Raw genomic sequence first — 57671 nt, forward strand, 5'->3', positions numbered from 1 at the left:
TTGCTTCATTGAAAAGCTCGGCGATTGGTGTCCGGAGATTTTGCCAAATCAGGAAGTCTTTTTCAGGATTTCCTTAGCGACCGTGTGGACTAATACAATGGCCCCAATCCGACAGGATGGGGCCATTATTATTGGTGCGCCAGGCATGGCGCGTTGCGCGAAGCGCAACCAGCTTGGCTGTGGTGGCCACGCTGGTGACTTGGAGGTGAAAGTCCTCTACACACCCGGCAAGGGGAAGTGTTAGCCAGAGGCAAGGGTGTCGCGGGCGACTGCGAATCTGAAGGAAGCCCGAGGCAAAATGCTGGCCTGACGAACAGGAAGCGGATAGAGGCGGCGCAGCGGGGTAAGAAGGCCAATATCTTCAAAGCCCAATACTTGCACGGAGCGCTGTGACGTAGATCCGACAGGCATAAGCAGGAAGGTCGCGCGAATTACCCTGGGAGATCTGTAGGTTTGCCACTGTGCTACCGAGCGTCGAGAGGCGACGGGATGAACCCACAGAAGTCAGCTGAGGCCGTAGTAAGTGGCGGATTACCGCGTCACCAAGGGCCGAACAGGTTATGCCGCCAGTAGGCGTCAGAGTCTCGTCGAATGTTGAAACGCAGAATATTCTCCAAGAGAAAACTGTTACCCCAGGTCCTGGACGGTATCCGAGGATGAAGGCTGACAGGGCGCAAACATCGACGGCGTCTGTGGTGTGGACGAACGCGGAGCCGGACACACTGATGGTGCGGGTGCTTGCACCCGCCAACCTCAAGCGTGCGTATCAACGCGTGGTCAGCAACAAGGGCGCACCGGGTGCCGATGGCATGGCGGTCGACCAGTTGGCGGGCTACGTGAAACAGTATTGGCCGATCCTCAAGTCTCGGCTGCTGGCCGGCGAGTATCACCCGCAAGGTGTACGCGCCGTCGACATCCCCAAACCCAAAGGCGGCACAAGGCAGCTGGGTATCCCCAGTGTCGTGGATCGCCTGATCCAGCAGGCGCTGCTGCAACAGCTCACGCCAATCTTCGACCCTCTGTTTTCGGACCACAGCTACGGCTTTCGTCCGGGCCGAAGCGCTCATCAAACTATCGGAACCGCCCGCGCCCATGTGGCGGCGGGACACCGCTGGTGCGTGGAACTCGATCTGGAGAAGTTCTTTGATCGGGTCAACCACGATGTATTGATGGCCTACATCGAGCGTCAAATCGAAGACAAACGTGTGCTCAGACTGATCCGCCGGTATCTCGAAGCGGGAATGATGTCGGGCGGGATCGTCAGCCGAAGGCAGGAAGGCCCGCCGCAAGGCGGCCCGCTCTCACCGTTGCTGTCGAACATCCTGCTCAATGAACTCGACCGCGAGCTGGAACGGCGGGGCCATCGCTTTGTACGCTATGCCGACGACGCCAACATTTATGTGCGCAGTCGTCGTGCTGGCGAGCGAGTGCTGGTCAGGGTTGAGCGCTTCCTGAGTCAACGCCTGAAACTGACGTTGAATCAGGAAAAGAGCCGAGTAGCACGGCCGTGGGCGTGTGATTACTTGGGTTACAGGATGAGCCTGCATAAACAGCCGAGGCTGAAAGTAGCGACGATGAGCCTAAATCGCTTGCGCGATCGGCTCAGAGAACTGCTGCGCGGAGCGCGGGGCCACAAGATGGCAAGCGTCATTGAGCGGATTAACCCGGTGCTACGTGGTTGGGCGGATTACTTCAAGCTCAGCCAGAGCAACCGCCCGCTTGAGGAGTTGGATGGGTGGATGCGCCGTGAACTTCGCTGTGTCATTTGGCGTCAATGGAAGCAGCGCCCAACGAGGGCGCGCAACTTGATACGTCTGGGGATCAGCGAAGCACGCGCCTGCAAATCAGCGTTCAACGGGCGCGGGCCATGGTGGAACTCGGGAGCGTCACATATGAATCACGCGCTGCCGAAGAAGCTGTGGGACAGCCTGGGGCTGGTCTCAATACTGGATACGATAAAACGGCTTAACCGCATAACCTGAACCGCCGTATACGGACCAGTACGTACGGTGGTGTGAGAGGACGGCGGATGTAAATCCGCCTCCTACTCGATCTCATCAGATAGGGAAGGCACGATCACCCAGTTGTAAAGTCACCCACTTAAGCTCGGTCATATCGTGAATGGAGTAACGACCATTTTCCTTGCCGTGGCCGCTATCCTTGAACCCTCCGAAAGGAGCGTTTGGATCATCGTCGAAAGAGTTGTCATTGATGTGCACCGAGCCCGCTTCGATGCGAAGCGCGAAGTCGAATGCCTTCTGAAGGTCGTTCGTCACGATACCGGAAGAGAGACCGTAGGAGGTATCGTTCGCTAGCTCAATGGCCTGCTCGAAGTCTCTGGCCTTGTAGATAGACACCAGCGGTCCGAAACTCTCTTCGTCATAGACATTCATGGACGGCGTGACGTCGGTCAGGACGGCGGGTTGGAACAGGTTACCCTGGTATTCGCCACCCGTTAGTAGACGTGCACCTTTTGCGATGGCGTCGTCGATCTGGCCACGGATGAATTCGCACTGGTTGGCGCTTATCAGTGGGCCCACTATCGTAGTGGGGTCCGCAGGGTCCCCGCAGCGAATGGAGCGGACTTTTTTAACGAACGCAGTGCAAAACGCCTCATAAATGCCTTCTTCGACAATGATCCGGGAGTTGGCCATGCACACCTGGCCCTGGTTGAAGAAAATGCCGAAAGCAGCCGCGCTGACTGCATAGTCCAGCTTCGCATCGTTGAGAATGACGATGGGACTCTTGCCGCCAAGTTCCAGAACGATGCGCTTCTGAAACTTACCCGCCAGTTCGGAAAGGTACCGACCGACTTTCGCCGAACCGGTGAAGGTCACCATTTTCACGCGTTTGTCGGAGAAGAACTTGTCCCCTAGCGCTTCATTGGTGGTGGGCAGCACGCTGAACACTCCGGGTGGGACCCCAGCTTCCTCCAGAATTTCAGCGAAGAGCAAACCAATCAGCGGGGTTTGCGGGGCTGGCTTCATGATGAACGCGTTCCCGGCGGCCAAGGCAGGTGCTAGCTTTTTCCCGTTCAATAGCAGCGGTGCGTTGAATGGACCAACGCCTGCAATGACACCCAGGGGCTGTCGGATAGACATCGATATACGACCCGCACTATCAGCAGGCATGGTTTCGCCGCGGATATCGCGGGCCTGTCCTGCCGCAATGCGGAATGTGCTGACCATGTAGTCGCATTCGAACATGGCTTTGCCGAACACATTACCACCTTCCTCGATGAGGATCTTCGCAATGTCGCCACGGCGGCGTTCGATGATGTCCGCAGCACGGCAGAGAATGGCCTCGCGCTCCTTGGCGAGAGTTTTCCCCCAAGTCTTTTGCGCCTCGAATGCTGACGCGATCGCGTTATCGATGTCTGCTGCCGTCGCAAGCTTCACGCGTGCAATAGCTTTTTGGGTGTAGGGGTTAATCACGACCTGTTCAGGCTGGTCGTCGCTCTGCCAGGATTTACCGTTGATATAAGGGTGGTAGATTTTCAGATCTTTTATGGCTAAGTCGGTCATTGCAGCACACCTATGGGTCAAGTTTGCGCAGAAAATTACTTGTGAAGTATCGAACTGAACGTGGACTGGGCATCCCTTGCGCGGGGCTGCCCAGCGGCGCGTTACAAGGCTTCGCTATTCTTCCAATTATTCATCAGCGTATTCGAAGGAAGTGCCTCATCCAGCAGCTTATGTGCAGTGATCACGCCTGCAACAGGCAAACCTGTCGGATCAAGAAGACCCACCTGGACAAGCAGACTCGCCTGATCCCAGTAAATATGCTCGTGATAGAGCTTGTCGCCCCTGAATCGGACGACACCCAGCATGGGGATTTCGACGTACTTTCCGGTAGGCGCCACGTTCGGCAGCATCCAATCGATCTCCGTCGTGTGTGTAAAGCACATGATGAATTCATCGACGATCTGTAGCGCACCCACTGTGCGGGAAAGGGGGATCAGTTTCATGTCCGGCGGGTTTCCGTGGACAAAGTGGTGCTGATAAAAACGGCTTAGCTGCTTGCTGCCAACCCCACCGGTCATGGTCGGGATGTGGTTGACGTAGGGCTCCAAGACCATCGTGGCCATCGTTGCGGGAACGTCCCGAGTATCGAACTCATGCTTTACATGCTCGTCCCACAAATCCGAAAGGTTGAAGTTTGGACCAATCTCTCGCTTCAACGCGGCGATGGTTCTTTCGTGGGCCATAAGGGCGGCGGGTTTGTCAAAGTGGTCACTGCCTGCACGTGCAAAAGCGTGGTCGACATTCGGATAGACATAAATCTCCGAGCCCTTATTGCCTTTCAATGCTGAGCTGATTTTTGCGCGGGCCTGGGCATCGCAGTAAGCGTCGTTTTCGGCAAAATGCAGAACCAGTCGACCCTTGATGTTATCCACTTCGTCGAGATAGTTTTCGATGCCCATGCCATAGAAACCGACCGAGCAAGCAGCCTTGGTGCGTGTCGCCGTCAGATACGCGAGCTTACCGCCCATGCAGAAGCCGACGAAACCGAAGTTATCGCCTTCAACCTGATCCAGAGTCTTGAGTTTGGCAAAACTTGCGGAAATATCCTGAACACCCAGATCCAAATCCATGCGCTGGAAAAGATCGATCGCTTTCGCAAAATCCTGTTCCGTGTAACCGAGGTCGACGTCTCGTTCCATTCGCCAGAACAGGTCGGGCACAAGCACCACGTATCCCTCTTCTGCATAGAGGTCAGCCACGGCACGCATGTTTGCGTTGACGCCAAAAATTTCCTGGCCGAGAACGAGTCCCGGGCCTTTTCCGCTGGCGGGTACGGCAAGATAACCGCGAAACGTTTGTGCTTTGTCCAGAGTCTGGATATTGATGAATTCGCCCATTTTTATGTTCCTCTCGATCAAGCTATACAGAATCGGAATGACGCTGGAACCACACGCGAGGCGATATACCTCTGTCCGGACCCAGGATGGAAAACCCGCCGTCTACAGGTATATCCACACCGGTCATCCAGGAGGCGCCGGATGTGCAGAGAAAAGCGACAACATTGCCAACTTCCTCGCCTCGCCCGATACGACCCAGAGGGTGGAAGTCAGCGCCGACGCGGTCGGCGAGGGCAATGTCATTGTTTGTCAGAGTGGCGACGGTTGGGGACCAGGTCCACGCCGGCGAGACGCTCAGCACGCGAGTGCCCTTGGGTGCCAAGCTCACGGCGAAATTCTTGGTCAATTGCAGCATTGCGGCTTTAGACGCAGGATAGAGTGCACGGCCTGCTGCACCGAATTTTCCACCCGTGCTGGTGATGTTCACTATCGTGCTGCCAGGCTTTAGAAGCGGAGATATTTTTTGTACGAAGATGGCGGCAGAGATGACGTTGACGTTTAGGCTTTTGTGCCAATCTTCCCTTGAAGACTGAATGCCCAAATCAGTGTAGATACATGCGTTGTTGACTAGAATATCAATTCTCCCGAATTGATTGATTGTATTGTCAATGCACTTATCAATATCTTCATCGTTTTCCACGTCGCACTCTGTATAGGAAGCCAATGGACCCAACTCTACGCATAATGCTCTTCCGGCACTGGCGTTGCGACCAACCAGCATAACTTCCGCCCCTTGGGCTATCATGACTTTGGCAATATCCAGACCAAGTCCCTGGGTGCTGCCGGTGATGATTGCGACTTTTCCTTCCAGGCTCATGATTGCACCTTGAATAATTGGTCAACGCTGGTAATTTCAGCGATCAGGCTCATGCTTTTAAGCGAGGCTTGATGTGCCTCCTGGTCTGCGGCAGAGCAGGCGTCTGCGGGGACGACTACGTGATAACCGCAGTCCACGGCGTGCCTTACAGTACTTTCCACCACCGAATGAGTTGCCACCCCAGCAATGATCAGTGTCCGCGCGTTAAGCATGTTTAGAAGTGCTTCCCCATGCGTCCCGTAAAACGCATTGATCCGCTTGTGGGTAATGGTGAATTCCCTGCCGTTTTCATGGGGGCTCAAGGCATCGAGGAATTCGGCGCCCCATGTACCGTCAATCACGGCGCCTATCTTCTTTACGTTCTTCAAGATGGGCGCGTTGGCAATCAAGTCGGAGTAATCACCTCGATACGCGACACGCGCATGGAGGATGGGCCAGCCGTTTATTCGCGCGCTACGAAGTAGTGCCGTCGCAGAGGCAATCAGATTCGCGCGAACGGCCCCATCTTCGTCCATACCTACCTTGATACGTCCTTCCGGATGCAGGACATCATTCTGATAGTGGAGCGCGATAACCACGGGCCGCTCCATCAGACAAATACCTCCAGGTTGGCAAACACATCATTGCAGTTGACCAGGTCAACACGTTTGAGCTTAATCTTCCACCCATCCACTTTATTGCGGGCAAGTTTGTATGTGTAACGCCCGGCGAGTTGACGTTGGTCCAGACGCCATTCCGTAGCCTGGAAAACGGCGCTGACCACCAGGCAATCGTCCTCGTCCACACCTTCGATGCACACATTCCCGACCAGGTGTGCTGTTTGAGTTTGTGGTTGCTGCGACCAGTTACGCGCATTCTCTACGCGACGAATACGCGTCTCGCGCAGCATGCGGTTTTCCCAGAACAGGGAAATGTGATCAAACGGGTTCACTTGGTTGTGTTTCTGTGGCACCCAATACATACCGTCATCGGTGAAGAGTTTGTCCCATTCCCAAAACTTCCACGTATCCAGCAGGCGAGCTTCCTTAAAAAGAAATTGCTCGACCGAGCGAAGGGTGGCTTCTTCGGCAAGTGCAGGCTTAAGGTCAGATGTATTTACGTTGAAAGCGCGGTCAAGCAACATTATTGCTCTCCTTGGCGATAATTGTTCCGGTCATGAACTTTTTCCAGGCTGCAAACTGATTACGCATGGGCAGTTCGCTGGTGCCATTGGTAGAGACTGCACCGTCTTCAAGAAGGGTGTCGGTGCCGACATAACGGTGCATGCTGATCCAGTTGCCGCCTCGGGTCATGTTGCCCTCCTGGCAGCGTGCGTACACTTCAACGTCGTCCGGCATTACATTGGAAGAGGGGGAGTTGATGACGTTGGCGTAAGTTAGCGCCCGATCGAACACCACATCGGGGGCACCTTTGCAGCGGAAGGTCTGGATCTCCACCATAGTTTTATCGACAGCAACCGGGCGGATAACCCGAAATTGCATGAACACGGTATGAGGCGATCCGCTGCCGTAAATCACGGTGTTATGGCGGTTCATGCCCATGATTTCACGAGCCCGTTCCGCCCCGTAGGCTTGGCTCAAACATTCAAAATGCGCGCGGGAAACTTCGTCCTTCTCGGCTGCATCCGGATCGAAGATCGCCTCCATGTAACCATGGCCATTATGGTAGGCGCGCAGTTCCAGCTTCTCCCAGAAGTCATAGGGCTCGCCATTGCCATCCATGATCAGCAGTTCGAACGGCATCTCGCCGATGGCTTCGGCCTGTTCCCGAGCGGCATCGACCGATGACTCGTGGGTGACACGTGCGTGCATGGTGTCGTGGAGGTTTTCGTAGAAAACTTTCCAATTGGACCGTTGTTGTACGCGAAAAATACCGCCCGCTACTTCAAGTTCACCCACAGGGGACCTATCGCACATGTTGTCGATGGAGCTGACGACGCCACCAAGGAATGTCTTCAGGTCTTCGCCGTAGGACGCCTGGCTGGCGAATACGAAGCCCCGGTAGCTATCGACCCGTGCCACGCTGGCCATGGAGAAATCCGGATGTCTCGGGTCATAGCAGGTGCCCTCGAAACCGCTCTTCAGCGGCGCTGACAGGTGAGCGCCGTCCAACTTAAATGTCCAGGCGTGGTAGGGGCAGCGGAAGAACTTTCCGATATTACCGTCACCGTCTGCCACCAACTTTGCCCCCTTGTGAGGACAGCGGTTGTAATGGACGTTTATTTTGCCGTCAGGTGAACGAACCATCACGACGTCCTGGTCACCTATTCGAGTGGTGTGATAATCGCCAGCGTTCTTTACTTGACTTTCATGACCTACATAAATCCACGCATGGCCATAAATTCGCTCCATTTCAAGTTGAAAGAGAACAGGGTCGGTGTACACGCTTTTATGGACGCTGTCGGGCCGGACCAAGTCGGCAATTTGTTCGTTAGTTGGAATCATTGTTCGCTCCTTTACTTATTAGAGGTCAAGTACTAACTTGGAATTTTTGGCTCGAGAAACACATATGCAGAAGGCTCCGCCGGAACGCTCACGGTCAGACAGGCAGATATCACGGTGTTCGGCTTCGCCCTCGATCACTTGCGTTACACATACACCGCAATCACCACGTCGGCAGTCGAACATCGGATCCAGGCCCGCCTCTATCATTACATCCAAGAGGGTCTGGCCTGCGTTCACTGCAAGCGTGACGCCACTGGCGCGAAGTTCCACTTCAAACGCCTGGTCGCCATCTTCTTCAAGGGCACCGGTGAACAGTTCGTAATGGATGTGATCTTCCGGCCAACCAAGTTCCCGAGCGACATGTATGACTGAGGTGATCATTTCCATGGGGCCGCATACATACAGATGCGTGCCTTGGGAGGGATTCGCTAACACAGTGGATGCGGCGAAACGTTTGCTAGCGTCTCCGCCGCTAATCCAGCACTGGCTATTGCTCAGGCTCTGCACTTCGTCCAGATATGCCATATTGACGGCGTCGCGGCCGGCGTAATGCAGGGTGAAGGCTTGCTTGGATACCTGCAGTGCGCGACCCATGCTAAGCATAGGTGTAATGCCGATTCCACCGGCTATCAGCAGTATGTGTTTGGCCTCGTCGACCAGTGGAAAATGATTGCGGGGTGGTTCTACCTCAATGATTTGACCTTCGGTAAGTGTATGTACCCACTTGGATCCCCCTGTGCTTTTGTCATCCAACTGCACAGCAATCTCATAGTGGTCGCCGGCTGACACGTTCACGATCGAGTAGGCGCGTTTCTGCTTTCTATCACCCGGGATATGCAGTTCGAGATGGGCCCCTGGCGTAAATTCGGGGAGCCGGCTGCCGTCTTGGGCAACTAATACCAACCGCCGGATGCGGGGAGTAAGCGCCTCAATACTTTCTATTTTTACTGATAAGCTGGACATAAATAACCCGCGTGCATAACTAACAGTCAATAAACGTCAACTGGGCGTCCGGTGAAACTCATGATTCAGGCAATGCACTTTCTTTAAATAGCCATCGCGTGAGTGGCGCTACCTGGAGGGACTCAGGTATTACTTTCCGTAAACTTTTCAAAATACATCCGCGCAGAGGTACGTTGTTTTTCCAGATGCCATTTTTTTACAGACTCTACCATTGGGGGAGGCCCGCACATGTACAGGTCAAAAGGGGTATTTAAAGTTTCGAAGTGGGCGAGATGTTCAGGAACAAAACCTTTTTTCCCCTGCCAATCGTCAGTCGCATTGCTGAGGACCGGTGTGAAGTCGAAGCCTTGAATCGTAGATTTATACGCTTCGATTCGCGGAATTTCGCACAGGTCCTGCTCTGTCCTGACACCATAGAAGAGATGGATCGGGAACCCAGCTCCGCCTTTCTCTGCCAGTTGGTCGAGCATGCCAAGGAAGGCGGACAGCCCGGTTCCGCCTGCGACCATCAGAACCGGACGGTCGATATGACGAAGGTAGAAGGCGCCCAATGGGGCTTCCATATGGATGATATCGCCTGGTTTGCAACGCTCGCGCATGTAGTCCGTCATGACCCCGCTGGGTAGAAGACGAACCAGAAATTCGAGTGTTCGACTTCCAGGCGCACAGGCAAACGAATAGGAGCGACTGTGATCGGTATCCGGCACGTGCAGGCGTGCATATTGGCCGGGCAAATAATTGAGTGGAGCAGTTCCGGAAGCCAACTCGACCTTCAATATTGCGGTGCTATCAGATACTTGAATGACGTGGGTGACAGTCGTTGTCAGCTTTGAGGTTCCAGAGCTTCCGCACAGTGTCGAGTCGAAGTCAAAATAGAAGGAGGCGTCGGATAACACCCTAGTTTGGCACGATAGAATCTTGCGATCTGCCAGATCCTGTTCAGAGAGGGCCTCTTCGTCTACGTACTCCTGAGTATAACTTCCGGACTCACAACGGCCTTGGCAGGTCGCGCAAACCCCTTCGCGGCAGTCCATAGGGATTTTGATCCCACTTCTGAGTGCAGCATCCAACAAAATTTCGTTAGGCTGGACGGGGCAAAACAATGTTTTACCGTCGGCGAAGTTCAACGCAACGTTGTACATGATTTAACCTTTCTCGGACTTAGATATGGTAGAAATCCAACACTGAATTGATCTTGTCATTGAGCAGCACGCTGTGCTTTTTGGAGATCAGCCAGCTATCGCCATGCGGTCGCAGTGTGTAGGTAGCACGCCCGTAGAAGTGGTCGGACAAGGACTGGCGGTAATACAAGGTCTGCCAGTTAACGCGCACTTCAAGATCGCCTCCCTCCAACGGGTGAATTCGAACATTGTTTATTTGATGCAGGGTCCGCGGCAGGGGCGTCGCAGATGCCGCTTTTCCTGTACGAATTCGAAATACCCGATCCTCCAGGCCACCACGGTTAGGGTAGTAAATCAGCGACATCTCGCGCTTGGGATCGGTGGTGTAGACGTGCTCGGAATCCCATTGGGGCAAGTGAAACACGCTGTCTTCGCTGAAAAGAGCGAGGTACCCATCCCAATCCTGGTTATCGCAAAGTTCTGCTTTCTTGTAGAGAAATTGCTCTACTTGATACTGAAGTTCGACGTTCATTTATTATACCTCCTTCAGTTTCAACGCTTGGGCATCTGCAGTTTTGCGCGCCAGACCGTTGAGCAGAAACTTCTGCCAGTTGCCGTGTTGATTCACGTACAGGCCTTCGTGGGTAAATTCAGCACCGATCATTGCGGGAGAAATGCCGATGGTCTCAGTGTTTTTCGTCGGCCCTGTTGTCCACTTGTCGCGTCCACGGGAGATGTCGCTCCAGCGCTCCAGACGCGCCTGAAATCCACGCTGGGCTTCACGAAACTCGACGAGGTCGTCGGGTGTACCCATGCCGGACACATTGAAGAAGTCTTCGAATTGGCGGATTCGGTTTTCGCGGTCGGCATCGGACTCGCCTTTCACACCAAGACAAAAACTGTTGATTTCGGTCTTGTTCCACGCAATCGGGCGGATGATCCTCAACTGTGAGCTGATCTGATCGAGGAAAAACATACTCGGATAGACATTCAGATTGCGCAGGCGATGCATCATCCACTCTGCTTTGTCCTGGCCGTATTCTTCCACCAGTCTCGGCATGATGGTTGCGTACCCTGGGCGAACTTCAGGGTTTGGCATGTCGCTGAACAATACGCTGTGGCCGTTGTTGAAAGCGAACCAGCCGTCGTCAGTTTCAGCATCCCCTGCGCCCAGCTTGCTGTAGTCAAGGAAGTCGCCGGCGTTATGCCCCTTTGAAGCGTTAACTTGCTGACGATGTTGCACGGTCGACACGTAGTTATAGTGGACAGTGCTTACGTGATAGCCATCAAGACCATTCTCGTTTTGCAGTTTCCAATTACCATCGTAGGTATAGGCGGATTTGCCCGGGAGTACTTCCAGTTCGCCGGTTGGCGATTGGGCGACCATCATGTCGAAGAATACTTTCGCATCGCCCAAATAATCTTCAAGCGAGTCTGTGCCATTCACGTCAAGGCTGACGAAGACGAAGCCCTTGTAACTTTCGATACGGGCTTTCTGCAAGCCACGAGTGGCTTTATCGAAGTCTTCGCCATATTCAGCAGGTGCCTTGACTTTGACAAGCCGGCCGTCGCTCTTATAGCACCAAGCATGGAAAGGGCAGGTAAAAGTAGACTGATTGCCTTTGCCGACGCGAGTCAAGGTAGTGCCACGGTGTTGACATGCGTTGATCAGGGCGTTTAACTTGCCCTCGCCATCACGGGTGATAATAAGCGGCTGACGACCTGCGTTCATGGTGACGAAGTCGTGTCTATTCAGTATCTCGCTTTCGTGGCAGGCATAAATCCAGTTCTTTTCGAAAATCAGTTCCATTTCCAGATCGAAAAGTTCTGGCTCTGTGAATATATCGCGGGCAATGCGATAGATGCCTTCCTCGCTGCGAAAGTCTAAACAACTTTCGATATACTCTTTCCACTGGCTTATATCACGCATACGGCTCATGGGTAGATCCTCAATCGTGCGGTTATGCAAGGTTCCTATTAAAGGTCGCGCGCTTCGATTGGTCTATCCGATTTATAGATGACTTAAAGCCGCTTAATTGGATTAAAAATTCGGAATAAGTTTACATGTTGGAATATCGATCATTAATTTGAATGATAATAATTCGCATGCGGCGTGTACTGTTACTGATCCGTGGGTAGAAAGGTGCCGATCCGTTACAGCGGCTAATTCATTAGGGTAACAAGGGGTGCGAGTCCTTATGTTTCAGCACACCAATGGTGCGCATGAGGACAGTCGAGATGATAATTTTTTACCTTGGAAACCAAAATATCCGATTAATCGGTTGATTCTGTCCAAATCGGTTGCCGTTAATCGGTGATGAACTCTGTGGCATACGTCTTGCTGTTACTTTAGTCAGCGCCGAAGAGCGCGTCCTCCATAACTTTGGTGCCTTGCTATGACCGAGCCGCATGTCGTTCCCCGGAGTGATATACAAATCAACTGCTGTGACATGGCAGGAGCCCGAGCGTGGATGGAGGAGGTGTGCGGCCCGCACACTCTGCAGTGTGCACAACCTGAGCGCGTTTCATTTCGGCACAATGCCAGGGTGTTTCGCTCCTATGCGACGAAGCTTGGGACCTTGGAATATGGGACCGACGTTCGTGTCGGCGTCGAAGGCTCTGAGCAGTTGGATAGCTACAGCCTTAGCCTGCCGCTGTCTGGAGAGCAGGAACTGATTTATCTCGGACGGCGTATTCCGTCCAACAGGAGCATGGGAGTTATCGTATCTCCCTTCCATAGCCAGGAACTTTCAATAGCGGGTGATTGCAGGAAGCTCTCTGTGGTTATTCCGCGAGTCACAATGAGGCTTGCGCTTGAAGAAATCCTGAAACGTCCTGTGGAAACCCCTATCAATTTCGATCCGTTGATGGACGGGCAAATAGGGGCCAGTGCCTCTTGGTGGCGATTGGTCAACCATTTTGTATCCGAGCACGAGGTGGGTGGGGCGATTTTCGATCAGACGCTCTTTTCAAGAGATATCGAAGCCTCACTTGTTAGGGGGTTGATCCTTGCTCAGAAGAGTAACTACACCGATGAAATTCACGAGTGTATGATGGGGAAGCTGCCCAGCTTTTTACTTAAAGCAAAAGATTTCATACACTCCAACGCCCGTGAAGAAATTCGTCTCGAGGATATTGAGCGTGCGGCAGGCGTTTCCAGATTTAAGCTTTTTGATGGCTTTCGAAAGCATATGGGCATGCCGCCAATGGCCTATTTGAAGAAGTTGCGATTGTCTGAAGTACGTAAGCTGCTGTTGGATGGAAGGCGAGGTACGAATATATCTGCTGTTGCCACCGAATGGGGGTTCAATCATCTGGGCAGGTTCGCAAGCGAATACAAGAAATTATTCAATGAGATTCCGAGCGCGACGATGCATCGTAAAGAGCGTGGCCGGACGCATATGTGATAGGACCGTTATATAAATCTATTAATTATCTACAGCCATGAGAGCGCTCTGAAAAAATTTAACTTTACGTGACGCCCATTACGTTAAAGTTGAAGGTTTGGCTATAATTTAAAAAATGTCTTTTTCCGATATTAGTATGCCGGCGAACATAAGCGGAGCTTACGGCGGACGCCTGTTGCTAGAGAGCTATCATGTACTGCCTGTAAAGCTTTGATTACCTTGATCAAGTCGCTTAGCCTTTTCCTGGGCTAGATGCTGTAAGAGGCTGAACTGTTTCCTCTTCGTGGAAGCTGACGGGAATAATCGTAACGCTCTATGCTTAACTGTCGGAATTTAAGCACTGTTTTAGCGCTATTGAGTGATTTGCTGTTCTGGATTGGCTCATTGACTAAAATTTTGGTTTATTCATATCCAGAAATTTCCATGTTGGTATCCTAAAATATTTAGGGGGGGTAAGCAATTCCCAGGCGCAACTATTGCTTCGATAATCCGGAGACGCACCGATTAGAGCGTATACTGAATAGCCGCGAGTGCCTTGTCATGCAAACAAATGCTCACGTAGTTAGTAATATTCGTGTTAGTCAATTTGATTTTCCGGTGCGCAAGCATGGATGGAGCGCCTATGTGGGCCACATTCGCTGCATACTACCAAGCCCCAGGACATTCGGTTTCGTCATAAGGCCAAAGTTTTTAATCGTTTTTCCACTGTTTTGGTTTTTTAGAGTATGGCGCTGACGTAATTATTAAAACTCAGGAGTCCGACTTTTTAAATAGTTACAACCTTAGCCTCCCGCTATCGGGAGAGCAAGGGCTATTGAAAAACGGTAAATCATTTAACTCTGATATAGGCCATGGTTTAGTTGTTTCGCCGCACGAAACCCAAGAGCTATGGATGACTGGTAACTGTAAAAAACGTTCTGTTGTAATTCCTCCCCTATCCATGCGCCAGACGCTTGAGGAAATGCTTCATCGTACGATCGACGTTCCTCTTAAGTTTGAACCTTTCATTGATGCAACTAACGGGGCTACAGCTTCGTGGTGGCGGTTGGTGCGTAAGCGGCGGTGAGGTGTTCGGGTACGCGCTATTTGCTCGAGATATTGAGAGTGCGCTGATCAAAGGGCTAATTTTGTCCCAGCGGAATAACTACAGTGACGTTACTGACAAACATCCTCATGGGCAACTTCCTTACTGCCTCATAAGGGCGCGTGATTTTATTCACGATAAAGCCCGTGAAGATATTTGTCTTGAGGATATAGAGCAAGCAGCGGGCGTATAAAGGTTCAATGTTTTTGACGGCTTCAAAAAATATTTTGGCATGCCTCCGATGGCATATCTTAGAAAATATAGGCTGACTGCAGTTCGTAGAGATATATTGGAGGGTGGTCCGGTTAGAAGTCTTTCTCAGCTTGCCACTGGCTGGGGATTTAATCACTTGGGAAGATTTGCAATCAAGTATCGTAAACTGTTCAATGAAGCACCTAGTACAACTTTGCATCGTGGAGGGATAGATTGAGGAAAGTTTATTTGATTTAGATGCACCGTCTCTTATGTACGCGGCGGTTGCAGAATCAGTGGGAGCACTGATGGTTGAAGTTTATATGCCAACGACTCTCTGTAAAGTCTGCCCTAAGGTTATTGGGAGGCTCTGCCTATAAACTTACATTGGGGGGTGACTTCCATAGCGTAATTATCTGCGCTCCTAGAAGCCGACCTAGATAAGAGTTGTTAAACGGCCATTTCTGATCTTGTACAGGCAGCTGTCGACAATTCTTTGGTTGGCTGTCACCGCATATCCACGGTTTGCATAATCGTTAACTGCTCAATGCGGCTTTTTCACTAAGCTATTGCTGAGTTTAAATGCGTTTAAACTGAACTGAAAATTAAATTGACTTAATGTTCTGAGGAGATTCCGTGCTGGCACTGACGCCAATTTTTTGGATGATATTCAGGTATAAAATGGATAGACGCTATTCCGATCTTAATGTTTAATAAATTAACCCTTCTAAAAGCTTAGATTTTTAGGTGGGTCAGAAACTTGTAGTGCTTGCGTGCTAATGGCTGTCGGGAAAAATGATTTGTTGGTGTGTGATTTTTCCGGCTGTTTTGAAAGTAAATAATATAATAATGATGAGGTCTAAATGACTGACAAAGATGATGACTTATTAAAGGCGACTTATAATCGTCGTCAAACTCTAAAAGGTATTGCGGCAGGAGCGACCACAGTGTTTGCCGCCTCAATGCTAAATTCTGCGATGGCAGGTGTAACAAAACCCGCACCCGACGTTCCAGAGAAAAAAACGGTTAACGGTGATTACGACACTATTATTATTGGCGGCGGTATGGCGGGAGCCACCGCAGCAAGAGAGCTGGGAACTCGAGGAAAAAAGTGTTTGGTATTGGAAGCACGCAATCGGACGGGTGGCCGTACGTTTACCACTGAGGTTTTTGGCGAGCGTGCAGACGTTGGTGGTCAATGGATTCACTGGATTCAGCCGCATGTTTGGGCTGAAATGCGACGCTATGGTTTGCAGCTACTGGAAACTCCCGGTGCCAATCCAACTGCTTACGGTGTGGTGGTAAACGGCAAGCTAGAACCCTTTGATCCGGCTAAGGCGTTTGAACTGCTGAACGCAGGGATGCAAATATTTAGTAAAGATGTGATTGACCTTTTTCCTCGTCCCTTTGATCCTTACTTTAATCCGGACTTCTTAAAGACCGATAATATTTCTATTGCTCAGCGAATGAAGCAGATCAACGTATCTGATGAGACGCGCGCGATTCTCGAATCATATTTCACTACTGCTGTAAACGGCCCTATTGATCAGGCAGGCTACCTGGATCAGATTCATTGGTATGCACGCGCTGGCAACGATATGGATCGTCTGCTTCGAGCGTGTACCCAATATAAAATTAGCACCGGTACGTCTTCGCTTATTGAATTGTTGTTCAGTGAAAGTCGTGCTGAAATAAAATTAAACACGCCAGTTCAGAAGGTAGAGCAGTCTTCGCGGGGAGTAAAAGTGACTGCGGAAGACGGTAAAACATATTTTGCTAAGTCTTGTATCGTCGCGTTGCCTATGAACTGTTGGAACGATATTGAGTGGCTCCCCGCTCTGTCTCCAGGAAAAGTAGCCGCAAGTAAAGAGCGACATGTTGGTTCTGGATTCGAGCTGAAGGTGAAAGTGAAGGGTAACAAAGGTAGCTATCAAGGCATGGCATCCTCTGGATATCCTATCAATTTGGTATACACAGATTATATTTCTGACCATCATACCAAGTTCGTTGCGATGGGCTATTCAGTGCCGGGCTTTGATGTGAACGACGATGAAAATGTTCGTGAAGCATTTACTCGTTTGTTACCTGGAGCCGAAATCATGGAGAGTTTCGCTTACGACTGGAATTCAGACCCGTATTCGAAGGGGACTTGGTGCGATTACAAACCTGGGATGTGGAGTAAGTACGGCGAGGAAATGCGTAAGGACGAAGGTCGCATCGTTTTTGCTGGGTCTGACATTGCCAATGGATGGAGAGGTTTTATTGACGGTGCGATTGAAACAGGATTGCGGGCATCACGAATTGTATTAAAGCAGTTGGGTTGAGGGTCTTGGTATGAAAAAAGCGTCATTGGTTTTGCTTTTTATATTGTTTTCAAAAATGGCTGTCGCAGCTGACGGTAACTGTTCTCCAGAGACTGCAGAAAAAGCCTGGGCGAAATGCGCCGCTTGTCACTCTCTTGCAGAGGGTAATACCTCAATGCTTGGCCCGAACCTCCATGGAGTGATTGGCCGGAAAGCGGGCTCGCTTGGAGGGTTCATTTATTCGCCAGCTATGAAGGCCTCGGAAATAGTCTTTACGGCAGAGAAACTTGACGCGTTTTTGGCTGATCCCCAAAGTGTTGTTCCTCGAAACCGTATGCCTTTTAGCGGCCTAAAAAATTCCGAAGACAGGGCGGCCGTAATCTGCAAGATAAAGGCTACTTAATTTTATAAATTCGACTGGAGCTCCCATTATGAATAAAGTTAGCAGGGAAATTGTTTTGGGTAGAAATAGGCTGGTTTCAATAACAAGCTGGTTGGCAATTTGTTTCTGTATGTTGACGACCTACTTGGCAATCCAGGCAGGTAGCTTCGAATATGAAGCCACTGGTGATGTTGCCGCACAGTTGAAAGTTGGTGTGGCAGGTGCAGCCAACTTAAAATGGATGATGCTAAGCGATACATTTGGGTTTTATCTGTTTAGCATCCCTGCTGCTATTTATCTTTGGACTAATTTTAAACAAGAAAATTCATTCCTGGTGTCGCTGGCGACAGTTGCAGGAATATTTTTTGCTTTGGTTGGTGCAATTGGCGCATCTATTCTTTCTGTAGCGTGGCCTGTGCTTACAATTGCAACAGAAAATGCATCAGATCCCGCTCTCGTTCAACTTTATACGGAGCTTTTCCGAATAATCACAATGATTGTTCAGGACGGTATGTGGGGACGTTTGGAGTTCTTTCTGTCTGGGATTTGGTACATAGGCCTTTCGATAGTGATTTGGCCATACCGTAAAGGCTTCGCTAGCATCACTTTTTTGAACGGCTGTTTTGGGCTGTTGTCGAGCCTAGCGAAAATAATAGATGCCGGTGAAGTAGCTGGTTGGGGACTTCAGGGTGTTCTGTACGCTACCCCTATTTGGTTCTTTTGGCTTGGTTTGTTAGCTTGGAAAGGTAAAGCTAGTGTTGCCCAATCTCAGGTCAGCTACAGCTAGCTTCGCAATCTGGCGCTATTGATTACAGCGCCCTTTTCCTACGTCAGATATTTTGGGTCGTTTAATGTAACCGACTTAACAGTAATTCGTGTGTTTGACTTTCTTGAAAAATATAATAATTAATAATGAGAATGATTATGTGCCAGTCTCTTCGAAGTGCGTCCGTTGGTTTTTCGTTAGCGGCTTTTTCCCTATGTTCCAGCGCCGTGAACGCGTTGGAGTTATATTCGGATGAAAGTTACGGGTTAAATGCTGACCTTGATGGTGGGTTTGGGGCTTATCACAGTCAACAAAATTACGCTCATTCTGGAACGTTGAGGAAAGGGGGCACGGACTGGCAAGAAGCATTTTTTAAGTACGGGCTGTCAGGCTGGGTATCTGCGGGCGAACAGAAGCAAAAAATGTATGGTGCTTTGAATTGGGTTAGTAGCGCTACGTTTGGCCAAGGCGACGCTGCCGGATGGACTGACGGCACAGAAAGGACTACCAAAATAGAAGACGCATATATTGGCTGGAAATCGGGCGATTATTTTCCTGGCCTTGGGATTGACGGAATTGATTTATCGTTTGGCAGGCAAAATATTGTTGTGGGTGATGGGTTTCTTATTGGTAGTGACGCTCTTAACCTTGGTAAAGGCATATCGAACGGAACTATGAATCGCGGTGGTGCTTATTACATCACTCCACGTAAAGCGTTTGATCAGACCGCCGTCCTGCGGATCGGTGGGCATGACGGTTTGCGTAGCGATTTAATGTGGTTGAAGTCGGATAACCCGGCGCAAGCCAAAGCAGAGTCCTTCGTCGCTACGTTAGAAAACGTGGGTCAAAAAGGAACTGTAGGTTTTACGTATATGGATGTGCTGGATACGGACAGTGAATTTGATTCCATCCGTCGGAAGGGCACTAAAACCTACACGGTCAGAGCACAAGGTAGCGTCGGGCACCCAGATCTTTTCCTTTCTGGCGAATATGCCTGGCAGGATCGCCCGGCTGGTGAAGAAAGTGCTTGGTATCTCGAGGCAGGTTGGAAGTTCTCGGACGTATATGGAGTGCCCACTGTAAATTATCGTTATAGCCGATTCTCTGAAAATTATGACCCGTTCTTTTTTGGGAATATCCGCGGGATTGGTACATGGTTTCAAGGAGAGGTTGCTTCGAATTACGCGGGGCCATTTAATTCCAATACGCGAGTTCAGCAGGTATCGTTTTCATTTTCTCCTGTTGAAACACTTTCGCTCGGTGTGCTTCTATATAATCTCGATACATTGAGTAGGAGCGCTGGCGCGTTTTCTAATCTGGATGGGAATGAGGTAGATATATATGCAAGTTGGCAAGCAAGTAAAAACCTCACAGTGGTGCCTTTGGTGGGGATTTATAAGCCTGATGCTTCTGATTTAGAAGGTGGATCTCAAATCGGTACTGATCGACGAAATGTTTATAGTCAGGTTCTTTTTCTCACGCATTTCTGAGTTTTTAGAATTGTAAAGACCGGTCCGCGGGTCTGTTCGCTTTTCGCTTATATAAAAATTTTAAGCCGCTACATGACTGTCAAGGTCACGCCGCTGTCCCCGCCACTAAATGGATTTGGTGGCGGAGATAAGTGGCGAGTCCCACTTTCTCAAATCTTTATCTAGAGAGGCGTTAACTATGGGCGTTTTTGATTGGAAACACTGGGTAGTTATATTAACTGTTGTGGTTTTGGTTTTCGGAACAAAGAAGATAAAAGGTTTGGGCGGAGACGTTGGCGAAGCCATTAAAGGTTTCCGCAGAGCGATGAGGGACGACAAACAAAACGAAATTTCGGCGGGATCCCGAAGTGGGACCTCAGAGCCGTCTCAGAGCATTGATGTTAAGTCTCACAAGGTTGGGGAACCTATTCGTTGAGGTAGCCGGCCCTAAATTCCTGTGTTCAGTGTAAGCAATTCACAAAGTGCTTCTAGGCTCTGTACGAAATCATCCGAAACTCATTTGAACCCAGTAAGCGTCGATAGTCAGTAAAGTCCGCGTCCATCAACGGCAGGAGCCCACGATGGCCAAACGGTACGAACTCCCCGACGCAGCCTGGGATTTGGTTGCAGACATATTCAGTGAACCCCGCCGCAACGGACGCCCACGGGCAAATGATCGGCTGATGCTCAACGGCGTGCTCTGGGTGCTCTGCTCGGGTGCTGCCTGGCGCGACATGCCCGAACGCTTCGGCCCATGGTTAACGGTTTATCAACGCTTTCGTGACTGGCGCAATCGCGGGACGTTCGACCAGATGCTCAAGCGGCTTCACATCAAGCTGAACGAGCAAGGGTTAATTGATCTGGAGACCTGGATGATTGACTCCACGGCGGTACGCGCAACCCGGGCCTCCTCTGGTGCTGGGAAAAAAGGGGGCCTGAAGAACCGCAAGACCACGCTCTCGGTCGAAGCCGGGGCGGCCTGACGACGAAGATCCATATGCTGTGCGACGCCAATGGCGTACCGCTAAACTTTCTACTGTCAGGTGGGCAAGCCAGCGACATCAGCTATGCGCAACCGCTGCTGGATAACGCTTACATCCCAAGTTTGCGCGGTCGCCCCCGCAAGCGCTGTCGCTGGTTGCTGGCTGATAAGGGCTATGACGCCGAAGCATTGCGTCGCTACTGCGACCGTTACCGGATGCAGCCGGTAATCCCGCTACGCACGATGAAGCGCAAACCTAAACCGGGATTACCGAGACTGTTTGATCGCCCCAAGTACCGGCAGCGCAACATCATCGAGCGCATGTTCGGCTGGTTGAAGGAGAACCGTCGCATCGTTACGCGCTTCGACAAACTCGCAAAAAGTTATGCGGCAATGGTCTCACTGGCTTGTGCCATGCGGTGTTTGAGACAGTATTTTTCGTACAGAGCCTAGAAAACGTCTAACGGGTAACTGACGATCAACCGATTTTCATCGTAATCACTGGCGTTGAAATTCCGCCTGATGCTTGAATTCCTCAAGCGAACAGATAGAAATTTGAGCTTTCCGCTCTGGACTACGTAGCCCAACTCCGATTCTCGTACCCACTCTGAACCATCATCAACATTTTTTAGTTCCACGTTGTCACCGTGAACGTAGCGTGTCATGAAATTCAAACCAGGAATTCCGTAGCCGCCGAAATTGAGGTCATAGCGAACTTGCCAGGACCGTTCCCGGGGATTGTCGAACGCATGGTTAAAGGTGTTGTTGGCCAAATAGATACCGCCGGTTCCTCCAATACGCATCCAACCGGTATCCCCCGAGACATTTTGCAGTCCTAGGCTGATCGCATGTTCAGCCATGTTGAGGCTAAATAGCGCTGACACAGTACGGTTATCCAACTGACCGGCTTTCGCACTTCCTGAGTCTTTACCCCAGAAAAAACCAAGGTTGGAGTTCACCGATACCCCTTCAGTCAGTTGCCATTTCTGGTTCAGCCCGAGGTAGTGCTGTTCATAGATGTCTTTCAGCTCACCAGACCAAAGCCTGACCGTTGTATTTTTGGAGGGGGAGCGATAGTCGGCGCCGAGAAACTCGAAAGAGTCTGATCGAGCCGAGCCAAAGGTGAGGTCTTCCATCGAGGAGTCATTGCGCAGACTGGTTTTTTTCAGGTCGCCTGCATAGAAGGACCAGTTTTTGAGTTCTTGCGAAGCAATCTGGGCACCGCGAAAAGTCTGCGGCAAGGCGCGAAAATCATCCGCTGTAACAATCGGGAAATTGGGCATCCACTCGCCTACCTTCAACTCCGTATTCGAGAACTTTGCTTTGACCGCGACGCCGAGTCTCCCAAAACTCCCCGCAGGCTCCCCGTCGGCGTCCTTTGGCAACAGCAGCGCACCATACCTTCCTGCGCCTCCATCGAGCTTCACTGCGTATTTCCCCAGCACGTCAACCCCAACTCCCACGGTGCCTTGGGTAAAGCCGGATTTGAGGTCGAAGATAAAACCTTGCGTCCACTCACGAGCCTGGCTTTGTGCAACACCAGGCGCTGTGAAGTTGCGATCAAAGAAGAAATTTCTGAAGTTCAGAGTAGCGGTTGTGTCATCCACAAAACCCTGAGCCAGTGCGTTGAAAGGTAAAACCAAAGCGGGAATGAAAAACACACGAGTTGCGCGATTATTCTGAATGTTCAAGACCTGTCCCCTGTTGTTTTTATTGAAGGGCAATGTCGGCCTGTCATCACCAGTTGAGCGGGCTCAACGCCGCACTTCCGGGAAAACGGCTCGAATGTAGGTGGAGAAGTATCCGGATCGAGTGATGCCAAGGGCCTGATGTGCAGGCCTTTGGCATGTGGTTCTCCTCAAAGCCGCACCTTTGGAGTACGGCATCGGTTTGGCTCGTGGTCAGATCAGACCAGCGCTGCGCAATGCGTCTGCGATTTCCTTGTCGGCGCCTTCTGCCAGTGGCAGTAGCGGCGAGCGCACGGTGGCATGGTCCAGGATGCCACGGGCAACCAGACCATGTTTCAGGGCTACTGTGCCTTCCATGTGGGAACCGCGGTGGTAGACGTTGCGAGTAACTGGCAGCAGTTTGTCGTGGATGGCGCGAGCAGCGGGGTAGTCGCGACGCTTACCAGCAGCGATCAGCTCAATCAGCGGCTCTGGGGTCAGGCTGCCGTAGCCGACCAGTGCGCCGTCTACGTCGAACATGGTGTGCAACAGGTATTCGTCATGGCAGGTCAGGATCTGCAGATCGGGAACTTCACGACGGACTACCGGGATCTCGGTGTCCCAGCGACGCATGTTGCGAACACCGTTTTTCATGGCGAACACGCCAGGTTGCTTGGCAATTTCCAGTTGAGTTTCCAGGTCGTAGGTCGCCTTGGTCACGTCTGGGTATTGGAACAGGATCAGTGGCAGGCCACTTTCTTCGTAGATCGTCTTATAGCGGTCCTGCGCAGCACCTTTCTGATAGCCGAAACGCAGCCAGCCGTGGGATGGATAAACCAGGCCTGCTGCTGCACCATTAGCTACGGCACGCTTGGCCTCTTCAGCGGCTACTTGAGTCCCTTCGCCAGTGATGCCAGCGATGATTGGCAGACGGCCGCCTACCGATTCCTTGAAAGCCTGGATCACACGACCCTGTTCCTCCTGAGTCAGGAAGGTACCTTCACCCGCGTGGCCCAGAACAACCAGTCCCTTCACGCCTTCAAAGCTGCCGAGCCAGGCACCCAGTTTCTGGATAGCCGCATAATCAACTTCACCTTCACGAGTGAACGGCGTGACAGGAGCAGGAACGAGGCCTTTAAGGTCGATAGTGTTTTTAGTGCTCATTTCATTACCTCTGGTTTGGTTAAATTTCGCAAATAACGCATGCGCGGGCGCAAAACACATACTTATGTGCTCTGAGTTTGAAACTAATTCAGTTGTTGCGGTTTGAAATTTATGCAGTTGAAATTTATGGCGATAGCTCTTCCAGAATTCGGCCTTTGGTTTCAATAGCGAATAATGCAGTGATAACGGCTGTCATCAATAACACCACCGCAAATATACCGAACACATATTGAACACCCACGCCGGAGACGGTAAAGCCTACAATTATTGGACCCAATGCCGAACCCAACCTTAGCCAGGCGCTACCGACACCCGTACCTAACGCGCGTAGCCGAGTGGGATAAAGTTCCGCCGAGTACAAATACAGCGAAAAAGTAACTGTCTGGACCAGCGCATATCCCAACCCGGCCAGTACCAGTATCTTGATGGGTGCCGTTGCGCCTGTGGTGGCCAGTATCGCGAGAGGTATTGCGGCGAGAAACAAGGCACCCATGTACCAGCGGCGACGACCGACCTTATCAATCAATAGTGCACAAATTACTGCAGCAACTACACCCGCTGCTGATGTCATGAAACCATAAGCCAGGCTGGTTTCGAGCGGCAAATGGAAGTGTTGACGATAAAGTGTCGGCAGCCAGGTAATAAGTCCATTAGCGACCATGTAGGAGCCAAACCACATGGCCCAAATAACGAGTGAGCGCTTAAAGTAGATGCCTTTGAAAAGCTCTTTCCAACCCCCTCTGTTATTTATCGCATGCATCTGCGGCACTTCTACTGGAGGTTGCAGTGTCTTGCCTGCTTTGACCGCGCTATTTTCCAGGCGAGTGACAATCCGGTCAGCCTCCTCAAGGCGCCCCTTGGAAGCAAGCCAACGCGGCGATTCGAATAGGAAGAAACGAAGGGGAATCAGCAGCATCGCGGGTACCAACCCCACTGCGAACATTGCTTTCCAGCCGTAGATCGGAACGAGGAAGTAGCCAATTATCCCGGCCCCTACCAGACCAAGCAGAAACATGACTTCGTATAGAAGGAAGAATTTTCCTCGTTTTTTGGAGCCGATCAATTCGTTGATATAGGCGCTCGCGACCGGGACTTCTCCTCCCGTACCGATGCCCTGTATGAACCTGAAAGCAATCATCATCGCTGCGCTGGACGCAAACAGGCAGGCGACGTCCATCGATACGAACAACAGGATGGTAAATGTCAGCACCTTCATACGCCCAATTCTCTCGGCCAGCCATCCAAAGATCAATGCGCCGAACAGCTGCCCCAGATAACCGGCAGAGAGAATCATGCCGATTTGGGTACCGCTGAGGCTCCACTCTTTGGCCAGAACCGGCATCGCATAGGCAATGGCAATGACTGTATAACCGTCGAAGAAAGTCGCGGCACCAATAATATTCCTGGCCCAAAATACTTGTCTGGTGATGGGAAGCCTTTCTAACCGGGCACTAATATTCGCCTGACTTCTAACTTTTTCTGGCAAGGGCTCAGTTTCAACGTGATGCATCAACATAGCACTTCCTTTATTGTTTTTGCGCTTTTCAGAGCGATAAAAAACTTACCGTCGTAAACACAGTACAGTGGTGTAGTTTATTCAAAAACTGATCTTATTTAGCATTACTGGCTAATACTATGTGATCAGCTTTTTAGAAATTACTACTTCATGATCGTGTTCACGGCGAAGGAAAAACGCGAGGATATTTTTTAGCTGAAGTACTGAAAGTGTCGTTCGAGAGCAATGTCGACGGCGCTGATTGTATTTCGACACTATTATGGAAGCGTCGCACGTCATATACAGAGCGGGCGCTGTTGAACTGAGTGCGAATAAAGGCTGACCTGGTATGCAAACCGGGCACAGCACGCGGGCGGCATGAGCCAATCGCGGGAAGACGGGCATTTATGCAACTGCCTTGGTCATGGACGACGGAATGTTCGGGGTAGGCATCTTGCTTAGCGGTCTGTTTCATCTTTCGTCGCGCCTTTTTTGTTTTTCGGAATGCGAAAGTTTTTTCTTTCTTGTATTCAGACTACCACCATCAGTTTGCAGGGCCCACACTTTTTTTGACGATCCAACTGCTTTTTTATTCTTTTATGTCATGTTTGCCGCCCATGAAATTCCATTCGGTTTTATAAAGGCTCTGCAGATTTAGGCCGGCCACGGTTGCAAAGTGCCATCTATTGCGCCAATCACATTGGGGTTGTAGAGCACTTAAGAACGCGCTGAATATCCACGCCACCCTGACACTCTCTGGATTTAAGCTATACCAGACACATTGAAGCGAGGTGGAAACAGATGAGTTTTTGAAGCCGCAAATCCAAAAGTTCGACGAATTCGCTTTAGCCGTTCAGATTGCGGATCTGCGGTTGGCTTCTTCGCTGGATCCCTGAGTCTGTACGTCCAGTGAGGCGGGAAAGCTGAAGAAGAGGGAAGGCAATAAGTGATCATTTCGCAACTCGGAAACCGGGCGGTGGATAACCGAGTAGGCCAACGCACCGCCAGGTGCTATTCTTTTTAACGGTTTTTCGCATTCCGAAAACAAGAACTACCCCAGATGGATATCGCCCATGGCTCCCAGAAACTCAACAAAAAGCGAACCGACGAACTCTGCTGACGAAGACAAAAGCCAGCGCAGCACTGTTCAGTCACTTGCCAAAGGATTTCGAGTCTTGGAGGCCTTCACTGCGGAAAAAGACGAGCTTACATTGAGCCAGATCGCAGCCAAGGCCGACCTCGACCCTGGCACAACCTACCGTATGCTCAATACGTTGGTGGATCTCGGATATGTTTCTCGTATCCCTGAAAGCAAGCGTTTTTCCCTCACACTCAAGATTCTCAATCTGGGCTTCCACGCAATTGCGCATACAGATCTGCGCAGCCTGGTTCGTCCTGTTCTTAAAGGGCTCGTCAGCGAAATAAGCGAAGCTGCGAGCTTTGCCGTTCTTCAAGGGGCCGATGTGCTCTATCTTGAGCGTGTCAGGGCGGGCATCACTCGCCTGGGAGTGGATATCCGTATCGGTACAACCGTCCCCGCTTGCCAAACAGCAGTTGGCCAATCGATCCTGGCGTTTTTGCCTGAGCACGAAGTCGAGCGCATTGAGGCGCTTTCCTTATCCACATCCTTTAAGAGCAAAGCACTGTCTCGACCGCTTTCCGAGGTACTCGAGAAAATTCGAACGGATGGATACATCATTACCGATTCACTTTTCGCTGAGGGGCTACGGATTTTGGCCGTCCCGGTATTGGATATCGATGGTTATCCTGTCGGCGCCATCAGTATCGCGGCCCCTGCGGTGCGCTGCACAACCGAGGAACTCGAACGCAGAGCGTTGTCCGTCACATTGACAGCAGCGAAGAATATCGGTCGAGCCCTCCTGGCTAGTGGTAGCGTAAATTCCAGTCCGTGATTAACTCGAAACGAAGTGGTTTTCCATCGACGTCACCCCGGCGTGAAAAGGCTTGACGCAAGAAAAGACGGGGCCGACTCGTCTTGGCGCTGGTGAAGCATTTGTGGCGCAGAGGTGCTTAGTATCATCTTCACCTTGAAATTGTGAGGGGCCGGTGGGCGTGGAGTATCACCTGATTTGATAGGCTAAGTTTACCGCCTCTCTCCTGACCTCAATCTCTCGAACTGCCTGGTGCGGACCCGCACGCCGGGTGCTGTGGCAGGGGAGCGGCCTGTGAAGACACTTCCCCATGCCGATTGCCTGATAGTGTGTCAGCGCTGCATGTTCGAGCACGTTCAATCGGCGAGAACCTCGAAGATTTTATCGCTTGTTACGTGATAGAACACAACTTGAACTTTAATCCCAGAGCCGCCTGGCTGGCTTCTTTCAACTCGCTGAGTATGGGTGCTTACCCTGGTCTCAGTTTACTGATATTTGCACCTGGCTGAATCGGTTGAATTGAGTGATCGACGTGCCACGGATAAAGCGCAACCATCGCAAGGCACTTGCCAATGCCCTGACGTTAACGTAAAGATGGGAACGAGGCGCTGAACTCAGAAGGGCGCAGGGCGGACCGATCCGGAGCGCTTGATGATGATAAAAACAACTCATTCCATACTTCATCGCGAAGCTCGGCTGGCTCGGGAAAAACTGCACCTCGAGGGCACCATTCCCGATGGCGTATTGCGCGCGGAAATCGATGCGTCCTGGCGCCGCAGTCTCAGCCATGGCGTGCATTTTAATGCCAGGCAAGAACTGGCGTTGGAGTCGAACGCCAGTCTTGACGTGCTGCTGGAAAGCAACCGGTTGTTGATCGATGCGGCGATGCCTGCCATCGATTATCTGGCCGAGCGCCAGGGCAAGGAAGGGCTCATCATCCTCGCCAATTCCGATGCCACCATCCTGGCAGCCGAAGGGCGTGCCGATCGTTTCAAAGGTAGCAACCTGCAAGACATCACACTGGGCGCGTGCTGGAGCGAAGCGGCGCGCGGCACCAACGCGCTGGGTACCGCGCTGGTGGAAGCCCGGCCGACGATGATTGATTGCGGCGAACATTACCTAGACCGTCTGACCAACTTTTCCTGCACCTCGGTGCCGATTTATTGCCCGCAGGGTGACATCCTCGGTGTCCTTGACCTGACCCGCGAAGGCCCGCTCGGCCGCGTTCACGACAGCACCGCGTTGCTGACCATGGCCGTCAGCCAGATCGAAAGTCGCGTGTTCAACGCTTGTTACCCGGACCAGATCGTCCTCGCCTTCCACAGCCGTCGCCAATACCTCGAATCCCCTTGGCAGGGCTTGCTCGCGATGAGTCTCGGCGGGCAGATTCTCGCGGTCAGCGCCCAGGCATGCCAGTTGCTCCACGCCGAGCGTTCGGCGCTGGTTGGTCGACGCTGCGAAGAGTTCCTGGGTGTCGATGGCCTGCAACTGTTATCGCGTCTGCATCAGGGCGGCATCGGCAGTCTGCAAACCGCCAAAGGTGAATTTTTCTACAAAACCCTGCGCGCGCCGCAGCGCTCGATCAACGTCAGCGCTCCATCGCGCACCCCAATTAAAACCGCTAAACCGCAACCCGATCTCGAATCCCTGGCCGGCAACAATGCCCGTTACGCCCGTGCGCTGCGCATGGCCCGCCAGGGTCTGGCCAATGAATTGCCAGTGCTGCTGCTGGGCGAAACGGGCACCGGTAAGGAAGTCATCGCCCGAGCGCTGCATATGGCTGGAACCCGCTGCGACAAACCTTTCATCGCGGTGAACTGCGCGGCAATCCCCGAAGGCCTGATCGAGTCGGAGCTGTTTGGCTATCGCGAAGGCGCCTTTACCGGTTCGCGCCGGGGCGGCATGGTCGGGCGCCTGCAACAGGCCCATGGCGGCACGTTGTTTCTCGATGAAATCGGCGACATGCCGCTGGCCTTGCAGGCCCGTTTGCTCCGGGTGTTGCAGGATCGCAAAGTCGCGCCGCTGGGTGCTGGAGAAGAGCAAGACATCGACATCGCACTGATCTGCGCCACACACCGCGACCTCAAGCGTCTGGTGGAAGACAAACACTTTCGCGAGGATCTGTTCTACCGGGTCAACGGCATCTGCGTGATGCTCCCGGCCCTGCGCGAACGCGACGACTTCAATGGGCTGGTCGATCGTCTGCTGGCCAAACTCGATGCGCCGACGGTCGTCCTGCATGACGATTTGATCCGCTTGCTGGGCGGCTATCACTGGCCGGGCAACATCCGCCAACTGGAAATGGTTTTGCGCACCGCGTTGGCCATGTGTGAGCCGGTGGATACCGTGCTCACCCTCGACCATTTGCCCGACAGTATGCTCAACGAACTGACCGTCGGCGAACGCCCTCAAAGCGGCAGTATTCGTGAACATGAACTGGAGCTGATTCGTCAGTCCCTGGACACCCACCAAGGTAATGTTTCGGCCGCCGCCGACGCCCTGGGTATCAGCCGCGCGACCCTGTATCGCAAGCTTAAACAGCTGCGCTCGTGATGTTGCGTTCGATTGTTCGGCTGATCGACAGCCAGAACCCTGCGGCCCTGCAAGCGGCGTTGCGCTGGCTCTACAGCTTCGTGCGTCCGCACCGGTTGGCGATTGCCGGATTGCTTGGGCTGTCGGTCTGTGCCTCGTCGCTGGTATTGGTGCAACCCTGGCTAACCAAGCTGCTGATCGACGACGGCCTGTTGGCGCGCAACTTTGCGATGCTGGTGCTGATCGCCGGGTTGATGATTGTCGCCGGGTTGTTGGGCACGGCGCTGTCGGGCGTCAATCGGTACCTGCACACGCGATTGTCCGGACGGATTCTGTTTGCCCTGCGCGATGACCTTTATCGGCATTTACAGATGCTCTCGCCGGGTTTTTACGGCCAGCGGCGAATCGGCGATTTGATGTCGCGTCTCGATGGCGATGTTGCGGAGATCCAGCGCTTTGCCGTGGATTCGCTGTTCTCTGCGGTGTCGAGCGTGATCGGCCTGGTGGTCGCCGTGGCGATGTTGGTGACCCTGTCGTGGAAACTCTCGCTGCTGGCCTTGGTGCTGATTCCACTCGACGTGCTCTGGCTGCGCTGGATGCGGCGCAAGGTCGAGCGCGATGTGCGGCAGTTGCGCGAGCGTTCGGCGGACATGTCCTCGTTCATGGTCGAGACCTTGCCGGTGATGAAATTCATTCAGTCCGCCGGTCAGCAACAGCGCGAAGCGCGGCGGCTGGAGACGTTGGGACACGGGTATATGAGCCAGCTCTTGCGCCTGCAAGTCACCGAGTTTTTCACTCAAGCGGTGCCCGGCACGCTGACGTCGTTGTCGCGGGCCTGTGCGTTTTTGATTGGTGGTTACTGGGTGGTGCAGGGGACGTGGCAACTGGGCGCGCTGATCGCGTTTTCGACTTACCTGGGCATGGCGGTCGGCCCGGTTCAGAGCCTGCTCGGGCTCTATGTCGCGATTCAGCGGATGACCGTGAGCCTGGAGCGGGTCATGGAACTGCGCGGCGAAGAGCCGACCGTACTTACCCCAATTACGCCGCAGCCGATGCCGGATTTTGGCGAACTGCGTTTCGACAACGTGCACTTCAGCCATCCCGGTCGGCCGACCACCTTGCGTGGCGTTGACGCGCAAATTCCTTACGGTTTGAAAGTCGCCCTGAGCGGCGGATCCGGTGTCGGTAAATCGACCCTGATCGATCTGCTGCAACGGCATCACGATCCGCAGTCCGGTCGGGTCTTGCTGGGGGAGGTCGATCTGCGGGAACTGGACCTGTTCCAGCTGCGTCGGCGGATTGCCGTGGTCAGCCAGGACATCGTGCTGTTTCGCGGCAGCCTCGCCGACAACCTGGCCTATGCCGTACCGGACGCCAGTCGCCAGGCCATTGCCGACGTGGCGCGGTTGGCGCAGCTCGATAGCCTGATCGAGTCTCTGCCCGAAGGTCTCGACAGCCCTTTGGGCGAGCGCGGTCAGCAGTTGTCCGGTGGGCAGAAACAGCGGATCGCCATTGCCCGGGCGCTGTTGCAGGATCCATTGATTCTGGTGCTGGACGAAGCCACCTCGGCGGTCGACGAAACCACCGAGCGCGAAGTGATCGAGGCCATCGACCGGTTGTTCGCCGGGCGTACGCGGATTCTGATCAGCCATCGCCCTTCGACCCTGGCCGATGCCGATCTGCGCTTTGAACTGCTCGATGGCGTGCTCACGTCAAACACGGTGCAGCATGAAGCCTGAACCGCGCATTGGGGTGGTGGACAGTGGTCATTCGGCGGCGCAACGGGTGCGGGTGATGGCCGGTCGGCGCTTCTCGCTACAGGAAGATGGACTGGCCGAAAGCGATTTACGCGACGATCCGCTGGGCCATGGCAGTGCGGTGATCGAGGCCATAGGCCGGCGGGCGCCGGCGGCGGTTTTTTGCGTTGCCCAGGTGTTCGACCAGCGTGGCGTTACCAGCGCCTTGCAGATCGCTACCGCCATCGATTGGTTGGTGACGCAGGACGTGCGATTGATCAATCTGAGCCTCGGTTTGCGCCAGGATCGCAGCCTGCTGCGTGAAGCCTGCGCAGCGGCAGTGGCGCAGGGCATTCTCTTGTGTGCGTCCAGCCCGGCCCAGGGCGAAGGGGTGTTTCCGGCGAACTATCCGCAGGTGCTGCGGGTCACCGGCGATGCTCGTTGTACCGAGTCGCAATGGTCTTGGCTCGACAGCGCCCAGGCAGATTTCGCCGCGTGTGTTCACGGTACCCACCCGGGGCAGTCGGGTGCGAGCCTCGGCTGTGCGGCGTTGAGCGGGCACATCGCGAACTTCCTAGTTGATAACCCTGAGGCGAGCAACACGCAAATTGTCCAGTGGCTGCAAAAAAACGCCCGTTATCACGGCCCTGAAAGGCGTGTTGGCGTATGAAGCCGATTGTGATTCTTGGCGCGGGGCCTGCGGGGGCGGCGGTGGCCCTGGGGCTGCGACGGCTTGGGTACCCCGTCACGCTGGTCAGTGAGTGGCGGCGCTTTGCGGCGCTGGAAGGGGTGTCTATGCGGGTGCTGGATGCTTTGCGCGGTGCTGGGCTGCATCACGCGTTGACGGATGCGACGCAGCCTTCCCAGCGTCAGGTGTCCTGGAACGGTCAGCAGCATGCGCAGAACATCGAATTTTTGCTCGATCGGCCGAGCTTCGATCGCGGCTTGCGCGAGGATTTGCGGCTGGCCGGCGTCGAGTTGATCGAAGGCCGAGTGCTGACGGTGCAGTCGCAAGCTTCGGGGCATCGAATCGAACTGCAAGGGCGTGACGCGCTGCTCGCGGATTTCCTGGTGGAGGCCCGCGGACGCCAGGCACCTGCCCTTGGCAAAGGCTTGCGTGGGCCGGAGACGGTCAGCTTGCTCAATCGCTGGCAAGGTGCGCCGGGTATCACTGCCAGTGCTTTGGAAAGCCTTGAGAACGGCTGGGCCTGGATGGCGCGCCGGGCCGACGGCCAGTGCTATTGGCAATGGACGGTGGACGTGGCCAGTGCCGAGTTGCCGGGAAAGGCGCTGTTGCTCGATTACTGTCGTCAGCGCCGCCAGGATTCGGCGCTGGCCCAGGAATTTTTTTCGAATGCCCCGCAAACCGGGCTGTACCTGCATGCCCGCAGCAGCACGGCGATTTTGTGTCCGCAGGTCTGTGGCGACCGCTGGATTCGGGTGGGGGACGCGGCGATGGCGGTGGATCCGCTGTCGGGTAATGGCATCTTTCAGTCATTGTCTTCGGCGTTGCAGGCGCCAACGGTGATCAACACGCTGTTGCGCAAACCTGAGCGGGGGTTGCTGGCACAGCGTTTTCATCAGCAGCGGGTAGAGCAGTTGTTTTTGCGGTTTGCGCGTATTGGTCGGGATTTTTATGCCCATGAGCAGCGTTGGCCGGATCGGCCGTTCTGGCAGGCGCGGCGGCAGTGGCCGGATGCTGAGGTCGCCCACGCCGAGGCGGATTTCTCCGCGCTGAAGATTGAGCCTGCGCCGGTGCTCAGGGACGGATTTGTGGATGAGGCCGAGGTGGTGATCACGGCGGATCAGCCGTTGGGGATCTGGCATGTGCAAGGGGTGGAGCTGGCACCGTTGGTGCGACGGTTGCGCAGCGAGCCGGCCGAGCGAGTGTTGGCGGGGTTGACAGTGGAGCAGGGAAGGATGGTTCGGGTGTGGTTGTTGGGGCAGGGGTTCAAGCCCTGACATTCGGGTTGCCTGGGCTGGCCTATCGCGAGCAGGCTCGCTCCCACAGTGGTTTTGCGTCGAACACAATTTCAATGTGAGAGCGAGCTTGCTCGCGATAGCGGTCTAAAGAACGCCGCCAATCACAACTTGATCAACACCGATTTCAACTCGGTGTAATGCTCGATCGCCGCATACCCCATCTCACGCCCGACCCCCGACATCTTGTAGCCGCCAAACGGCAACGCCGGGTCCAGGGCACTGTGGCAGTTGACCCACACCGAACCCGACTTGATCCGTGGAATCATCCGGTGCACCGCCGCCAAATCGTTCGACCAAATGCTTGCTCCAAGACCATAAGGGCTGTCATTGGCCATGCGCAGCGCATCAGCCTCGTCGTCGAACGGAATCGCCACCAGCACCGGGCCGAAAATTTCTTCTTGTACCAATGAGTGCTGCTGATCGACATCGACAATCACCGTGGGTTTGACGAAGAACCCCGGCCCGAATTGCTCACCGCCGCAGGCGATGGTCGCGCCGCTTTCCCGACCTTTTTCGATGTAGCCATAAACCCGTTCCTGTTGCCGCGCGGAGATCAGCGGGCCCATTTCGACACTGGGGTCCAGGCCATTGCCGAGTTTCATTGCATTGGCGATGTCGGCGATATCCGCCACCACATTGTCGAAATGTTTGCGCTGCACATACAGCCGCGAACCAGCGCAGCAGACCTGGCCCTGGTTGAAGAAAATCGCACTGGCGGCACCCGCGGCAGCGGCCTTCAGGTCGGCATCGGCCATGACGATGGTCGGCGATTTGCCGCCTAGTTCCAGGGTCACCCGGGTCATGGATTCCATGGCGATCTTGCCGATCTGCTTACCTACAGCGGTGGAGCCGGTGAACGTCAGCTTGTCGACCAATGGGTTGTGAGTCAGGGCGGAGCCCGCCGTGATACCGGTGCCGGTGACCACGTTGAACACACCTTCGGGGTAACCGGCTTCCAGCACCAGCTCAGCAAGCTTCAGCGCGGTCAGCGGCGTTTCGTCGGCGGGTTTGAGCACGATGGTGCAACCGGTGGCCAGGGCCGGGCCGAGTTTCCAGCAAGCCAGCAGCAGCGGGAAATTCCAGGCGACGATGGCCCCGACCACGCCCACCGCTTCGCGGCGAATGAAACTGTGGAATTGATCGTTGGGCATCAGCGGCAGCGACACGTCAACGCTGGAGCCTTCGATCTTGGTTGCCCAACCGGCCATGTAGCGCAGGAAGTCGATGGACAGTTGCACGTCCATCACTTGAGCCACTGCCGCGCTCTTACCGTTGTTCAGGCATTCGAGTTGCGCCAGCAGTTCGGCGTCGCGCTGCATCAGGTCGGCGAGTTTCCACAACAGGTTCTGCCGCTCCCGAGGGCGGGTGCGCGTCCAGGCGGAATCGTCGAAGGCCTGGCGGGCGGCGAGCACCGCGCGGTCGACATCCTCGGGCGTGGCCCGTGGCACTACGCACAATACTTCGCCGGTGGCCGGGTTGTGCAGGGGCATGGTCTGGCCGTCGGCGGCCTCGACCCAGTCGCCGCCGATGAGCATACGTGGGGCGCGTTGGACGAAGGCCGAGGTGGCGGGTAGCAGATAAGGCAGGGGCATGATGAGACCTCTTGTTGTGCGTGAGAAACGTGGATTTCTAAGGTTGGCAATGGCTGTGCCAAGTACCAGGAACGGGCAGATGGCCCTTTGTGGCGGGGGTTCTAGCGATGAAAAGGGAAGAGTGGCACCCAGGTGTTGTCGCAAATCGCGACAACACATGAGACGACGAGCAGCGCTCCTTGTTCTGAAACGTCGCCGCTGGATAAGAAGTGTTTCCGGCGAGGACATCTATGCTTGTCTCAGAGTGCAACAGCTGTCGCGATATTAGACGCAGACGGTCTTTTTCTGACGCGCCAGAACTTCAAAATCACCCCGTAACTAATTGATTAACAGGATTATCGTTAAGCTGGCACGCTCCGTGTATTGCTCATTGCAGACGTTTCTCTTGCCTCCGTCAGCGGGTTGTCGCCGACGGTAGAAACCATAAAAACGATAAGCCACAAAAATAAGAAAGCACCGTGCGAGGTTCGACGTTGATGAAGAGAAAACTCCGATCAGGCCTGAGCGTCAGTCTGCTGGCCGTGGCGGCCTGTGTGGCGCTGCATTCGCCTTACAGCCTGGCAGCTCGCGACGCCCAGACCATCCTCAAGGAAACCTGTCAGGGCTGTCACACCCCCGAAGCCGATAACGCCCTGAGCCGTATCAGCCACCAGCGCAAATCGCCGGAAGGCTGGCTGATGAGCATTGCTCGTATGCAGGTCATGCACGGTGTGCAGATCAGCGATGACGACCGCCGAACCCTGGTCAAATACCTGGCCGACACCCAAGGCTTGGCGCCGAGCGAGACTGACGGTGTGCGTTATGCGCTGGAGCGACGGCTCAATACCGTCGAGAAATTCGACGACCAGACCAGCCAGATGTGCGGCCGTTGCCACTCCGGTGCGCGGGTTGCCCTGCAACGTCGACCCGCCCAGGAGTGGGAGCGCCTGGTTAACTTCCACCTCGGCCAATGGCCTTCTCTCGAATACCAGGCCTTGTCCCGCGACCGCGATTGGTTCGATCTGGCCCGCAAAGAGATGGTGCCGCTGCTCGCGAAGCGTTATCCGCTGGACAACCCAGCCTGGAAAAAATGGCTGGGCAGCACGCCGAAAGCCGAGGCGCTGGTCGGCGACTGGAACTTCAGCGGGCACCTGCCGGGTAAAGGCGAACTGGCCGGCGTCATGAGCGTGACTGCCGATGGCAGCGACACGTTCAAGGTCAGCGTCAAAGGCCAATACGCCGATGGCAGCCCGTTCAACGGCGATGGCAGTGCGATTCTCTACACCGGTTACGAATGGCGCGGCAACGTGACCATCGATGGCTTGACCATGCGCCAGGTATTCGCCGCCCAGGGCAACGCTATGCAGGGCCGGATGTTCGAGGCCGAGCATGACGAGCGAGGTCTGGACTTCGTCGCTGCCAAACAGGGTTCCAACCGTTTACTGGCGGTGCAGCCGGGTTATCTGAAGGCGGGCAGCGAAACCGAAGTCACCCTGATCGGCAGCGGTCTCACGGGCAAACCGAACTTTGGCAAGGGCGTGGAAGTGGTCCAGGTGCTGGAACAGACGCCCGAGCGCCTACGGGTCAAACTCAAGGCGGCTGCCACTGCACAACCGGGCCTGCGCAACGTCACGGTCGGCACGCTGAAAGGCCCGACACTGTCGGTCTACAGCAAGATCGCCGAAGTCAAAGTCGTGCCCGAGTTCTCGGTGGCGCGGATCGGCGAGGGCGGTGGTTCGACGCCGAAAGTCCAGGGCCGTTTCGATGCTGAAGCTTGGGGCAAGGGTGCTGACGGCAAGCCCTATCGCATCGGCGTGTTCCCGGCACAATGGTCGGTCGAGGCTTTCGATGACCGCGCCAAAGAGGATGAAGACGTCAAGTTTGCCGGCACCATGCAGGCCGATACCGGCGTGTTTACCCCAGGCGATGCCGGGCCGAACCCGCAGCGCAAGATGTCCACCAACAATGCCGGCAACCTCAAGGTGATTGCCGCCGTCGACGACGCGGGAAGATCTCTGACCGGCGAAGGCCACATGATCGTCACCGTGCAACGCTGGAACAATCCACCCATTCCATAAGTTGGCTGTTGTTAGTGGTTTCAGACACCTTTCGGAATGACCGCAGGCCTCGTGAGTTGAGGCTTGCACAGGAGGTTTGCAATGGGCGCTATTTTGAATCTGGTCGAACGAAATCTGCACGAAGTGCATGTCGACGCCGACCGCATGCTGTTTCATATTCCCAGCAGTTCGCTGTTCGCCAGCGATGAACTGACGGGCACCATCATCGATACCTTGCGTGGTCCTGGCTGTTCGTCTGATGACCTGATCCAGCGCTTGGCCGCACGCTTCAACGGCGAAGAAGTCGCCGAAACCCTGCGTGAGCTGATCTCCCTGGAACTGGTCAGCGACGGCTCGCCACTGACCCCGGACATCGGTACCAAACGCGTCGAGCGCACCGCGATCAATACCGTGGTGCTCAACGTCAACACGGGCTGCAATCTGAGCTGCACCTACTGCTACAAAGAAGACCTCGACAAGCCCTCGGCCGGCAAGAAGATGGACGTTGAAACCGCAGTCGCTTCGGTAGAAATGCTGCTGCGCGAATCCCCGGATGAGGAGCGTTTCACTGTGGTGTTCTTCGGGGGAGAGCCTCTGAGCAATCGCAAGCTGATCGAGTACATGGTCGACTACTGCGAGAAGCGTTTCAGCGAGGCGGGCAAGTTCGTCGAGTTCGTCATGACCACCAACGCCACGCTGCTCACCGAAGACACCGTGGACTATCTCAACGCCCATCGCTTCGGGCTCTCGGTCAGTATCGACGGGCCGAAAACCGTGCACGACCGCAACCGGATCACCGTGGGCGGGCAGGGCACGTATGACGTGGTGCGGCGCAAGGCCGAGATGCTGCTGTCGCGCTACAACAGCCGCCCGGTCGGCGCGCGGGTAACCCTGACCACGGGCGTCACCGACGTCGAAACGATCTGGGATCACCTGTTCAACGAACTGGGCTTTGCCGAGGTCGGTTTTGCTCCGGTGACGTCCGGAGATATCAGCAGCTTCAACCTGTCCAGCGACGAGCTGATCGAAGTCTTCGCCAATATGAAAAAGCTTGGTCGGCGTTATCTGGACGCGGCGCTGGAGCACCGCAATATCGGTTTTTCCAACCTGCACCAGTTGATCACCGACATTCATGAAGGCCACAAAAAGGCTCTGCCTTGCGGCGCGGGACTGAAGATGCTGGCGGTGGACCACAAGGGCGAACTGAACCTGTGCCACCGCTTTACCGGTTCGAGCCTGCCAACGTTCGGCAACGTTCACAGCGGGGTGAAACAGGTCGAGCTGAACAACTTCCTGTCCCAGCGCCTGGACCGCACCAACACCGGTTGCGAAGACTGCCAGATCCGCAATCTCTGCTCCGGCGGCTGCTACCACGAGAGCTACGCCCGATACGGCGACCCGACTCATCCGACCTATCACTACTGCGAACTGATGCGTGACTGGGTCGACTTCGGCATCGAGGTCTACACCCGGATCATGGCTCACAACCCTGCGTTTATCAGCAGCTACATCACTCCGCGCAAGGCTCACTGATATGAAACATCTCAAGGCAATCAACAACAAAGCCCAGAAGCTAGATCAGGCCGCGGCCGAAAACCGTATCGAAGAAGTGGTGGCGATGAGTTCCGTCGCCGGCTGCGCCTCGACCACCGACCCAGGTTGGGAAATCGACGCGTTTGGCGGCGTGTCGTCGCTGTGCCAACCGATGGAAGCCGACCTGTATGGATGCTCCGACCCATGCTGGTGGCCGGCCCAGGTGCCGGACATGATGAGCACCTACCCGGACTGGAACAAGGATGCCCAGGCGTCCAACGAAAACTGGCGCAACCTCGGCACTGTCTTTCCAAAAGACAAGTGATTGGACAAAAAAAGGATTCCAGCATGCAATGCATCAAAGCCTGCGGCTTGGCCGCGTTCGGTGTCCTGAGCGCTCTATCGCTCAATGTTCTGGCCGATGAAAACACTGCGCTGCAAAGCGGTCACGAGTACATGGTGACCACCAATTATCCGAACAACCTGCACGTGATCGACCTGGCAACCGACAGCTTGTTCAAGACCTGCAAAATGCCGGGCGCCTTCGGTCCTGGCACCGTGCAGCTGTCGCCGGATCGCAAGACCGCCTACGTGCTGAACAACCATTACGCGGATGTCTACGGCGTTGAGCTCGACAACTGCAAACAGGTCTTCCACGCCAGCATTACCCAGAAACCGGGGGAAAAAGCGAAGTCGATGTTTGCCTTTACCCTCAGCCATGACGGCAAGGAATTGTTTGCCATCGCCAACCCGACGTTGATGCTCAACGATCGTTACGAGGTGCAGCAACCCCGGCTTGATGTGTACGCCACCGATGCCGGCATGGACGCTAAACCCGTGCGCAGTTTCCCGGCGCCGCGGCAGCTGACCATCATGCAAAGCGGTGACGATGGCACGTTGTATGTGGCGGGAGCGGATGTTTACAAGGTCAACGTGAACACCGGCAAGTTCGACGTGCTGATCCCCAGTCGTCATTGGAAACGTGCCAATTACAGCGCACCGGATGTGCTCTATGTGTGGAACCAGCAGACCTACCGTCATGATTTTTCGCTGCTCTACACCGCTGCGAAATTCAAGGATAAGAAGCAGGACCCGGCCACCGCCGAGTACCTCTATGGGCTGTTCAGCATTGACCTGAAAACCGGCAAGACTGAAACCACCGACTTCGGCCCCCTGACGGAAATCTATTTCAGTGGCATGCGCTCGCCCAAGGACCCGAACCTGATGTTCGGCGTGCTCAACCGGCTGGCCAAGTACGACATCAAGCAGAAAAAAATGCTTCAGGCCGCCACGCTGGATCATTCCTACTACTGCATTTCGTTCAACAAGGCCGGCAGCAAGGTTTACCTGGCGGGTACCTTCAACGACGTAGCAGTGTTCGATGCCGACAGTTTGAAGCAGGTCGGCAACATCAAATTGCCCGGTGGTGACATGGCGATTACCACGGCGCAAATATTCACTCGCTAAACACAAAGAGGGACAGCCATTCAACAAGGGCCCTGCGGGGTAACCCCCCGGCCCACATCTGGATCGTACAGAGAGAATCGATATGAGTGTTCCCAGTTACACCAGTGGACTGCAAACCACACCCTTGCTGGCGATGACCATTGGCGCGGCGTTCGACCGAGCGGTGGAACTGTTCACCGATCGCGAAGCTTTGGTCGTACGGCATCAAGGGCTGCGCTACACCTGGGCACAGTTGGCCGAGGAGGTGGATTGTTGCGCCCGAGGATTGCTCGCGCTGGGCCTCAAGGCCGGTGAACGGGTAGGCATCTGGTCGCCGAACTGCGCGCAATGGTGCGTCTCCCAGTTCGCAACCGCCAAGGTGGGAGCGGTATTGGTGAACATCAACCCGGCTTACCGTCTGACCGAGCTTGAGTACACGCTCAAGCAATCGGGGTGTCGCTGGCTGATTTGTGCCGACTCGTTCAAGACTTCCAACTATCACGCGATGCTTCACGAACTGCTGCCCGAACTCCACCACTGCGCTATCGGCGCACTTGAAAGCGGCCGATTGCCTGAGTTGCGGGGCGTAATCAGCCTTGGCGACACGCCGGCTGACGGTATGTTGTCATGGGAGGGCCTGTTGGACCTGGCGCAAAGAGTGGATCCGCAACAACTGCGGCAATGCGGTGAGCAACTGCAGTTCGACGACCCCGTCAACATCCAGTACACCTCGGGCACCACTGGATTTCCCAAAGGCGCCACCCTCAGTCACTACAACATCTTGAATAACGGTTTTATGGTCGGTGAAAGCCTGAAGCTCAGCGAGCGCGACAGGTTAGTGATACCTGTGCCGCTGTATCACTGCTTCGGCATGGTCATGGGCAATCTGGGTTGTGTCACTCACGGAACGACAATGATCTACCCCAGTGCCGCCTTCGATCCCCTGGAGACCTTGCGGGCCGCTGCACAGGAGAAAGCGACCGGCATGTATGGCGTGCCGACGATGTTCATTGCGATGCTAGACCACCCGGAGCGGCAGTCATTGGACTTGAGCCATCTACGAACGGGCATCATGGCCGGCTCCACCTGCCCGATCGAAGTCATGAGGCGGGTGATCGACGACCTGCACCTCAAGGAGATACAGATCGCTTACGGAATGACCGAAACCAGTCCGGTCTCCGCACAGACCGGCCCGGACGACGATATTGAGCACCGAGTCAGCAGTGTCGGCCGCACTCAGCCCCATTTGGAAAGCAAGGTCGTCGATGAGCAAAACCGAATCGTTCCTCGCGGTCAGATCGGCGAACTGTGTACCCGAGGCTACAGCGTGATGCTCGGCTACTGGAACAACCCGCAAGCAACCGCGGAGGCCATCGACAACGCACGCTGGATGCACACCGGCGACTTGGCAATCATGGATGAGAAGGGTTACCTGAAGATCATCGGGCGCAATAAGGACATGATCATTCGGGGCGGCGAGAATGTTTATCCACGCGAAATCGAAGAGTTCTTCTTTACTCATCCTTCGGTGGCAGACGTGCAGGTCATCGGTGTGCCGGACAAAGTCTACGGAGAAGAGATTGTAGCTTGGCTCAGGTTGCATGAGGGGCACCAGGTAAGCGCCGACGAGTTGCGCGAGTACTGCAAAGGCCGGATCGCTCACTTCAAGACGCCGCGCCATTTCAAGTTCGTTGACGATTTTCCGATGACCGTCAGCGGCAAGGTGCAGAAGTTCCGCATGCGTGAAGTAAGCGTAGAGGAACTGGGAGCTCCAATAGGGGATTTTTTATAGTAGCCGGCTTTTCGCCGTAAGCCGCTTTGACCGCCGGGACCCGGTTACAAGCTAAGGAAACTCTGAAAAAGACTTTCTGGTGTGTTCGAAAAAAGTACGGCGCCAGACGGCGCAGTACCGACTTCCAGCTCGAGCAGTCGCTGGGGCCGGAAGATCTTTGGTTGGTTTGCTGCCACTCTCATACGGGTCATCACACAGCTGTGTTTTGACACAGTTAGAGATGCTAAATTACTCGCCATGAATGTATTCCGAACCCACTGCTCGCCCATCGCCTGGATACTGTACGCAGTTATCTTGTTCAATGGTCTTGCGTGCAGTATCGGTCACGGTCAGATGATGGCCGCTTTTACCGGTAACGCTGTGGCCTCAGGTTCCCACGACGGCCTTGGGATGTCGGACATGCATCGAGGCCATCATGCAGGTGATCACGAGATGCACATGCCCATGGACGGATCTTCAAAAAAAATGGGCGCGTCAGGAAGCATGAAGGCGCAGTCGGGAGACTGTTCGTTTGCCGGAACACTGACGCTTGCAATGATTTTTTTCGTTGCACTGGGCTGGCTGATCCGGACCCGCAGCCCCCGTTTTGTGTTGCCTGGCCTCTGGCACGGGAAGTTATCAAGGCACACGCTCCCGGCACTCAATCCACAGGCCCCTTAACGCCTTTCGTGGAACTTTGAGTATCGCTCGCAAGAGCATCCAATACTGAATTTATAGTCTTCTGGGATGTGATCCCGGTCGGCCGCGTTTACACGTTGGTGAGTCCCTATGTCTGCATCATCTTCAAGCCCGGAGCCAAAGCCGTCCATGGCGTTTGCCGCCTTTCTGAAGCGGCTCCATTTTTACATCGGCGTATTCGTCGGTCCCTTCATGCTGGTCGCGACCTTGAGTGGTGTCGTCTATGCACTGACCCCTCAGATCGAAGATTCGCTCTACGCACATGCCCTGCACACAGACAGCCGTGGCTCCGCTATGAGCTTGCAGGCTCAGATTCAACGCGCACAGGCATCGGCGGGTCCAGGCCTAAGCGTGGCAGCGGTTCGCCCGGCCCCGCGGGAAGGGGATACCACTCGAGTTATGTTCAGCGATCCGGGCTTTGGCCCGTCAGAGCATCGGGCGCTGTTCGTGGATCCGGTGAGTGGCGAAATTCGCGGGGACATGAAGGTTTACGGTACTAGTGGTGTGCTACCGTTACGCACCTGGATCGATCAGTTTCATCGAGGTCTTTTGCTGGGGGATATCGGCAGGATTTACAGCGAGTTGGCGGCTTCATGGTTGTGGGTAGCTGCACTTGGTGGTCTGGTGCTGTGGGCAGTTCGCCGTCGTCGGCAGAGCCGTGAGCGCGGCAATGTGCGCCGCTGGCATGCCACTACCGGAGTATGGCTGCTGCTGGGGCTGCTTTTTTTCTCGGCCACCGGTTTGACGTGGTCACAGTACGCCGGCGATAACATCGGCGTGTTGCGTGCCTACTATGGCTGGTCAACCCCGAGTGTGGCCACCTCATTGGGCAAGTCGGCGGCGATGCCGATGCCCGTGGGCGAGCACGCCGAGCATCATATACACATGGCACCAATGGCACAGGCATCCATGGTGGACGCTGCTTTGTTCGACAGTATTCTGGCCAGCGCGCGTGGCGCGCATATCGATGCTGCCAAGGTTGAAATCAGGCCATCTACTAGTAGTGACAAGGCTTGGGTTGTCAGCGAGATAGATCGCAATTGGCCGACGCAAGTGGATGCCGTGTCGATCGACCCGCAAACACTGGAAGTGGTCGACCACGTAAGGTTTTCAGAATACTCGTTGCCCGCCAAGCTCACCCGCTGGGGCATTGATGCTCACATGGGCGTGTTGTTTGGTCTGGCCAATCAATTGGTGCTGGTGGTCTTCGCCAGTGGCCTGGCGGTCATGGTTGTCATGGGTTATGTAATGTGGTGGCGACGTCGTCCAACGCTTTCTTTGGCGCGCAATCAGCAGGCAACGCTCTTGAACCTCTGGCGCTCATTGACTCCGGGCGCGCAATGGGCCTTGATCCTGGCAGCACTGTCGATTGGCTTTGCGCTGCCCGTACTGGGCGTCAGTCTCCTGGGCTTTATCATCCTGGATTCGCTACTGGGCTATCGGAAAGCTGTGAGCCGCTGTGTCGAAGGCAAGGTGTAATCCTCAAGTGCGCGGATGATGCGTAACAGCCACCTGATCGGAGCATGGCTAAGTCTGTTCGCCATGCTGATGATCTTCGCCGGTCCTCTGAACAGTCAGGGGATCAGCCTTACCCGCGACAAAAGCCAGCCGATGCGAATGGCTGGCATGAGCCAGATGCTTCATCATGCCTCTGCCAACAATCCACATGATTTGATTGTCTGAGAACAGTGTGGTTGTTGTTCGTTGCTGTTCCAGCACCCCGCACTTGCCGAATCCAACCTGCCCGCGTTGTGGCTACAGGTTCCATCCCCGCAGTATCGAGCTGCCCACTTCATTTCCCAGCTAACCACTGCTCCTGTATTTCCAGGTGCGCAAAGCAGAATTCCACCGGTTGGCTCGCCGACCTTGCGTCGCTGCTGGGGTATAGATGAGAGACAAATGACCTCCAGCACAGATCAATCCGGTAGCGACCTCAGCGCTTCCCATACGAGACTCCCTTGAAGCACTGATGGCTCGGAGACATCACTGCTTTCAAAGCGTTCCTAAGTTGTACAAAAATAAATATATGTACAACTTTTCATAAAGTTCTCAATCTCAATGCCGACAGGATGTCTGAACGTTAAGTACATAAAACGTGATTAGCCGAATGAGCCAGACAGAGCCAGGCATTCGAGAAAACGGAGTGTTCTCAACTACACATTAACTACAAACCATCCCGATCCGGGCTGTGAGAACTCTATGAATATCCTTGCTCCTGCCGTGCACCTGGCTAACCGATTACGCTTCCCCACGAAATTCGGTGTGCTCGCAATCATTGTCTTCATCCCTCTGGTTCTACTCGGTACGCGCGTCATCCATCAGATAAACCAGAGCCTTGAGGTTATTCGCTCGGAACAATTGGGCCAGCGCTATCTGTTGGACGTCACACCTGTACTGCGCTTATCAATGTTGCAACGCGCGTTGACGAACCGCTTTCTCAGCGGTGATAGAACCGCTCAAGCCGATCTATCGGCCAACCAGACGAAGCTGGAGGACGCGTTTTCGAAACTGGCTGGAACCGACCGACAACTCAACACACAGCTGGAAACCGGTGATCGAGTGCAGCGTCTGCACTCTGGGGCGCAGCGTTTGATTGAGCTGGCGAAAGCGGATGCAGACCAGAGCGCCATCTTCGACCACTGGAACGATCAGCTCACCGAGACGTTGAACTTCGTGTACTACGTATCGGCCACGTCGGGCATGGTGCTGGATGAAGATTACGCATCGTTGTTCATGATCGATCAGAGCACCTTGAGGCTGCCACGACAAATCAATATCGTCGGGCAATTGCGCGGGCTGGCCAGCGGGCTACATGACGGGCAAACGTTGAGTGCGGGGGGGCGTAGCGTTATCAAATCGATGCTCAAAAATGAGTTACTCATCCACAAAGAACTTCAACAAAGCCTCGCCCTGTTGCGTCGCAGAGAACCTGCCCTCGCCGATAGTATTCAGGCACCGATCACCAGTGCTTTTGTGAGCCTGGACAGTTTCCGTGCTGACCTCGAAGTATTGATTGACGCACCAAGCGACACCATCACCGGCGTTCAGAACTTGCCGGCCAAGGGCAATGCGGTGGTGGCTCAGTTGTACAAAGCGCAAGACACGCTGCAAGACGCACTTTTGAATGCGCTTGAACGCCGAGTTCAGGAAAAAACGTCGGAACGACTATTCATTCTTGGCATGTTTGTCGTTCTTGGCCTGTTGCTGGTGTATGTGTTCAGCGGCATCTACAGCGCCATGCGTCGCACGATCAACGATGTTTTGATTGCCACCCAACTCATTGCTCAGGGCGACCTGAGCGTGCGAGTTCAAGTGCGCGGCAAAGATGAAATGGCCGACGTGGGCAACGGCCTTAACCATATGGTGCAAGCCTTTGGCTCCTCGCTTGCCCATGTCGAGCGCAGTTCACAATCTGTCTCCGATGCGGCGGAGCGCATTGGGGTGTCGATTGACCTGGCTAAACGGGCGATGAGCGCCCAGCAAAGCGAAACCGAACAAGTCGCTACGGCTATCAACGAGATGACCACCAGCGTTGCGGACGTGGCGCAGAACACCGAGGGTGCTGCCCATGCCGCTGGGCACGCCAGCCAGTCCTCCAACACCGGCCTTGCGAAGATGCAGGAAACCCGCGTGACTATTGAAGCCTTGGCCGATGAGGTAGAGCGCAGTGCGCAAAAGGTTTCGGCGCTTGCGCAACACAGCCAGCAGATCGGCGGCGTTATTGAGGTGATCCGTAACATTGCTGATCAAACGAACCTGCTGGCGTTGAACGCGGCCATTGAGGCGGCCCGTGCCGGTGAGCAGGGTCGAGGATTCGCGGTGGTCGCCGACGAGGTCAGAACTCTGGCCTCGCGCACACAAAACTCAACCGAAGAGATCCGCCGGATTATCCTGGAGCTGCAACTGGCGACAGGCGATGCCGTCGAGCAAATGAAAGCGGGCAAACTGCGCGCTCAGGAATGCATCGAATCCGCTGATCAGGCCTCGACTAGCCTGGATGCAATCAATGACGGCGTTGAGCAAATCGTGGGAATGAACACCCAGATAGCCAGCGCGGCGGTTCAGCAGCACGCCGTCTCGGAGGATATCAATCGCAATGTGACCGAGATTCGTAACGGGAGCGTTGCGCTGATGGAGGGCATAGAGGACAACGCTGTGACTGCGGAGGAGCTCACGCTACTGGCAGGGGAGCTGCGTAGTGTCGTTTCGCGTTTCAAACTATAGCCAGCACAGGGAAGGGGCAACTCCCATTCATAGGGTTCCCCCATTCTTTGCGTACGCGCTTACCGATAGGATCAGACCCGCAGGATGGAAGCTTGCGTATTTGAGCTTGAACAGTGTTGAGAAGACTTCTTTACAGCGTGTCACCGGGGTGCGTTTACCGATGTTGGGGTCGGCTAGCGCCCATGCCAACGCCAAGTCTGCATCCAGTGGACGCTTGTTGGAGGCGTGTTGCCCCAAACCTATGCGCAGCGGCAGTGGCATTTCGTAGCTTAAAGCAGCAGCTTCGGGAGGCTGACCAAGATAGAGATTTGGGTCAACAGCAGTGTTTTCCGGGTAGTCCAGTAAGCCGCCCGCATATCCCCTGAACGACCGGGTTTCCCCATAAATACTCAATAGGCGCTGGACTTCTTTGACTATCAAAGGAGTCTCAGCAATTACCTTGGGACTCTCTATGCTACCAGCGAGTACCCGGCGCTCCAGTCCATAGAAAAACAAAAAGACGTAGCCGGTGTCCGCCAGTGGATCATTACGCCCACCTGCAAGCCATTGAAGGTATCCGCGCCGAGCCTCCGGTGTAATGGAATGAAAACTTGGCCAGTAAGACATCAGTTGCTCTTCAATATCGACGTATGTCTTGGCAATCCGGAGTTTTGGGTTGATCAGTGAGGGCTCTTGCGCGTCGTATCGGCCACCAAGCGTACTCCCGATATAGAACATACCGCCGGGAAGCGAAAAGCCAGAAACAGTGACAGACTCGCCTGCCGGCACCCAGCGGGCATCAGACCTCTGTGAGCCTGCATCTGGAATTTTAAAGGAGGTGGAGGGGCGCGAGCCGAGTTGGACGGTATAAAACTCGGGACTTTCTTCAACTTCCATATTGCTCGTCGAAACCTCACGCATAGAGAACGTTAGGCCTGTACGTTTTGGCTCCTGCAGCTGAGTTGCTTCTGAAGCTGACGTTGGGATTGGATCGCGCTGTCGCTTTGCGCGATGAACCAGCAGCCATAGAATCGCGCCGATGCAAGCTATGACACCAATGGCGATCCAAGCACTCTTCGGGATCGCAGCGACTGCACTGAAGGCTAGTGCAAAAATAATCAGGATGCCGGTGCCACTGGAGCTTTTTGCCTTCTTCCTTGCCATGAGTCATTTCAACCTTGAAAAATGGGTGATGGCGCAATGGCAGTATCCGACAATTTCAACGTTTGGGCCAAGGGCTTAGCAGTGCGAGTGATCGGAAAAATGAATAACCCTGCGGAGGCAGCGTCACCGATGCATGCCATGGCTGTCCGCCAATAGCCAGCGACAGTGCTTGCGAGGTCGTCCCCTCTCGCTCGCGTTCTATCGTTTTAGTAAATCAACTAAAATTTCTGCCGACTCTCCATCGTCACTGCTTTTTTGATTGGCTAGCTTGGTCAAGTCTGGAGTGAAAGTTACAATCATTCCGGTTACGGAGCAGGTAAGCGAGAGTTCTGCATTCAGATCAATGTGCAAGTCATCGCCGCGTAATCCTTGCCATTGGACCAGATACTTCAGCGATCCGAACTTCTCCATATTCTTTAGGGCTCGGGAGACGCCACCTTTCCAGTTGAGAATAGGCAGAGCCCCTGCTTTGCAACGCTCAGCTAAATCAGGGTCTTTACGGGCGAGGCTGCGGCCATTTTCCCAACACTTGATCAGCCCTTGATCATGCTCGCGCCAGACCTGTTCATAACTCAGGCCTTGGCGATCAGGCTCGGAAAAAGAGTGATGAAGGACAGACGATCGCGTCGTCCGTTCCACAGTTCCTAGTCCTGCCGTCCTGTCCTCTGAACGATCAGCAGGAACTGTCTTGACCTCCGATTCCGCGAACCAACCTCCAGCCTTGATTTTCTTAAGCGCCTGCTCAGGACTTGATGACCAGAGCACTAGCGCGAGGCTTTCTCGTGCTCGGCTGCAGGTGACGTAAAGCAAGCGCAAAGTGCGATCAATGGACGTCTCCTTATTCTTCTCTACGTTGCTTAGGTCCGTATCACTCAAGCGCTCCGCTCCGAAGAGCCTGTCATAAGAGAACAAGAAGCCACCGGCCTCTTGGTCATCCATGACCACTAGTACGTGCTCAAACTCGGAGCCTTTCACTACCTGATGAGTAGAAAGATTGGACTGTCCTTCCAAGTAGTTCCGGTATCGTCCAACTTCATGCCAGCGGGCCTTGAACAGAGAATGCCAGCCACGTCTTTTTCGGTCTTCTGAGGGCTCGGTAACGCGGCGGCCAGGTGCTTCCGGAGGTGGTTCAGTGTCTCCAAAGGCCGCTGCAAGGCGATCATCTAACTTGAACAGTTCAGCGCGGATGATTGGATCAAGAATTTCTCTTACCGTGGACTCGGGTTTGGCGCATAAGGTTGCAAACTCTTTAACAGCGCCGTTCAACGTTGCAAGCTGTTCCTTTTGGATCTCGATGTCCGTTGATAGATTGCGTAGTCGATCAAATCGATGCAGCACCTCAATGACGGAGAACTCATCGACATCATGTTGGCCATCGAAGCAAGCTGCCAGCGCCATGGTTTCGCGCAGCAGTACCTGCACCGCCGCAGGGCCGGTGCTTTCGCCGCTTCCTTGGGGGCGAGTGGAGTCGGGGTCTATGAGCATCAGCGCATCGAAGATATCAAGAAAGTTACCCCGGCGGGCAGCAAGCTTGTGCTCAAGAGCTAGTACCTGATAACCCTGGCGCGGGCTACACCATTCGTGATGGTGTGAGGCTGCGGCCATTTCCTGAGCGCATAGAGCCTCACCTCGAATCTTCTCGCCAGCGGACAGGTTTGTGTCGCCAACAAAAATGCGTACTGTTCCAGCAGTTTTTTCTGTTCGCGGATGCTGTCTAACACCGGTCGCCGGTTGTGTCCGGCCATCCATTTCGGTTTCCCAGATGTGGTTGATCAGGTCCACGATCCTCTTCTGGCTGCGGTGATTCATCTGCAAGGCAGGGCGGGCCCATGCATCGGGAATCAAGCTGGGCAAGTCTTGGTGACCGTCAGCATAAATGCGTTGACGGTGATCGCCGAGGAACCCTAGAGCGAGCCTTGTTGGAGCTTCTTCAGCTACTTTCATTAGCGCACCAAGCATCCCTTTCATGGTGTCTTGGGACTCGTCGATGAGAATCACAGGATGCCGATCCGCCAAGACTCGTCTTAGAGTTGGACGCTCCGCAAGCAGCCACTCCGTTATGGAGAGGACCTGCGAATGCTGCAGGGCTCCTTCGCCGTAAGTGTTACGGTCGGGATGGTAGATAAACCGGGGAATGGTTTTGATAGCTTCTGCTTTATCCTGAAGCTCCTGGATCGTGCGCTCATCCTTGGCTGTCGGTCCCCTTACTCGTCCTGCGGCAGTCTGTTTTGCCTCCTCAAGATTCTGAGTATTAATGCTTAACAATGAATCTCGAATATCGTCGTCGAATCCAGCAATCAGATCCCAGCAGAAACCGTGAATGGTGGACACTTTCGTAAGATCGTTTTCTCCAAGCCGGCCATTAATCACGGCAACCGCATTTCTGGTGTAGGTGATGATGCGAATAGACTGCCCACGAGATTGAAGTCGAGCTGCGAACTGAGCTCCAGAATCGTGTGGCTCCACACCAGTAAGGCGGCGCAGGGTCTCAACAAGTGTTCGTGTTTTGCCGGAACCGGCGCCGGCGAACAGGAAAAAACTACGAGGTGGTGCTGAGGTCAGATAGCCAGTGATCTCCTCGACGACTCCCGCGTCACGATCATTTCCCTCCCTGAGAGTCATGGTTGCTCTCCTGGTGGAGTGGGGGTCAACTCCGATTCGAGCCATACAAGTGCATCGGCAATGTAGCTCGGGCACGTGAGCTGTGCCCCCAAAGACAGGTGTTCAAACAGCGTTGCAGCGAAGTCACCTTTATTGAACGAGCCGCGGAGCATTTTGTGAAGCTCCTCATTCAGTACCTTGGGATCGGAGTGCTGCTCTGCTTCGCGAGCAGCTCTTCCAAGGGAACCCTTCTCATCGCTTTTGGATTTGAACCAGTCGAGATTGTTGAGAATGAAGGAGTCTTCGAAAGAGCTTGGCCAAGGTCCGCCGGCTGGGACTGGCACCTGCCAGGCGAAAAGGGTACGACTCCCCTTGGGGCAAGTCCAAACCTTCTTATCCTGATCGAGTTGGGCATAATCCGAGAAGCTCGCGAGCTGAGGGTGCCATTTAGTGAGGGTGTCATTCCCAGACAATAGCTTTGCTGAGTCGGAGATCGCCGTAGCGACCCAGATCACTCTGCCCTTTGCGCTTTTTGCTTCACTGACAGGATCAATGTCAGTGATCACCACTGTTGGGATTCCCAGTCGCTCCACGAGTGGTTTTAGCCTATGGGCATGACTGCCGCCGACTTCAAGGAAGGATAGGTAACGACTGCTTAGCTCCTTATGGTCTCGCTCGATGAAGAAGGGTACTAGCATCCGCTCAGCTGTCCCCTCTACGAAGATTGCAGCATCTGCAAATAGCAAGTCGGTGTGTTGTACTTGGAAATATCTCTCCGCAAACGTGCGCGTACTGTGGTCGTCGCCAAAGACATCCGCCAAGCTGATTACCTCGGCACTGGGCATTTCACCGGGGTTAGCGGCCTGCACACGACGAACATAGCGCAACCGAGTGAAGCTCCCTGCATGGGCCATATGGCTTGCATGGGTGCTGAGCAGAATCTGGCTGGATAGGTGAACGTCAGTACCTTGTTTGGGCGTGATCAGCTCAAGAGCTCTTTTGGGGAAGATTCGTTGAACCTGCACATGCAGGTGGGCTTCTGGTTCCTCTATGAGTACTAGGTGCACCGCTGCAGGTGCCCCTTTTTCTGGATTCAGCCGGTTTTCACGGAAGGACACAAGTTGATAGCTGAGGGACTGGAGATTTTGGTAACCGAGACCGATCGCATGTTCGGGAAGGAACTCATTGGGTTGACCATCTAGACGGTACTGAACAGCTGTGCCGTGATCAAGAAGATCTGCCGTTTGGATTCGAGTGCGGAAGTGAATTTCCTGTGGGTCGTGAAGCCCTGGGTAACCCAGCTTCCTGACATCCTTGATCGACGGCTCTAGGGCGATCCGAATTTTTTCATCGAGTTCCGCCTGAGCCTTAGCAACTGCTAAGACTAGTTCCGGGTGATGGTCTGTGCGGGGAGCAGAGTTGCTGAGGTGTCGGCGAGCATATCGCAGCATCTGGTTTGAGAATAGGCCAACTCGGTGTGGATCGGAGCCAGGCCGGCTATCAGCCTCCTCTGAGCCGAGCCCTCGCTGCGCAGCAATGAAGTCAACTTTAATCAATGGAGCGAGATGCACTCGATCTATCGGTATTGCATTGGAGGAGAGTTCCTGCGGTTTGCCTGTAGGATTCTCTGACAAGGGGCCTTTGGCCGGGTCCAATCTGTACAAGGCCACACGGCTCAGATCGCTGGGATGGCGCAGCCAGTAATCTAACAAGTCGGTTGGCCATGGCCTCGCAGCTACATCCAGGGTGCGGACTGGCTGACGGGCCTCACGATAACGCCAAGCGATTTTCTGTAAGTCATCAATGTTGGCCGCGGGCTCTAGCCGCAGACGAATACCAACAGGTCCACCAGCCCACTGGAGTGAGGGCAGGAAGGGGCACACGATATGATATGCACCAGGTAAGACATTGAACCAAAGGTCTAGCGTTGGCATGGTCCCGAGAAGTTCTTGGCGATACTGATCCCAGACCGTTGGGTTAGCTTCACCTGGGGCAGGGGCTTCATCGAGTGCTTCCCAAGCCTCACCGAGCTTACGGAGCTTTGACCACTGATCTATGCTCAGGTCAAACGCTCCGAAAGCCGGGCTATCTGCGAGGAATTTCCGTAAGGCTTGTAGGATTGAGGTCTTTCCGCTGTTGTTGGCTCCGACCAGAATAGTGGTCTTGGGATCAATTTTGACCTGTACTGCTCCCAGCCGACGAAAGCGATTTATCTCGACGCAGGCTAATCGGACGTTGGGGGAGGATGGAGTTTCATTGACTTCAGCGATCATCTGGCAGCCTCAGGCGGTTATTAGGCGCTAACTTTGAGTGATTGCATGTCTCGCGGGGCAACGCCGAGGTCGCGCCAGTTCTCCGGATGACAGGTAAACAAAAGAATCTGATGCCGCTGGGCCGCGTCGAAAAGAATCCGCTTCATTTGCGCCAGGCGCTGCTTGTCGCTATGCACCAGCGCGTCGTCGAGGATGATTAGGGTGGGGCGGCCGGCTTCCTTGAGCAGGTCGGCATAGGCGAGACGGCTGATCAGGCCCATCTGCTCGCGGGCTCCGAAGCTGAGGGTGGTAAAGTCCCCGCGCTCTTCGCTGCCGTTGCTGGTGCGAACCAGCTGTTCGGGCATCAGGTTCTCGTCCACGCTGAGGCTGGACTGCGGGAAAAGCAGTTGCAGGTAGCGGTTAAGGTGGCGTTGCAGCGGTGCCTGAAGCCGGCGGGTCAATTCGTGACGCTTGGCCCTGAGCGATTCCAGCAGTAGGCTTAGGGCTGCGGCGCGGCGGGCAAGTTCATCGCGGCGACGGCTGGCAAACTGGAATTCCTGGGCCAGTTCTGCGCGCTGCTCCTCCAGCCCCTGGGCGCCGAGAGTTTCCAGGCTAGCTTGCAAGCGGGTTAGCTCCCGGTCACGCTCTTGGGCGGCCTTTTCCAGAGCGTCGGCGGTGCGGGTGAAGCGCTCGATGTCCTGACGGAGAACATCCGGGTTGGCGGCGTCGATCTGTTGTTGGCGGGTGGCTATTGATGCCTCCAAACCAGACTTTATGGCACGTAACTCGAGCAGTTGTGCGTTGAGCTGGCTCTCGTGCTTCTGGCGAGTCGGGGACTGTATTTCGTCCTGGAGTTTTTGCCATTCGGTGTTGGCATTTTGCAGGGATTGGTCGGCCAGGCTGAGTGCCTTCTCGAAATCGGTTGTCGCCTGTTCGGTGGCCTTGAGCTGTTCACTGGCGGTTTCCTGCTGGCCTTCCGATGTTGTTACGCTGACGTCTGTGGTCGCGGACTCCGGCAGGCCTGCCAACTGTGCTTGGAGTTCTTGCTGGCGTTGCTTGCCCAGTCGCCGCCTGCTGCTCAGCTCATCTACGCCGTCGGATGCGCAGTTGCTCAGCAGGAGTTCATTGCGGTGAATTTCTTCCTGGAGCGTCCGACACTGCTCGGCACGTTCTTCGGCCTGCGCGAGACTGTCCACCCGCAGCTTGCCCTGCAGAGCGGTGATACTGTCCTGCAGGGTCTGCTGACGGCGGACCAGCTCGGCGATATCCTCGCCGCCGGGTTGAATGCGTAGCTTGCCGATGCCAGCGATATGCAGATCGATAGGCTCCAGCAGCAAACGCTCGCCCTGGTCGGTGAGCAATTCGTTGTCGAGTTGCAGGCTCTGGCCCGGCAGCAGCTCGAATTGCAGCCGAGTTGCCACGGCTTGCTGGGCGATGCTGAGGTCGCTCAGTTCCCGGTTGAGCTTTTGCAGTTGCTTGAGAAGTTTGACATCGATTTGGTTGGCTTGCAGTTTTCCGCGCTGCTCCAGCAACTGCGAGTGCAGTTCTCGGGCTTTGCTCAGGTTACCGTCGATGTCGGTCAGTTCTTGGACTAGTCGGGCCAGTTCGCGGGCGAGCCCTGTGCGTTGCTCCTCCTGACGGGCCAGCTTGAGGGTTTCGCGAGCCTGTTGGTAGACTGTTTGCGCGTGGCTTAGCTGGGTTTCAATCTGCTGCTGACGCGTTTGCAGGTCGCTCAGCGTGCTTTCCGCTTTCTGCTTGGCCTTGGCTCTTTGCTCCAGCTCCTGTTGCTGTCTAGCGAAGTTGTGCAGTTGATCTCGGCAGAGTTGCTGGCTGTCCTGGCAATTGTGCAGTTCCTTTTGTTCGTGTTGCTGCTCTTGTACCCAGCTGTCTACCTCGGTCAGACGAGCGTCGGCCTCCTTGGCCTGGCCGCGGTAGTTTTCCCAAGGCTTGGAAGTATCTTCCTGCTGCAGTTGACGCAGTTCTCCGAGGCGATCCACATGCTGGCGATAAGTGGCTATGCTGGCGTCCAGCTCACATAGGCGTACCTGGTGCGTGTCGTATTGCTGATTTATGCGTGCATAGTCACCGGTGGGACGTCCAGTGCCAGTCAGTAGGGTTGCACGGACTCGCTCGACGCGATTCATCAGCTCATCTCCTGCACTGCTGGCGACTTCACCTAGGCTTTCGCCCAATGCGGATTTGAGGTGATCGCCGGCATACGTGACGGCTGCATGGATGTCCTGGCCTGAGCCTTGTTCGATCCACAGCAGGCCGGGTATGCCCCAGTGCTCGGCTTTGCTGACGCCGCGTCCGGGGAATTGATAGCCGAGCAGATCCGCTAGCCGCTCCTCGGCTTCGTCACCATTGAGCGACTGGCCTGCTATCTGGAGGTCGCAGCGCTTCTGTTTGAGGAAGCTTTTGGTAAGCAGCCAGCGCTCGTCCTGCCAGTCAAACTCCAATCGGATGCTGGGCGCCGCCGAGGAGTCCCCCCAGGGCTGCAAGTCGTCGACGCTGCTCGACCTATGGCGCTCAAAGAAAGCGGCGCGGATAGCCCGTATCAGAGTGCTTTTGCCGGACTCATTGGGGCCGATGAACAGATTGATGCCAGGCTCCAACTCGTCGACTTCCAGGGGCTGACGGAACTGGCGAAGCTGTTCGATGCGCAAGCGACGAAGTTTCATGCTCGACCCTCCTGTGACAGACGTTCTCGTAGTAGGCCTGCCAGAATGGCTAGGGCGTCGCGGGCGGTTTCTGCGCCTTCGTGCTGTTGACGCTCACGCAGCTCTGCGATGACTTCACCCAGATAACCGTCGGCATGCAGCGCGGCAACATCCTCGTCAGTAGGCTCCAGATGGAGATCGGCTAGGTCGAATTCCAGACTACGACAGCGGCCCTGTGCCATGGAGAGTGCCTGCTGGAGGCGTTGCTGCTCAGTCAGATCAATTTGCCCGGAAAGGGTCAGGTCGAGGACGGTAGTGTGGGGTAATTGCTCCAGTCGCTGGATTAGTTGCTCCAGGTCTGACTCGACGGCCAATTGTTCAGTCCAGTGTTGCCAGTGGTATTGGCCAACGGATCTAGGCTCCACGAGGGGGGGCTGCCCGGCGCCTGGAAGATCGATCAGCAGGACCTGGCCGGCGCCATTGTCTTTGAAACGCTCCTGTTCGGGGGTTCCGCTGTACCAGGTGCGTTCATCGATGCACTTAAGACCGTGCCAATCGCCCAGGGCCAGATAGTCGAGCCGAGCCCTCCGGGCACGGTCTGGGGCAATGGGGTTGGGCGAATCGATGTCTTCCGCGAGGATGCCTTGTACGCTGCCATGAGCCAGCCCTATGCGCAGTAGGCCGGGCGCCGTTTCGGCTGTGTCGAACCAGTCGGTTAGGTCGCTGTAGGTCTGCCGCTGGGTTAGAGGTGCAGCCAGTAGCGCGAAGCCTTGCTCGGCGAACTCCATCACGTTCGGTTGCAAGGCGATATGGACATTGGCAGAAATGGCCGACAGGCGTTTAGCCCTACTCCAGACGCTTTCCTCTAAGGCTGCGTCGTGGTTGCCTGGGATCATAATCCAGGGACCGGTGAAACTCTGCATTGCGTTGAACAGGCGACGGATGGTGCGATCGGAAACAGTTTGTGCATCGAACACGTCACCTGCAACCAATACAGCCTGTACCTGCTCATGATTGGCCAATGCAGCAATGCGTTCGATAGTCGATAGGCGGGCTTCGGCCAGAGCTGCTGCGTCTTCTGGTGCGAAACGCCCATACTGGCGGCCGATTTGCCAATCGGCAGTATGCAGAATCCTTAGCATGGTAGTCCTTCCTTTGTCAGCTCTCGTACTAGTCGGTTAGAAATTTGTCATCTCTATCTAGCGGACGGAAAAACATCTCACCTTGTTGGTTTCGCTTCTATTGAGCAGATGGTCGCTATCCAGTCGGGGGGCTGGTCAGTGATATGCAGCAGGACACCAGCAGGCTATTAGCTTGCAGGTTCTCGGCGGTAAGAAATGTAGGTGATGGACGCATGTCCAGGGTGAAATCGTGCTGGTCTCGGACGCCGGTATTGGTCCACTCGATTTCCCGAATGGCTGGCACGGAGTTCTGGTGGCAAGCGAAGTTGATCTGCTGTGCAAGGCTGACTGCAGCCTAACCCGGCGGAAGGGTTCTGATGAGAGCCGGGAGGGGGACTGCTGATCCATGCGAAACCTCCATGTCAGGTGTCCGCCCCGATGGGCTGCCACCATTTCCAAAGCGGGCGTTCACCTGCGTCACATTTTCTAATGAGCGGCATTAACGTGCCATCACATTATCCTCATGCTCAGCTTAGGTAAAGCGACATGCCAACGCCAACATTCATCAAGCACATCTAGTTTGGCGGTGCTGGGACTGGACACCTATCTATTAGGTGGCATCGCATAGGCTCCACCCACGCCGCGACAGTACACCGGATACTTGTGCTTTTGAATGTCTGCCGATAGACGTCGGTTGTGAGTTGACCGGTGAGTGGGGGAGGTTGAGGCGTCTTTTTGGCGGTGACTCATCTTCAGTTGATCCTGCACAATTGCCACCGCCAGCTTGATGATCGTTCGTACGATTGGCTACGGGTAGAATCCAGTAGCTTGGCTTGGAGTCACTCCTTTTTTGCTCTTGATACACTCTGAAAACAAGTCCAGAATTGAGTCTTTTCCTGCTCCGGCAAGAAAAGAAACCCCTTAGATTTCAATGGGTCGGACGCTAGATGCGAGTCTCGTTTCCCGCTCCAAATATAGCGCTGCATAGTTCTACTGAATTATGTAAGCGATTGAATAAGGACCTTCGGGTCCTTTTTTCGTTCCGGCGGGAACCATTGAAATCCAGCGCTATCCGGTGCGTTTAAGTCCAGAATTGAGTCCAGGATTCTGACGATTACTGAATCGGTTTAATGCTGGAGCAGATTGCGTAGCGAGATGAGCATCTGGCCCCTGACTCTGTTCAGGAGCTCGCGATGGCACTCTCAGAAATGACAGTTCGGCACGCCCGAATCATCGCTAATGAGTGCACCCTCGATGACAACGATGGTCTCACTCTCAATGTGACGGCCAGAGGCGGAAAAGTTTAGCTCTTCCGTTATTACTGGGCAGGCAA

39 protein-coding genes and 5 pseudogenes (1 of these 44 running past the window's edge) are annotated in these 57671 nt (G+C 54.6%); 24 read left to right on the top strand and 20 right to left on the bottom strand.

Annotation, left to right across the window (positions count from 1 at the left end; all coding sequences use genetic code 11):
* Together ACEN2T_RS20035 and ltrA are read left to right on the top strand one after the other, a co-directional pair.
* On the top strand, positions 1-244 hold a 244-nt coding region (locus tag ACEN2T_RS20035), incomplete at its 5' end, for a hypothetical protein (RefSeq protein WP_442117354.1).
* Between the two features lie 316 nt (positions 245-560).
* Entirely contained in the window at positions 561-1982 is a 1422-nt protein-coding gene (gene ltrA / locus ACEN2T_RS20040) for a group II intron reverse transcriptase/maturase (RefSeq protein WP_442117355.1), read from the top strand.
* A 75-nt stretch (positions 1983-2057) separates the two neighbouring features.
* Here the strand turns inward: ltrA and ACEN2T_RS20045 are convergent, their stop codons facing one another.
* The 10 genes from ACEN2T_RS20045 to antA all read right to left on the bottom strand — a co-directional run bounded on the left by ACEN2T_RS20045 (position 2058) and on the right by antA (position 12145).
* Positions 2058-3524 (bottom strand): aldehyde dehydrogenase family protein, encoded by a 1467-nt coding sequence (locus ACEN2T_RS20045; RefSeq protein ID WP_442117356.1) that lies wholly within the window; start codon positions 3522-3524, stop codon positions 2058-2060.
* A gap of 101 nt (positions 3525-3625) precedes the next feature.
* Positions 3626-4861, bottom strand: a complete 1236-nt coding sequence (locus tag ACEN2T_RS20050) for a dienelactone hydrolase family protein (protein ID WP_442117357.1) — start codon at positions 4859-4861, stop codon at positions 3626-3628.
* Between the two features lie 22 nt (positions 4862-4883).
* Positions 4884-5678, bottom strand: a complete 795-nt coding sequence (locus tag ACEN2T_RS20055) for an SDR family oxidoreductase (RefSeq protein WP_442117358.1) — start codon at positions 5676-5678, stop codon at positions 4884-4886.
* Positions 5675-6256, bottom strand: a complete 582-nt coding sequence (locus tag ACEN2T_RS20060) for an isochorismatase family cysteine hydrolase (RefSeq protein ID WP_442117359.1) — start codon at positions 6254-6256, stop codon at positions 5675-5677. Before ACEN2T_RS20060 ends, ACEN2T_RS20055 begins: the two co-directional genes overlap by 4 nt.
* A gap of 11 nt (positions 6257-6267) precedes the next feature.
* Positions 6268-6801, bottom strand: coding sequence for an aromatic-ring-hydroxylating dioxygenase subunit beta (locus ACEN2T_RS20065; RefSeq protein ID WP_442117360.1), 534 nt, complete (start codon positions 6799-6801; stop codon positions 6268-6270).
* Positions 6791-8122, bottom strand: coding sequence for an aromatic ring-hydroxylating dioxygenase subunit alpha (locus ACEN2T_RS20070; RefSeq protein ID WP_442117361.1), 1332 nt, complete (start codon positions 8120-8122; stop codon positions 6791-6793). Before ACEN2T_RS20070 ends, ACEN2T_RS20065 begins: the two co-directional genes overlap by 11 nt.
* Positions 8123-8140: 18 nt before the next feature.
* Positions 8141-9085 (bottom strand): PDR/VanB family oxidoreductase, encoded by a 945-nt coding sequence (locus ACEN2T_RS20075; protein WP_442117362.1) that lies wholly within the window; start codon positions 9083-9085, stop codon positions 8141-8143.
* Between the two features lie 122 nt (positions 9086-9207).
* Entirely contained in the window at positions 9208-10230 is a 1023-nt protein-coding gene (gene antC, locus ACEN2T_RS20080; protein WP_442117449.1) for an anthranilate 1,2-dioxygenase electron transfer component AntC, read from the bottom strand.
* 16 nt (positions 10231-10246) lie between these two features.
* Positions 10247-10738: an anthranilate 1,2-dioxygenase small subunit gene (gene antB / locus ACEN2T_RS20085; RefSeq protein ID WP_442117363.1), complete on the bottom strand. Its 492-nt coding sequence runs from the start codon at positions 10736-10738 to the stop codon at positions 10247-10249.
* A 3-nt stretch (positions 10739-10741) separates the two neighbouring features.
* Positions 10742-12145: an anthranilate 1,2-dioxygenase large subunit gene (gene antA, locus ACEN2T_RS20090; RefSeq protein ID WP_442117364.1), complete on the bottom strand. Its 1404-nt coding sequence runs from the start codon at positions 12143-12145 to the stop codon at positions 10742-10744.
* Positions 12146-12602: 457 nt separating this feature from the next.
* On the opposite strand from antA, the gene ACEN2T_RS20095 reads away from it, so the two are divergent.
* From ACEN2T_RS20095 to ACEN2T_RS20130, 8 genes and pseudogenes are all read left to right on the top strand, one after another.
* Positions 12603-13613: an AraC family transcriptional regulator gene (locus ACEN2T_RS20095; protein ID WP_442117365.1), complete on the top strand. Its 1011-nt coding sequence runs from the start codon at positions 12603-12605 to the stop codon at positions 13611-13613.
* A 540-nt stretch (positions 13614-14153) separates the two neighbouring features.
* Positions 14154-15127: pseudogene (locus tag ACEN2T_RS20100) on the top strand (AraC family transcriptional regulator).
* Positions 15128-15752: 625 nt separating this feature from the next.
* On the top strand, positions 15753-17213 hold the full coding sequence (locus tag ACEN2T_RS20105; RefSeq protein ID WP_442117366.1) for an FAD-dependent oxidoreductase: 1461 nt from the start codon (positions 15753-15755) through the stop codon (positions 17211-17213).
* A gap of 10 nt (positions 17214-17223) precedes the next feature.
* Positions 17224-17595, top strand: coding sequence for a c-type cytochrome (locus ACEN2T_RS20110; RefSeq protein ID WP_442117367.1), 372 nt, complete (start codon positions 17224-17226; stop codon positions 17593-17595).
* Between the two features lie 28 nt (positions 17596-17623).
* Positions 17624-18361 (top strand): hypothetical protein, encoded by a 738-nt coding sequence (locus ACEN2T_RS20115; RefSeq protein WP_442117368.1) that lies wholly within the window; start codon positions 17624-17626, stop codon positions 18359-18361.
* Positions 18362-18498: 137 nt separating this feature from the next.
* A complete protein-coding gene (locus ACEN2T_RS20120; RefSeq protein WP_442117369.1) occupies positions 18499-19830 on the top strand; it encodes a hypothetical protein in 1332 nt (443 codons plus the stop codon).
* A gap of 178 nt (positions 19831-20008) precedes the next feature.
* Positions 20009-20135: pseudogene (gene tatA / locus ACEN2T_RS20125) on the top strand (twin-arginine translocase TatA/TatE family subunit); the annotation flags it as partial.
* Positions 20136-20390: 255 nt separating this feature from the next.
* A protein-coding gene (locus tag ACEN2T_RS20130) for an IS5 family transposase (protein ID WP_442117370.1) occupies positions 20391-21244 on the top strand; the annotation gives its coding sequence in 2 pieces (ribosomal slippage) (positions 20391-20732 and positions 20735-21244; 852 coding nt in all).
* Here the strand turns inward: ACEN2T_RS20130 and ACEN2T_RS20135 are convergent.
* From ACEN2T_RS20135 to ACEN2T_RS20145, 3 genes are all read right to left on the bottom strand, one after another.
* Positions 21241-22482, bottom strand: coding sequence for an OprD family porin (locus ACEN2T_RS20135; RefSeq protein WP_442117371.1), 1242 nt, complete (start codon positions 22480-22482; stop codon positions 21241-21243). The two genes, ACEN2T_RS20130 and ACEN2T_RS20135, sit on opposite strands and share 4 nt — an antisense overlap.
* Before the next feature lie 210 nt (positions 22483-22692).
* On the bottom strand, positions 22693-23622 hold the full coding sequence (locus ACEN2T_RS20140) for a dihydrodipicolinate synthase family protein (protein WP_183701862.1): 930 nt from the start codon (positions 23620-23622) through the stop codon (positions 22693-22695).
* Positions 23623-23746: 124 nt separating this feature from the next.
* A complete protein-coding gene (locus tag ACEN2T_RS20145; RefSeq protein ID WP_442117372.1) occupies positions 23747-25138 on the bottom strand; it encodes an MFS transporter in 1392 nt (463 codons plus the stop codon).
* Between the two features lie 1052 nt (positions 25139-26190).
* On the opposite strand from ACEN2T_RS20145, the gene ACEN2T_RS20150 reads away from it, so the two are divergent.
* The 5 genes from ACEN2T_RS20150 to qhpG all read left to right on the top strand — a co-directional run bounded on the left by ACEN2T_RS20150 (position 26191) and on the right by qhpG (position 33239).
* Positions 26191-27030 carry an IclR family transcriptional regulator gene (locus ACEN2T_RS20150; RefSeq protein ID WP_442117373.1) on the top strand — a complete coding sequence of 280 codons (840 nt, stop codon included), beginning with the start codon at positions 26191-26193 and terminating at the stop codon, positions 27028-27030.
* A gap of 627 nt (positions 27031-27657) precedes the next feature.
* Positions 27658-29562 carry a sigma-54-dependent Fis family transcriptional regulator gene (locus ACEN2T_RS20155; protein ID WP_442117374.1) on the top strand — a complete coding sequence of 635 codons (1905 nt, stop codon included), beginning with the start codon at positions 27658-27660 and terminating at the stop codon, positions 29560-29562.
* Positions 29562-31280: an ABC transporter ATP-binding protein gene (locus ACEN2T_RS20160; protein ID WP_442117375.1), complete on the top strand. Its 1719-nt coding sequence runs from the start codon at positions 29562-29564 to the stop codon at positions 31278-31280. The genes ACEN2T_RS20155 and ACEN2T_RS20160 overlap by 1 nt, the downstream gene beginning before the upstream one ends.
* A complete protein-coding gene (qhpE, locus tag ACEN2T_RS20165; protein WP_442117376.1) occupies positions 31270-31947 on the top strand; it encodes a subtilisin-like serine protease QhpE in 678 nt (225 codons plus the stop codon). The genes ACEN2T_RS20160 and qhpE overlap by 11 nt, the downstream gene beginning before the upstream one ends.
* Positions 31944-33239 carry a flavin-dependent monooxygenase QhpG gene (gene qhpG / locus ACEN2T_RS20170; RefSeq protein ID WP_442117377.1) on the top strand — a complete coding sequence of 432 codons (1296 nt, stop codon included), beginning with the start codon at positions 31944-31946 and terminating at the stop codon, positions 33237-33239. Before qhpE ends, qhpG begins: the two co-directional genes overlap by 4 nt.
* A gap of 122 nt (positions 33240-33361) precedes the next feature.
* Here the strand turns inward: qhpG and ACEN2T_RS20175 are convergent, their stop codons facing one another.
* Positions 33362-34852 (bottom strand): aldehyde dehydrogenase family protein, encoded by a 1491-nt coding sequence (locus ACEN2T_RS20175; RefSeq protein ID WP_442117378.1) that lies wholly within the window; start codon positions 34850-34852, stop codon positions 33362-33364.
* Positions 34853-35328: 476 nt separating this feature from the next.
* Here ACEN2T_RS20175 and peaA point away from each other — a divergent pair, with 476 nt between their 5' ends.
* The 8 genes and pseudogenes from peaA to ACEN2T_RS20215 all read left to right on the top strand — a co-directional run bounded on the left by peaA (position 35329) and on the right by ACEN2T_RS20215 (position 46561).
* Positions 35329-36909, top strand: coding sequence for a quinohemoprotein amine dehydrogenase subunit alpha (peaA, locus tag ACEN2T_RS20180; RefSeq protein WP_442117379.1), 1581 nt, complete (start codon positions 35329-35331; stop codon positions 36907-36909).
* A gap of 81 nt (positions 36910-36990) precedes the next feature.
* On the top strand, positions 36991-38421 hold the full coding sequence (gene peaB / locus ACEN2T_RS20185) for a quinohemoprotein amine dehydrogenase maturation protein (RefSeq protein WP_442117380.1): 1431 nt from the start codon (positions 36991-36993) through the stop codon (positions 38419-38421).
* 1 nt (position 38422) lies between these two features.
* The gene (qhpC, locus tag ACEN2T_RS20190) at positions 38423-38746 is read left to right on the top strand and encodes a quinohemoprotein amine dehydrogenase subunit gamma (protein ID WP_007933151.1); all 324 of its coding nucleotides are present in this window, start codon (positions 38423-38425) and stop codon (positions 38744-38746) included.
* 23 nt (positions 38747-38769) lie between these two features.
* On the top strand, positions 38770-39888 hold the full coding sequence (gene peaD / locus ACEN2T_RS20195; protein WP_442117381.1) for a quinohemoprotein amine dehydrogenase subunit beta: 1119 nt from the start codon (positions 38770-38772) through the stop codon (positions 39886-39888).
* A gap of 82 nt (positions 39889-39970) precedes the next feature.
* The gene (locus ACEN2T_RS20200) at positions 39971-41659 is read left to right on the top strand and encodes an AMP-binding protein (RefSeq protein WP_442117382.1); all 1689 of its coding nucleotides are present in this window, start codon (positions 39971-39973) and stop codon (positions 41657-41659) included.
* A gap of 768 nt (positions 41660-42427) precedes the next feature.
* A complete protein-coding gene (locus tag ACEN2T_RS20205) occupies positions 42428-43816 on the top strand; it encodes a PepSY-associated TM helix domain-containing protein (protein ID WP_442117383.1) in 1389 nt (462 codons plus the stop codon).
* A gap of 18 nt (positions 43817-43834) precedes the next feature.
* Positions 43835-44299, top strand: a pseudogene (locus ACEN2T_RS20210) (DUF2946 domain-containing protein).
* Between the two features lie 237 nt (positions 44300-44536).
* A complete protein-coding gene (locus ACEN2T_RS20215; RefSeq protein WP_442117384.1) occupies positions 44537-46561 on the top strand; it encodes a methyl-accepting chemotaxis protein in 2025 nt (674 codons plus the stop codon).
* 27 nt (positions 46562-46588) lie between these two features.
* On the opposite strand, the gene ACEN2T_RS20220 is transcribed toward ACEN2T_RS20215, so the two are convergent.
* The 6 genes and pseudogenes from ACEN2T_RS20220 to ACEN2T_RS20245 all read right to left on the bottom strand — a co-directional run bounded on the left by ACEN2T_RS20220 (position 46589) and on the right by ACEN2T_RS20245 (position 56359).
* Positions 46589-47704, bottom strand: coding sequence for a TerB N-terminal domain-containing protein (locus ACEN2T_RS20220; RefSeq protein ID WP_442117385.1), 1116 nt, complete (start codon positions 47702-47704; stop codon positions 46589-46591).
* A 198-nt stretch (positions 47705-47902) separates the two neighbouring features.
* Complete coding sequence (locus tag ACEN2T_RS20225) at positions 47903-48343, bottom strand: hypothetical protein (RefSeq protein WP_442117450.1); 441 nt, start codon at positions 48341-48343, stop codon at positions 47903-47905.
* A 1242-nt stretch (positions 48344-49585) separates the two neighbouring features.
* Positions 49586-50371: pseudogene (locus ACEN2T_RS20230) on the bottom strand (UvrD-helicase domain-containing protein); the annotation flags it as partial.
* Positions 50323-52578, bottom strand: coding sequence for an AAA family ATPase (locus ACEN2T_RS20235; RefSeq protein ID WP_442117386.1), 2256 nt, complete (start codon positions 52576-52578; stop codon positions 50323-50325). The pseudogene ACEN2T_RS20230 and the gene ACEN2T_RS20235, both read right to left, overlap by 49 nt.
* A gap of 20 nt (positions 52579-52598) precedes the next feature.
* Complete coding sequence (locus tag ACEN2T_RS20240) at positions 52599-55238, bottom strand: AAA family ATPase (RefSeq protein ID WP_442117387.1); 2640 nt, start codon at positions 55236-55238, stop codon at positions 52599-52601.
* Complete coding sequence (locus ACEN2T_RS20245) at positions 55235-56359, bottom strand: metallophosphoesterase family protein (RefSeq protein WP_442117388.1); 1125 nt, start codon at positions 56357-56359, stop codon at positions 55235-55237. Before ACEN2T_RS20245 ends, ACEN2T_RS20240 begins: the two co-directional genes overlap by 4 nt.
* A gap of 1172 nt (positions 56360-57531) precedes the next feature.
* On the opposite strand from ACEN2T_RS20245, the pseudogene ACEN2T_RS20250 reads away from it, so the two are divergent.
* Positions 57532-57671, top strand: a pseudogene (locus ACEN2T_RS20250) (tyrosine-type recombinase/integrase); it runs 1651 nt beyond the window's last position.

Origin of the sequence: Pseudomonas sp. W22_MBD1_FP4 (genome assembly GCF_052113765.1) — a bacterium.
GTDB classification, from domain to species: Bacteria; Pseudomonadota; Gammaproteobacteria; order Pseudomonadales; family Pseudomonadaceae; genus Aquipseudomonas; species Aquipseudomonas sivasensis.

What these genes read in the sequence shown, in the direction of transcription:
- ltrA (WP_442117355.1), top strand. Translation starts at nt 561, where the DNA reads ATGCCGCCAGTAGGCGTCAGAGTCTCGTCGAATGTTGAAACGCAGAAT.
- ACEN2T_RS20045 (WP_442117356.1), bottom strand. Translation starts at nt 3,524, where the DNA reads ATGACCGACTTAGCCATAAAAGATCTGAAAATCTACCACCCTTATATC.
- ACEN2T_RS20050 (WP_442117357.1), bottom strand. Translation starts at nt 4,861, where the DNA reads ATGGGCGAATTCATCAATATCCAGACTCTGGACAAAGCACAAACGTTT.
- ACEN2T_RS20055 (WP_442117358.1), bottom strand. Translation starts at nt 5,678, where the DNA reads ATGAGCCTGGAAGGAAAAGTCGCAATCATCACCGGCAGCACCCAGGGA.
- ACEN2T_RS20065 (WP_442117360.1), bottom strand. Translation starts at nt 6,801, where the DNA reads ATGTTGCTTGACCGCGCTTTCAACGTAAATACATCTGACCTTAAGCCT.
- ACEN2T_RS20070 (WP_442117361.1), bottom strand. Translation starts at nt 8,122, where the DNA reads ATGATTCCAACTAACGAACAAATTGCCGACTTGGTCCGGCCCGACAGC.
- ACEN2T_RS20075 (WP_442117362.1), bottom strand. Translation starts at nt 9,085, where the DNA reads ATGTCCAGCTTATCAGTAAAAATAGAAAGTATTGAGGCGCTTACTCCC.
- antB (WP_442117363.1), bottom strand. Translation starts at nt 10,738, where the DNA reads ATGAACGTCGAACTTCAGTATCAAGTAGAGCAATTTCTCTACAAGAAA.
- antA (WP_442117364.1), bottom strand. Translation starts at nt 12,145, where the DNA reads ATGAGCCGTATGCGTGATATAAGCCAGTGGAAAGAGTATATCGAAAGT.
- ACEN2T_RS20095 (WP_442117365.1), top strand. Translation starts at nt 12,603, where the DNA reads ATGACCGAGCCGCATGTCGTTCCCCGGAGTGATATACAAATCAACTGC.
- ACEN2T_RS20105 (WP_442117366.1), top strand. Translation starts at nt 15,753, where the DNA reads ATGACTGACAAAGATGATGACTTATTAAAGGCGACTTATAATCGTCGT.
- ACEN2T_RS20110 (WP_442117367.1), top strand. Translation starts at nt 17,224, where the DNA reads ATGAAAAAAGCGTCATTGGTTTTGCTTTTTATATTGTTTTCAAAAATG.
- ACEN2T_RS20115 (WP_442117368.1), top strand. Translation starts at nt 17,624, where the DNA reads ATGAATAAAGTTAGCAGGGAAATTGTTTTGGGTAGAAATAGGCTGGTT.
- ACEN2T_RS20120 (WP_442117369.1), top strand. Translation starts at nt 18,499, where the DNA reads ATGTGCCAGTCTCTTCGAAGTGCGTCCGTTGGTTTTTCGTTAGCGGCT.
- ACEN2T_RS20140 (WP_183701862.1), bottom strand. Translation starts at nt 23,622, where the DNA reads ATGAGCACTAAAAACACTATCGACCTTAAAGGCCTCGTTCCTGCTCCT.
- ACEN2T_RS20145 (WP_442117372.1), bottom strand. Translation starts at nt 25,138, where the DNA reads ATGTTGATGCATCACGTTGAAACTGAGCCCTTGCCAGAAAAAGTTAGA.
- ACEN2T_RS20150 (WP_442117373.1), top strand. Translation starts at nt 26,191, where the DNA reads ATGGCTCCCAGAAACTCAACAAAAAGCGAACCGACGAACTCTGCTGAC.
- ACEN2T_RS20160 (WP_442117375.1), top strand. Translation starts at nt 29,562, where the DNA reads ATGTTGCGTTCGATTGTTCGGCTGATCGACAGCCAGAACCCTGCGGCC.
- qhpE (WP_442117376.1), top strand. Translation starts at nt 31,270, where the DNA reads ATGAAGCCTGAACCGCGCATTGGGGTGGTGGACAGTGGTCATTCGGCG.
- qhpG (WP_442117377.1), top strand. Translation starts at nt 31,944, where the DNA reads ATGAAGCCGATTGTGATTCTTGGCGCGGGGCCTGCGGGGGCGGCGGTG.
- ACEN2T_RS20175 (WP_442117378.1), bottom strand. Translation starts at nt 34,852, where the DNA reads ATGCCCCTGCCTTATCTGCTACCCGCCACCTCGGCCTTCGTCCAACGC.
- peaA (WP_442117379.1), top strand. Translation starts at nt 35,329, where the DNA reads ATGAAGAGAAAACTCCGATCAGGCCTGAGCGTCAGTCTGCTGGCCGTG.
- peaB (WP_442117380.1), top strand. Translation starts at nt 36,991, where the DNA reads ATGGGCGCTATTTTGAATCTGGTCGAACGAAATCTGCACGAAGTGCAT.
- qhpC (WP_007933151.1), top strand. Translation starts at nt 38,423, where the DNA reads ATGAAACATCTCAAGGCAATCAACAACAAAGCCCAGAAGCTAGATCAG.
- peaD (WP_442117381.1), top strand. Translation starts at nt 38,770, where the DNA reads ATGCAATGCATCAAAGCCTGCGGCTTGGCCGCGTTCGGTGTCCTGAGC.
- ACEN2T_RS20200 (WP_442117382.1), top strand. Translation starts at nt 39,971, where the DNA reads ATGAGTGTTCCCAGTTACACCAGTGGACTGCAAACCACACCCTTGCTG.
- ACEN2T_RS20205 (WP_442117383.1), top strand. Translation starts at nt 42,428, where the DNA reads ATGTCTGCATCATCTTCAAGCCCGGAGCCAAAGCCGTCCATGGCGTTT.
- ACEN2T_RS20215 (WP_442117384.1), top strand. Translation starts at nt 44,537, where the DNA reads ATGAATATCCTTGCTCCTGCCGTGCACCTGGCTAACCGATTACGCTTC.
- ACEN2T_RS20220 (WP_442117385.1), bottom strand. Translation starts at nt 47,704, where the DNA reads ATGGCAAGGAAGAAGGCAAAAAGCTCCAGTGGCACCGGCATCCTGATT.
- ACEN2T_RS20235 (WP_442117386.1), bottom strand. Translation starts at nt 52,578, where the DNA reads ATGATCGCTGAAGTCAATGAAACTCCATCCTCCCCCAACGTCCGATTA.
- ACEN2T_RS20240 (WP_442117387.1), bottom strand. Translation starts at nt 55,238, where the DNA reads ATGAAACTTCGTCGCTTGCGCATCGAACAGCTTCGCCAGTTCCGTCAG.
- ACEN2T_RS20245 (WP_442117388.1), bottom strand. Translation starts at nt 56,359, where the DNA reads ATGCTAAGGATTCTGCATACTGCCGATTGGCAAATCGGCCGCCAGTAT.